45 protein-coding genes and 2 pseudogenes (1 of these 47 running past the window's edge) are annotated in these 57,671 nt (G+C 63.3%); 18 read left to right on the top strand and 29 right to left on the bottom strand.

Features of this window, described 5'->3' with window-relative positions:
* From VSR82_RS16685 to VSR82_RS16645, 9 genes are all read right to left on the bottom strand, one after another.
* Positions 1-442, bottom strand: partial view of a glycosyltransferase family 2 protein gene (locus VSR82_RS16685; protein WP_410850967.1) — the 5' portion only. The gene continues 539 nt to the left of window position 1, outside the view; the window shows 442 of its 981 coding nt (coding positions 1-442); it begins with the start codon at positions 440-442; its stop codon lies off the left edge, out of view.
* 461 nt (positions 443-903) lie between these two features.
* Positions 904-1,749 (bottom strand): hypothetical protein, encoded by an 846-nt coding sequence (locus tag VSR82_RS16680; RefSeq protein ID WP_429462707.1) that lies wholly within the window; start codon positions 1,747-1,749, stop codon positions 904-906.
* A 414-nt stretch (positions 1,750-2,163) separates the two neighbouring features.
* On the bottom strand, positions 2,164-3,060 hold the full coding sequence (locus tag VSR82_RS16675) for a hypothetical protein (RefSeq protein WP_429462709.1): 897 nt from the start codon (positions 3,058-3,060) through the stop codon (positions 2,164-2,166).
* A gap of 135 nt (positions 3,061-3,195) precedes the next feature.
* Positions 3,196-4,425, bottom strand: coding sequence for a hypothetical protein (locus tag VSR82_RS16670; RefSeq protein ID WP_429462711.1), 1,230 nt, complete (start codon positions 4,423-4,425; stop codon positions 3,196-3,198).
* Positions 4,426-4,498: 73 nt separating this feature from the next.
* Positions 4,499-5,611 carry a UDP-galactopyranose mutase gene (gene glf / locus VSR82_RS16665; protein WP_429462713.1) on the bottom strand — a complete coding sequence of 371 codons (1,113 nt, stop codon included), beginning with the start codon at positions 5,609-5,611 and terminating at the stop codon, positions 4,499-4,501.
* Entirely contained in the window at positions 5,601-6,866 is a 1,266-nt protein-coding gene (locus VSR82_RS16660) for a flippase (protein WP_368584211.1), read from the bottom strand. The genes glf and VSR82_RS16660 overlap by 11 nt, the downstream gene beginning before the upstream one ends.
* Positions 6,867-7,727: 861 nt before the next feature.
* Positions 7,728-8,894 carry a hypothetical protein gene (locus tag VSR82_RS16655; RefSeq protein ID WP_429463631.1) on the bottom strand — a complete coding sequence of 389 codons (1,167 nt, stop codon included), beginning with the start codon at positions 8,892-8,894 and terminating at the stop codon, positions 7,728-7,730.
* A gap of 662 nt (positions 8,895-9,556) precedes the next feature.
* On the bottom strand, positions 9,557-11,350 hold the full coding sequence (locus VSR82_RS16650) for an outer membrane protein assembly factor BamB family protein (protein ID WP_429462714.1): 1,794 nt from the start codon (positions 11,348-11,350) through the stop codon (positions 9,557-9,559).
* Between the two features lie 216 nt (positions 11,351-11,566).
* A complete protein-coding gene (locus VSR82_RS16645; protein ID WP_368584299.1) occupies positions 11,567-11,722 on the bottom strand; it encodes a hypothetical protein in 156 nt (51 codons plus the stop codon).
* Here VSR82_RS16645 and VSR82_RS16640 point away from each other — a divergent pair.
* Both VSR82_RS16640 and VSR82_RS16635 read left to right on the top strand, forming a co-directional pair.
* A pseudogene (locus VSR82_RS16640) lies at positions 11,692-12,534 on the top strand (GntR family transcriptional regulator); the annotation flags it as partial. The gene VSR82_RS16645 and the pseudogene VSR82_RS16640 overlap by 31 nt on opposite strands.
* A 41-nt stretch (positions 12,535-12,575) precedes the next feature.
* Positions 12,576-13,310, top strand: coding sequence for an ABC transporter substrate-binding protein (locus tag VSR82_RS16635; protein WP_429462715.1), 735 nt, complete (start codon positions 12,576-12,578; stop codon positions 13,308-13,310).
* A 74-nt stretch (positions 13,311-13,384) separates the two neighbouring features.
* On the opposite strand, the gene VSR82_RS16630 is transcribed toward VSR82_RS16635, so the two are convergent.
* The 4 genes from VSR82_RS16630 to VSR82_RS16615 all read right to left on the bottom strand — a co-directional run bounded on the left by VSR82_RS16630 (position 13,385) and on the right by VSR82_RS16615 (position 17,856).
* Positions 13,385-13,801, bottom strand: a complete 417-nt coding sequence (locus VSR82_RS16630) for an organic hydroperoxide resistance protein (protein WP_429462716.1) — start codon at positions 13,799-13,801, stop codon at positions 13,385-13,387.
* A gap of 210 nt (positions 13,802-14,011) precedes the next feature.
* Complete coding sequence (locus VSR82_RS16625) at positions 14,012-15,316, bottom strand: cation:proton antiporter domain-containing protein (RefSeq protein ID WP_410850959.1); 1,305 nt, start codon at positions 15,314-15,316, stop codon at positions 14,012-14,014.
* A 51-nt stretch (positions 15,317-15,367) separates the two neighbouring features.
* Positions 15,368-15,688, bottom strand: coding sequence for a hypothetical protein (locus VSR82_RS16620; protein WP_498857930.1), 321 nt, complete (start codon positions 15,686-15,688; stop codon positions 15,368-15,370).
* Between the two features lie 68 nt (positions 15,689-15,756).
* On the bottom strand, positions 15,757-17,856 hold the full coding sequence (locus tag VSR82_RS16615; RefSeq protein WP_498857929.1) for a protein-L-isoaspartate(D-aspartate) O-methyltransferase: 2,100 nt from the start codon (positions 17,854-17,856) through the stop codon (positions 15,757-15,759).
* A gap of 218 nt (positions 17,857-18,074) precedes the next feature.
* Between VSR82_RS16615 and VSR82_RS16610 the strand changes: the two genes are divergently transcribed.
* On the top strand, positions 18,075-18,599 hold the full coding sequence (locus VSR82_RS16610) for a CinA family protein (RefSeq protein WP_368584218.1): 525 nt from the start codon (positions 18,075-18,077) through the stop codon (positions 18,597-18,599).
* A gap of 14 nt (positions 18,600-18,613) precedes the next feature.
* Positions 18,614-19,474, top strand: coding sequence for an NAD(+) synthase (gene nadE, locus VSR82_RS16605; protein WP_429462719.1), 861 nt, complete (start codon positions 18,614-18,616; stop codon positions 19,472-19,474).
* A 14-nt stretch (positions 19,475-19,488) separates the two neighbouring features.
* On the opposite strand, the gene VSR82_RS16600 is transcribed toward nadE, so the two are convergent.
* The 3 genes from VSR82_RS16600 to VSR82_RS16590 form a co-directional block, all read right to left on the bottom strand.
* Positions 19,489-19,755, bottom strand: coding sequence for a DUF2934 domain-containing protein (locus tag VSR82_RS16600; protein ID WP_429462720.1), 267 nt, complete (start codon positions 19,753-19,755; stop codon positions 19,489-19,491).
* 241 nt (positions 19,756-19,996) lie between these two features.
* Entirely contained in the window at positions 19,997-20,269 is a 273-nt protein-coding gene (locus VSR82_RS16595; RefSeq protein ID WP_368584221.1) for a DUF6723 family protein, read from the bottom strand.
* A 135-nt stretch (positions 20,270-20,404) separates the two neighbouring features.
* A complete protein-coding gene (locus VSR82_RS16590) occupies positions 20,405-20,968 on the bottom strand; it encodes a hemerythrin domain-containing protein (protein ID WP_498857928.1) in 564 nt (187 codons plus the stop codon).
* Between the two features lie 142 nt (positions 20,969-21,110).
* Here VSR82_RS16590 and VSR82_RS16585 point away from each other — a divergent pair, with 142 nt between their 5' ends.
* Positions 21,111-22,190, top strand: coding sequence for a glycosyltransferase family 4 protein (locus tag VSR82_RS16585; RefSeq protein ID WP_429462722.1), 1,080 nt, complete (start codon positions 21,111-21,113; stop codon positions 22,188-22,190).
* 7 nt (positions 22,191-22,197) lie between these two features.
* Here VSR82_RS16585 and VSR82_RS16580 read toward each other — a convergent pair whose 3' ends face one another.
* The gene (locus VSR82_RS16580) at positions 22,198-25,320 is read right to left on the bottom strand and encodes a CheR family methyltransferase (RefSeq protein ID WP_429462723.1); all 3,123 of its coding nucleotides are present in this window, start codon (positions 25,318-25,320) and stop codon (positions 22,198-22,200) included.
* A 269-nt stretch (positions 25,321-25,589) separates the two neighbouring features.
* Here VSR82_RS16580 and VSR82_RS16575 point away from each other — a divergent pair, with 269 nt between their 5' ends.
* Positions 25,590-26,579: a chemotaxis protein CheB gene (locus VSR82_RS16575; RefSeq protein ID WP_498857927.1), complete on the top strand. Its 990-nt coding sequence runs from the start codon at positions 25,590-25,592 to the stop codon at positions 26,577-26,579.
* A 106-nt stretch (positions 26,580-26,685) separates the two neighbouring features.
* On the top strand, positions 26,686-30,768 hold the full coding sequence (locus VSR82_RS16570; RefSeq protein ID WP_498857926.1) for a CheR family methyltransferase: 4,083 nt from the start codon (positions 26,686-26,688) through the stop codon (positions 30,766-30,768).
* Positions 30,769-30,796: 28 nt separating this feature from the next.
* Here VSR82_RS16570 and VSR82_RS16565 read toward each other — a convergent pair whose 3' ends face one another.
* Entirely contained in the window at positions 30,797-32,083 is a 1,287-nt protein-coding gene (locus VSR82_RS16565) for a phosphatidylserine decarboxylase family protein (RefSeq protein WP_429462725.1), read from the bottom strand.
* A 28-nt stretch (positions 32,084-32,111) separates the two neighbouring features.
* Positions 32,112-33,143, bottom strand: a complete 1,032-nt coding sequence (locus tag VSR82_RS16560) for a flavodoxin family protein (protein WP_498857978.1) — start codon at positions 33,141-33,143, stop codon at positions 32,112-32,114.
* Between the two features lie 176 nt (positions 33,144-33,319).
* Here VSR82_RS16560 and VSR82_RS16555 point away from each other — a divergent pair, with 176 nt between their 5' ends.
* The gene (locus tag VSR82_RS16555; RefSeq protein WP_429462726.1) at positions 33,320-34,027 is read left to right on the top strand and encodes a PIG-L deacetylase family protein; all 708 of its coding nucleotides are present in this window, start codon (positions 33,320-33,322) and stop codon (positions 34,025-34,027) included.
* A gap of 58 nt (positions 34,028-34,085) precedes the next feature.
* The gene (locus VSR82_RS16550; RefSeq protein WP_429462727.1) at positions 34,086-35,024 is read left to right on the top strand and encodes a glycosyltransferase family 2 protein; all 939 of its coding nucleotides are present in this window, start codon (positions 34,086-34,088) and stop codon (positions 35,022-35,024) included.
* Positions 35,025-35,038: 14 nt separating this feature from the next.
* On the opposite strand, the gene VSR82_RS16545 is transcribed toward VSR82_RS16550, so the two are convergent.
* The gene (locus VSR82_RS16545; protein WP_498857925.1) at positions 35,039-37,738 is read right to left on the bottom strand and encodes an ATP-binding cassette domain-containing protein; all 2,700 of its coding nucleotides are present in this window, start codon (positions 37,736-37,738) and stop codon (positions 35,039-35,041) included.
* A 389-nt stretch (positions 37,739-38,127) separates the two neighbouring features.
* On the opposite strand from VSR82_RS16545, the gene VSR82_RS16540 reads away from it, so the two are divergent.
* From VSR82_RS16540 to VSR82_RS16505, 8 genes are all read left to right on the top strand, one after another.
* Positions 38,128-39,435 (top strand): glycosyltransferase family 4 protein, encoded by a 1,308-nt coding sequence (locus VSR82_RS16540; protein ID WP_368584230.1) that lies wholly within the window; start codon positions 38,128-38,130, stop codon positions 39,433-39,435.
* Between the two features lie 123 nt (positions 39,436-39,558).
* Positions 39,559-40,161, top strand: a complete 603-nt coding sequence (locus VSR82_RS16535) for a D-glycero-alpha-D-manno-heptose-1,7-bisphosphate 7-phosphatase (protein WP_429462730.1) — start codon at positions 39,559-39,561, stop codon at positions 40,159-40,161.
* Positions 40,158-41,399, top strand: a complete 1,242-nt coding sequence (gene waaF / locus VSR82_RS16530; protein WP_429462731.1) for a lipopolysaccharide heptosyltransferase II — start codon at positions 40,158-40,160, stop codon at positions 41,397-41,399. The genes VSR82_RS16535 and waaF overlap by 4 nt, the downstream gene beginning before the upstream one ends.
* Before the next feature lie 22 nt (positions 41,400-41,421).
* The gene (locus tag VSR82_RS16525) at positions 41,422-43,167 is read left to right on the top strand and encodes a carbamoyltransferase family protein (RefSeq protein ID WP_429462732.1); all 1,746 of its coding nucleotides are present in this window, start codon (positions 41,422-41,424) and stop codon (positions 43,165-43,167) included.
* Complete coding sequence (locus VSR82_RS16520) at positions 43,164-44,252, top strand: glycosyltransferase family 2 protein (protein WP_429462733.1); 1,089 nt, start codon at positions 43,164-43,166, stop codon at positions 44,250-44,252. The genes VSR82_RS16525 and VSR82_RS16520 overlap by 4 nt, the downstream gene beginning before the upstream one ends.
* On the top strand, positions 44,249-45,388 hold the full coding sequence (locus VSR82_RS16515; RefSeq protein ID WP_429462734.1) for a glycosyltransferase family 9 protein: 1,140 nt from the start codon (positions 44,249-44,251) through the stop codon (positions 45,386-45,388). Before VSR82_RS16520 ends, VSR82_RS16515 begins: the two co-directional genes overlap by 4 nt.
* Positions 45,378-46,334, top strand: a complete 957-nt coding sequence (locus VSR82_RS16510) for a glycosyltransferase family 4 protein (RefSeq protein ID WP_498857924.1) — start codon at positions 45,378-45,380, stop codon at positions 46,332-46,334. The genes VSR82_RS16515 and VSR82_RS16510 overlap by 11 nt, the downstream gene beginning before the upstream one ends.
* Positions 46,335-46,385: 51 nt before the next feature.
* The gene (locus VSR82_RS16505; RefSeq protein ID WP_429462736.1) at positions 46,386-47,381 is read left to right on the top strand and encodes a UDP-glucuronic acid decarboxylase family protein; all 996 of its coding nucleotides are present in this window, start codon (positions 46,386-46,388) and stop codon (positions 47,379-47,381) included.
* Positions 47,382-47,484: 103 nt separating this feature from the next.
* On the opposite strand, the gene VSR82_RS16500 is transcribed toward VSR82_RS16505, so the two are convergent.
* From VSR82_RS16500 to VSR82_RS16470, 7 genes are all read right to left on the bottom strand, one after another.
* Positions 47,485-47,751 carry a hypothetical protein gene (locus tag VSR82_RS16500; RefSeq protein ID WP_368584238.1) on the bottom strand — a complete coding sequence of 89 codons (267 nt, stop codon included), beginning with the start codon at positions 47,749-47,751 and terminating at the stop codon, positions 47,485-47,487.
* A 252-nt stretch (positions 47,752-48,003) separates the two neighbouring features.
* Positions 48,004-48,615, bottom strand: coding sequence for a recombinase family protein (locus tag VSR82_RS16495; RefSeq protein WP_410842502.1), 612 nt, complete (start codon positions 48,613-48,615; stop codon positions 48,004-48,006).
* Between the two features lie 72 nt (positions 48,616-48,687).
* Complete coding sequence (locus VSR82_RS16490; protein WP_013094087.1) at positions 48,688-48,810, bottom strand: hypothetical protein; 123 nt, start codon at positions 48,808-48,810, stop codon at positions 48,688-48,690.
* Between the two features lie 386 nt (positions 48,811-49,196).
* Entirely contained in the window at positions 49,197-51,491 is a 2,295-nt protein-coding gene (metE, locus tag VSR82_RS16485; protein WP_429462738.1) for a 5-methyltetrahydropteroyltriglutamate--homocysteine S-methyltransferase, read from the bottom strand.
* A 176-nt stretch (positions 51,492-51,667) separates the two neighbouring features.
* On the bottom strand, positions 51,668-52,021 hold the full coding sequence (locus tag VSR82_RS16480; protein WP_008920469.1) for a DUF1428 domain-containing protein: 354 nt from the start codon (positions 52,019-52,021) through the stop codon (positions 51,668-51,670).
* Positions 52,022-52,320: 299 nt separating this feature from the next.
* A complete protein-coding gene (locus VSR82_RS16475; protein WP_429462739.1) occupies positions 52,321-54,735 on the bottom strand; it encodes a two-partner secretion domain-containing protein in 2,415 nt (804 codons plus the stop codon).
* Positions 54,736-54,948: 213 nt separating this feature from the next.
* Positions 54,949-55,566, bottom strand: a complete 618-nt coding sequence (locus VSR82_RS16470; protein ID WP_429463636.1) for a LysE family translocator — start codon at positions 55,564-55,566, stop codon at positions 54,949-54,951.
* 442 nt (positions 55,567-56,008) lie between these two features.
* Between VSR82_RS16470 and VSR82_RS16465 the strand changes: the two genes are divergently transcribed.
* Positions 56,009-57,064: a hypothetical protein gene (locus tag VSR82_RS16465; RefSeq protein WP_368584242.1), complete on the top strand. Its 1,056-nt coding sequence runs from the start codon at positions 56,009-56,011 to the stop codon at positions 57,062-57,064.
* A 40-nt stretch (positions 57,065-57,104) separates the two neighbouring features.
* On the opposite strand, the pseudogene VSR82_RS16460 reads toward VSR82_RS16465, so the two are convergent.
* Together VSR82_RS16460 and tnpB are read right to left on the bottom strand one after the other, a co-directional pair.
* Positions 57,105-57,318, bottom strand: a pseudogene (locus tag VSR82_RS16460) (IS66 family transposase); the annotation flags it as partial.
* A gap of 29 nt (positions 57,319-57,347) precedes the next feature.
* Positions 57,348-57,671: IS66 family insertion sequence element accessory protein TnpB (gene tnpB / locus VSR82_RS16455; protein WP_498857923.1), on the bottom strand; the 324-nt coding region annotated here is incomplete at its 5' end.

Raw genomic sequence — 57,671 nt, 5'->3', positions numbered from 1 at the left:
CTTCCACGCCAGTGATAATGCCGTCGCCGGAATCGATCCGAGCGTTGACGGCGCCATCGGGACTGATGCGCTCGGCGGCGAAAATGACGACATCGGCGTCGTGCTGGTCGGCTTCGCGCAGCACGGTGGAAATGAGATCGCGATGGACGTGGTCGTCGCTGTCAACGCAAAGCACATAGTCGCCCCGCGCTTCCGATGCTGCGATTTTTCGCGTTTCAGCGAGCCCTTTGTTGTCGATGTTTCTGATTAACTTCCACGAAATGCGATCCTGTTGCGCGAGAACCCGGGCGGCGATTTCACCGGAGCGATCGGGGCTGCAGTCGTCGACGGCGATGATTTCGAAATCGGTGCTGGATTGTGACAGCAGTGAGTCGAGACAGTCCTCGATATAGTCCTCGACCTTGTAGATAGGCAGCAGAACGCTGATTCTCGGTGCGGACATAGACAATGCTCCTGGAGGTAAACGAGGCGTGAACTACCCGTTCTATATCGCAAAATCCCGGCTTCGCGACGAAATCAACTAATCACGAATCATGTTGTGGGAGCAAATCGGGCCGACCTGAAGTGCCGGCAGTCTGGGTCTACCAAGATCGCCAGCAACTGAAATAAGCAGACAATAAATTGGGTAAAACGGGACTATGGTCGCGGCGCAATCACAGGACAAGTCGACCAGCATGCGACCGGGAACGAAGTACACTACAGACTAGCTGTAAACGCATCGCTGCACCAATATCTTGTAGGAATCGGCACAAATTGGTGAGGTATTGGCGTATTCCACCACTGCGGCAGTGGATCAGGCAAGTATGTCAGATAGGAACTTTTAATGAAATCGTTTTTGCGATAATGAGACGAATATGCCAATAGTTATCAATTAAATCCGGTGTGTGAATACGTGTCATCAAATTAGCTGGATAACCCGCGCCCCAATGCTATTCGCATGAGTTTGCGAACGCCTTCATCGCGGCCGACTCTCTCTTCGGCGTTACTGATCAACCTCTGCATCACATCCGCGGGATAGATCTCGTCGAAAAGCTGATCGGATCCAGTACTGGCAAACACGTGATGCAGGAATGACCCCTTCGGTGGACAGACCCGTTTGAACACGCCAAGCTTAACCACACGATTATTCCAAAATTTAAGCGTATATGCATTGGTGCAAAGCGCAGCGCACTCTTCGAAATAGTGGGGCAAAAAGACCTTATAATAGGAATCGGCATGCACCGGATAAAACACTTTTTCAGCCAAGCCGGCCTTTGCACCATAGATCTCCGTCAAAATATGGGAGCCAGTAGCACGCCATTTTATATCGGTGTTCTCCATCGCTTCTACCCGCTGAATTACATCATGCAGCCGTGGATTCCCCGGGTCGAGGCGCAGGAGTGCGTTGCAAAGCAGATCCGGCTCTCCCCGGCCGACCAAGTCGCCCGCAATGTTCAGGTCAAATCGTCTCAGGAGAAGAATATCTGTGTCCGCCCAGATTTCATCCGTTTTGGTAAACATTATTAACCGGAAATAATCTGTGAAATGCGCCAATGAAGGAACGCCATTAACGGGAAAAGCGCTCAGCGAGTCGGCCGAAAGGATCGACTGGGCGTCCTTTTCGATCACGCCTTTTGGCAAGTTGCTGATGGGTTTATAACTATACACAGCGATTTCGCTGCCATTAGCAATGAACGTATTCAAACAAGCGATTTCATAAGGAGACAATTCCGGACCATTCCAGAACGTTGCAAATTTTGCATCGCTCATAATTTAGCCTCCTCGATTTGCTTCGTTGAGAGCATCGCCGCGTTGCTGCATACCATTGGAGACTCGGCAGTGCCGTACGCGAGAAGGTGGTTGCAACGGACTACACGATACGAGAGTTTATACAGAACTAAATGCGATCCATGGAGCATGTCTCTTTTCGCCCGACTAATGTCGCCAATGGTTGAGTGTGACTAATTAATCATTTATCGAAAATCTCCGCCGTCGACAAGTCGATCCTGACGTTCATCACAACTGCCGACGGCCTTGAACTCATTGTGAGGATGCTCTTCCTGCCGCTTTTACGACGAGTCTCGATAAGTTGACAATGCCCCCGCGACAGGTTTGCTGCTTCGAAAACGGTCTATGCCCACGGCAGCGAAACGGTATCCGCATCAATCACACGCATTATCATTCTCAACGGCTTGAGCGCCTTTCCGGAGCCCGATGTATTGGCCACGTTGTGCGCTTGATATGATGAAGCCACGGCAGATACTCTTTCAGCAGCCTCATAAAACTGACGATATCTTTCCGTCGCACCGGATTGCTGCCCTTTACCGCATGAATGAACAACATTGGATTGCCCAGTCGTCCGCTCGCATATGATTTGCCTACATCGCTTCTTTTGCCACGAATGACCTTTATCGGAGTGCCCAGCATCCCGTATTGCGCGAGCGTCTGATTCAATTCAAAATTTGGGCTCGTAGTTGAATCGTCTCCCATGCCGCTCCCAGCCGAGCCGACCGGGCGTGTATGGAACACGGAAAAACGATCAATAATGCCAACCTTTCCAAAAGAAGCGACCCACTTGGGCCACAAGAAATCGAGGCCCCAGCCTGATTTGTTCATCCCGAAGCTGTGTTTTATCGCTTGCAAGGCATTCGAAGATAAACATGGCATCATCAACTCCACGAAATTTGTTTCGCGAAATTCAAACTCGCTGTTTTGCAACGTCGTTTGGTGACCGAAATAGCTTCTCTCGTCGAGAGACGGTTGCGCGAGTGCGAAATTCTCTCGTTCTACATACTCGAAGAAGTCGTTCAGGGTTTGAACATCCGTCAGGATGTCGTCGTCCGGGAGCCAGATGTAACGATATTGCAGAATCAATTGGGCATTTTGCAACATGAAGTCGTTAAGACCTTCCCATTTTGATCCTTTGAATCGATGTATGGCTTTGGCATAGATGTCTGCATAATCTTCGTTCTTCCCGTAGTAACTCAGGATCAAATCAAAGTTTGGGGCCTGTCCGCCGCTGAACCATTGCGGATGCAAGGAACTGTCTCCACACCTCAGAACGACCAGGTACTTGTTCATCTTTCAATTTCCCTATGCATAGATGCAGATTGCGCGGCACGTAAAGACAGTCACTGGCGAAGAATTGCATTTGACTGACACCAACCGCGCGAAATCATGAAACGACACACTCCGCTCGGCGACGCGCGCCCTTGCTCATTTCCATAGCGTGCGCACTCGCCGATAGATCGCGCGACTGACACGCTTCGACGCTTTAAGCGTCCCCTTGGTGGCCTGCGGCGGGTGGTCTTCGAGCCAGCGCAACCGCGCTTCGATATCGCGTTCACGGTCCGCGTAGAGTGAAATCGGAAAGGGATGGCCGAGCCTCGCGTCGTATAGCGCGCGAGCGGCATCGACGATGTCGCGGTTCTCCTCACGCTGGGTAAAGTACGCGATGTGAACGAACGGCACGCTGCGCGTACAAACGATTCGCAGCTGCTGTCGCGCGCAGTACATATGCATCATGTGCTCGTCGTCCTGCCCACCGTCGTCGATCATGTCCCATAACCGCTTGCGAAAAAGAATGCAGCCGATCGAATAGCGCGATTCTGAGGGCACTTCGCAAGGTTCGAGCGCCCGAGTGGCGGCGATGAAAGCATCAGGCTGAAGCGTGGTCCGTTCATGTAGCCAGCGCGCGATGTGCGGATAGCCCCATATCGTGCCATTGGTGCCTTTCTCGATCTGCTCAGCAGGGATGATTCGTATCGGACAGCGACCGTCCCCGGCGGCACCGACGAAATGCGGATGCGCCTGGTTCGTAAAGTACTCGCGCTCCAGGTTCATCGCACGCATCACTTCAGGGAAGCCCCAGTTGTTGTTGTTGATGAGCGGGGTGACGTAGGCAAGCCCGTCCCCGCTTTCCTTTTCCACCTCGTCGTACGTGGCGAGCATCTTGTCGAACCACCCGCCGGCGATCGGGAACGCGTCGTCGTCCACCTTGCAGATCAGGTCGATTTCGGCGAACGCCGGCTGCGAGAGTAGTTTTTTGATCGTGCGATAAGGTGGACCAGGCGGAATATCGTCGACGACCCGAACGACGCCCGGAAAAAGCCTTGCGTAGCGCCGCGCGACGGCAAGCGTGCGTTCCGCGTCATAGCCGCCCCGACAGTTCTGAAGCAGGATGAACTCGACGCCTGTTGGCCGGTACGCCATGTGACTGGCGAGGGTCAGTTCGAGCGCTGCGTAGTCGCGACAGAGCAGGACCAGAATAGCGACTCGCCTCGACGCCGAGTTAGAACGGGATGCAGTCATGCTACTCCTTCGTAGGACGAGTACATTAGTACAAGCAAAGATCAAGTTAGAAAGAGTTAGCGGCGAAGAATTGCATTTGACCGACGCCGACCGCGCGAACCATAGAACCGTTACTACGGCGAGCCCGATGCGCACGCAAACGAAGAGACGTTCAAGTACACGCTCCAAATCTTTCAGGCAATCCAGGCAAGCTCTCGGTCGCCACCAGTCAGAGCTTTCTTACTACTGCTCCTTCGACGAGTCCCTCTACTGCTTTGAGCGCCGCACCAACGACCTGGTCCATGTTGTAATAGCGATACTGCGCCAGCCTGCCCACAAAAGTCACATCGGTAACTGTCTCCGCGAGCGCGCTGTAACGCATGAACAATGCCTCGTTTTCCTTGCGCGGAATCGGGTAGTACGGCTCGCCTTCGGCTCGCGGATACTCCTTTACAATCGAAGTCCCCTGATGCTGTTGCCCGGTGAGGTGCTTGAACTCAGTAATCCTCGTATATTCGTGATCGTTCGGATAGTTGATGGTACCCGTCGTCTGAAAACGCTCCACGTCGTTCAGATGCTGGTGTTGAAAGTGGAGGCTGCGGTACGGAAGCTTGCCAAACCGATACCCGAAATACGCGTCGATCGGTCCAGTGTACACAAGGTGTCCACATTCGATATTCGCTTTCACCACGTCATAGTCGGTCGACAGACGCACGTCGATATTTGGACTGTCAAGCATCTTTTCGAACATCGCGGTGTAGCCGTGCGCCGGCATAAATTGATAAGTATCGGTGAAGTACCGGTCGTCGTCGTTCGAACGCGTTGGTATTCGCGCAGCGACACCCGCAGACAATTCAGACAGATCGAGTCCCCATTGCTTGCGCGTATAGCCACGGAAAAACTTGTCGCACAGATCCGGGCCAACGCTGCTCAGCACCACGTCCTCGCTGGTCGTATTGACCTCTCGCGCTTCACGTACCGACTCAAGGAACGCTATCGTGTCCTGCTCGCTCAGATCGAGGCCATATAGCTTGTTGATCGTCGTGCGATTGATCGGTATCGGATACAGATCCCCGTCTACATAAGCCTTTACGCGATGCTCGTAGAAGCGCCAATCAGTAAAACCCGACAGGTACTCGAATATCCGCTTACTGTTCGTATGAAAGATGTGCGGACCATACGGATGGATCAGCACACCGTTCTCATCCTCGCGGTCATATGCATTGCCGCCAATATGATTTCTCTTGTCTACGACAAGCACACGCTTGCCGCTTGCCGCCAGACGTTCGGCACAGACCGCGCCCGCAAAGCCGGCGCCTACGATAAGGAAGTCATAATTCATCTCTGCGCATCCTCGTATAAAAAGCTGGAATCTTGCATTTGATCAGGTGGAGAGCCATTAAGGCCGTAACCAGAAATTCGGTGGCAAGCACTGACATTGCCGCGCCCTGAGCGCCATAAGCCGATGCAAGAGGCACGAGCAGGGCAAGGTTGATCAAGCCGCAGACGACCAGTATCTCGCTGACTCTCTTCTTCATGCCGAGCGGCAGCATCACCTGAACGCCCAGTACATTGTTTAGACAGATGAGCAGCGGCAGGAGGGCCATCCACTTAAGAACGATGACCGCTGGTTCGTACCCAGGGCCCACGGCGATGCGAATGATCAAATCGGCGCCGGCCCAGAGCGCGACCGAAGCGAGCAACATGGCCGAGCCCCCCAGGTAGAGCATCTTGCGCACCAGCCCAAACGCCTTTTCGGAGTCTTCGGAAAAGAGCGCCGTCACGCGCGGGTAAATTGCGTTGGCGAACGGTACGAGCGGCGCCTGGGCGACATTCCGAATCTTGTCGGCTACGCCAAAGTAGCCAACAGCGACGTCTCCCGCAATAAATCCAAGCAACACGCTATTAGTGGTGGTGTACAGACTGATCGCTGCCGTGGAAATGAACATGTGCCAGCCTTCACGAAGCGCTTCGATGACGTCCGCCATGCTCGGCATCAAGGGGATGATCAGTCGGTTTTTTGCGATCAGGATCGATGCGACGACTCCGGCAGCAATCACGCTCATCGAACTGATGAGCGACGCGATCCACGTGTCGGCCGGCGAGTGCACCAGGAAGAATGTTAGCGGAAGCAGTAGCACCCGCGCGCTCAACGTGGAGACCGTAGTAAACGTCATCTGCTCCAGGCCCTGGAAAAGCCACTGTGGAAACAGGACCGTTCCGATAACGACCGGATAGGTAGCTAGCAGAACCGGCAGCAGTTCGCGCAATCTTGCTACGAAGAAAGCCGCTACAAGCAGGATGGCGAGGCAGACCACAGCGATAAGCGCCTTTGCGCCTTGTGTCGCCCAAAAGATCTTCGATACCGCGTGCCGATCTTTTTGGACCCGTGCGACGTGAGCAGTCGCTGACCAGTTAAAACCATAGTCCGTCAGCAGCACGAGATAACCAACTAAGGCTTGCGCGAAGACGTATGCACCAAAGTGTTCCGGGCGCAGAACACGCAACAGGTAGGGAAATGTTGCAAGCGGCAGCAGCATGTTGGCTGCTTGCAGAACTGACAGCGCAACGATGTTGTGTCGGAGGGGACTCGTCATGAGTTAGCCGTTGTCAATACATCGATGAAGGATCGCTTGGAGACATACCTTTATATCCCGTGGGCGGAGTGCGAGTAAGGTCTCCGCGCAAGCGAATACCTGATCAGGCCGACGCCGGTTGGGCCTTGCTACCGGCTCCCAAACTCTTCGTCCGAGGAAGCCACCGCTACCGGCAGTAAGCCGCACGACTCGTTGACGGTGCGCCACGAATTTCATCAGAGTCGTACAACAGTGACGCATCCGCGCCGGACCCTGGTGAGTTCCGGTATCAAGCAACCAGTTCGCCAGCCTGCTCTTGCGATCGCGCGGCTCATCAGTAAACGCCACCTTTGCTGTCGATGTTTCTGACGAGCTTCCAGGGAATGCGATTCCGTTTGCGCGAGAACCTCCGGCGGCGATTCCACCGGAGCGATCGGGGCTGCTGTCATCGCCCTTGTTTCGCGAAAAACCTTGTGGGAGCAAACCGGGCCCACCTGAAATGCCGGTCGTCTGGGTCCACCAGAATCGGCAGGAACTGAAATAAGCAGACAATTGATTAAGGTAGAACGGGTTTGTGCCGTTGCGGCGCAATCACAGGAAAGGCCGACCGGTGCGGCCAGGAAACGAAGTACTCTATGAATTTGTATATGCTTCGCTGCACCAATGTCAGGAACCGGCACAAATTGGTGAGGTATTGGCGCATTCCCCACTTCGATAGTGGACAGGCCAAGTATGCCAATAGATATCTACAAACCGGTGTGAGAGCGTCGCCGCGGCGATCCTGACGTTCTCACAACAGCCGACGAGTCTGCTTTTCACGCCGCAAACGGTCTGCTCGCCGGTGTCCTGGGCGACGGCTTGGTACGGTCGCAATAGAAGACGTCATGGTGACGGAGAGCTCCGGCCGCTCGTCGCATTGCGCTTGCCAGTCACGACAGACCATGCTCGGCGACCGTTTTTCCACAGCGTGCGCACTCGCCGATAGATCGCGCGACTGACACGCTTCGACGCTTTAAGCGTCCCCTTGGTGGCCTGCGGCGGGTGGTCTTCGAGCCAGCGCAACCGCGCTTCGATATCGCGTTCACGGTCCGCGTAGAGTGAAATCGGGAAGGGATGGCCAAGCCTCCCGTCGTAAAGCGCGCGAGCGGCATCGACGATGTCGCGGTTCTCCTCACGCTGGGTAAAGTACGCGATGTGAACGAACGGCACGCTGCGCGCACAGACGATTCTCAGCCGGTGCCGCTCACAGTAGACATGCATCATGTGCTCGTCGTCCTGCCCACCGTCGTCGATCATGTCCCATAACCGCTTGCGAAAAAGAATGCAGCCGATCGAATAGCGCAATGCTGCCGGCACTTCGCAAGGTTCGAGGTCCTGAGTCGCAGCGATGAAAGCATCAGGTTGCAGCGTGGTCCGTTCATGTAGCCAGCGCGCGATGTGCGGATAGCCCCATATCGTGCCATTGGTGCCGATCTCGATCTGCTCCGCAGGGATGATTCGCAGCGGAAAGCGCTTGTCCCCGTCGGCCCCGACGAAATGCGGATGCGCCTGGTTCGTGAAGTACTCGCGCTCCAGGTTCATCACGCGCATCACCTCAGGGAAGCCCCAGTTGTTGTTGTTGATGAGGGGAGTGACGTAGGCAAGCTCGTTGCCGCTTTCCTTTTCCGCCGCGTCGTACGTGGCCAGCATCTTGTCGAGCCACCCGCCGGCGATAGGGAACGCGTCGTCGTCCACCTTGCAGATCAGGTCGATTTCGGCGAACGCCGGCTGCGAGAGTAGTTTTTTGATCGTGCGATAAGGTGGACCAGGCGGAATGTCGTCGACGACCCGAACGACGCCCGGAAAAAGCCTTGCGTAGCGCCGCGCGACGGCAAGCGTGCGTTCCGCGTCATAGCCGCCCCGACAGTTCTGAAGCAGGATGAACTCGACGCCTGTTGGCCGGTACGCCATGTGACTGGCGAGGGTTAGTTCGAGCGCCGCGTAGTCGCGACAGAGCAGGACCAGAATGGCGACTCGCCTCGACGCCGCGTTAGAACGGGATGCAGTCATGCTACTCCTTCGTAGGTGCCGACGAGCACATTGTCTAAGGAACATACAGGCGAGCATCGGGACACACTGAATTCGGCGTCGTCTACATCACGAATTTACGAACACCAAGAGTGCCGATGCTAATAACCGCGCCTCAGGGTGCAGCACCGATCGCGGCTACTAAAGAGACAAGACGGGGACACGCCGGTTCATCATAGTACAAGCAACGATGAAATGAAGTCGCATTCCATAGCGCGTCGCCCCACTTCTCGGCGGCGAACGGTTACTTTAAGTATTGAGGCAAACAACTGCCGACCGGCCACGATCTTGCGCACACAGCGCGCAAAGCGCTCTGTTCGAGCGCCAACGCCTGTAGCGCATCAGGCTCGATCGGCAATTCCGCGACAGGGATGGCGGTGGGCGGCATGGCCATCATGATGCCCAACTCGCGCTACGTTTAGAAGCCCGGGGAGCCTTGTATTTGCGTGCGAGAGCAACGTCGACTCGCGCGCGTCACCGCGACGGCGCGATGCGGCGCGCGCGCCGGGAACGCCTCGACGTCATCGAATTGCGACGGGTCAGCAGGACGCGCGCAGCGGCGCGATACTGCGAATCACTGCGCGCAATCAGAGCAGAGTGGCTATGCTTGCGAAAAAGTTACGTTTCGCTAACGGGTTTAGCAGTCAGAGGCCATAGGCATGAACCACGTGGTCGCCACCAGCGACGAAGACTTGCCCGTTCACGACCATCGGCGACGCGAAGTTGCCCTCGCCGTTTTGAGCTGGCGTGTATTGGTCGTGGAAGAGTATGGTCCCGTCCGCGGCATCCAATGCATAAAAGTGGTTGCCCAAACCGTCCGCGTAATACACCACACCATTTGCGGCGACGGGCGGGATAGCCGGGTTGAACGCGACTTGGTTCAAGCCGACTTGCGCCGTCCACACGGGTTTGGGGTTCACAGTACAGTTGCTGTCGATCGACAGTGCAATCACCCCGTGTTGGTATAAGTTGTTGCTCCCCGAACCGCCAGGGGACACGACGTAAAGCCGATTCAGCACCGGGTCGAATGCAGGAAGGCCTATGTTGCTGCCGTCGGCTGAAGTTTGGGAAATCGTCAACTTTTCAATGGGACCCTGCTGCTGAATAGTGGCTCGGTTATAAATGAACAGGTTGCCGGACTTGTTGTAGGCCGCGAGCATCGTCGGGCAGGTGGGACGCTGAAAGAGCAATGCTGTAGCGCCGAAGTCGACGTCCGTGAGGGGCGGAGAAAGCGGCGAGTTCGACGCCGCTACCGCCAGGGTCGGCGTGAGCTTCACGACGTGCTCCGCGAACGCGGCATTTTCCGGCTGGGCGAATGCGTTGCCCGTGAGTGCATAGACGACCGTCCCATCCGGCGGAATCGATACGCCGCCCATACCCCATACACCGCCCCCATCTGGCCCGGTTGCGCCGGTTGGATACCAGCGTTGCAGAATCGCAGCTGGGTTGGTGGTGGACGCGCGGACGACCTGTCCATGGTACGGCTCCGTATCGCAGGGGTCACCGGCTGTCGCCACGTATATCGACGAACCATCGGGACTGAGCGTCAAGCCGCCATAGACCATCGTTATTGGAGTAGCGTTGTTTGGGTCGAGAAGTAGCAGGTTGAAGCCCGGGAGATCCACGCCGGTCTGCAGGTTGTACGCATGCAGGTAGCCTCGCCCGCTCACAACGAAAATCCGGTTGTTGGCATGGTCGATGACGGGCGTGCCCTGCACCCCGATCTTGCCTTGGAACAGCCCCTGGCAGGCCGACGTCAAGATAGCTTGAGGGATTTGGGCGCTTTTCCAAATGATATTCCCTGTCGCGGCATTCAGTGCATATGTACTGTTCCCCTCTGTCGCAACATAGACGATATCGGTTGGCACCCCGTTGATCATCACCCCGGCAGCCAGTACCGGCTGAGTCAGGATGGCACCGTCCAGGACTTTTGAGTCCCAGTGCTTTACCATCGTCCTCACGTTGGTCTGGGTGAGCACCGTCTCGACTGAGTTATACCCAGTCCGCTGCCTGTTCATACCATACGTCGGCCAGTCGGTCGTCGTAAAGGTTGGCGCGGCGACGGCCCCTGGTGTCCGGCTCAATGTAGCGGCAGTCGCTGCTTCGGGAGCCTGGTACGGCGTATCCACCGCCGGCCCGCGATCGTCGCGGAAATTATTCGGATTGATCTTGTCTCCGCCGTTCTGTTTGTCTACGTCCGATCCGTCGAGGGCGGCGGCTGGCGGCACTTTCGGTCCGACGCCATGCGGGTGCGGGCCATGAGGGAATGGGTCCAGTGCGTTTGACGACGCCTGAGCGGCTACTGCAAGACCCGGGGCAGATGCCGCAGCCGGTGCCGCGTTCGAACTTTGCGCTTGTGCGCCCGAGCCCGCCGCGCAGGCGAGGATCAAAGCTGCAACGAGCCGAGAAGCGTCGATAACGTTGTGTGCGCTTTTCATGTAGCCACCTCTTGCAAATATTGCTGTTAGCAATGGGTAGACGGCGCACCGCGACTTCTCGCCTCGACCTACTAATTGATACGCGCTTTGCTAACGTGAGGTCAATCGTACGCCATCTAAAACCAACCGCAAGAGATGGCCGCGATGGACTACCGTCTGGCGGACGGGGAATTGTCCCTATTGAGTGATTCAAGGCTCACACACCGTTCGGCTGCTTCATCCGAATGGCCGCGCGCGCAGTTCGGCGAGCGTACTGTCCGGAAAGCGCGACTCGGCGGACATCTTGCCGAGCTGCATCGCGCGCGGATAGAACGAGCCGGGGAAGTGCGCGGTCTGGAACGGGACTCGACGCCGGCGCGCACCTGCCCGCACAGATGCTCGCCGACCGTCTGCGCGTCTCACGTTCCCCCGTGAACGAAGCGCTGCCGTAGCTACACGACAAAGGCATCTTGACGCGGGAAAAGAATCGCGGCTTCTTCGTCGCGAAGCCGCTCTCCGAATCTCTTGCGGACGTGGTCGACGAACTGCATCTTGCCGAGGCCGGCGTCGTCACGCGTGCCTATTTCCAGATCGCCGACGACCGCCTGAAAAGCGAACTGCCCGATGAATTCTCCGAGCAGCTGATCCGCACCCGCTACGGACTGACGAGCGCGCAACTGACCGCTGTGCTCGGCCGCATCGCGCGGGAAGGATGGGCTGAACGCAAACCGGGTTATGGCTGGCAGTTCTCGCCAAGGTTGACCACGCGCGACGGCCTGCTAAAGTCGTACCGGCTGCGGCTCGCGCTCGAACCGGCGGCATCGCTGGAGCCCGGCTGCCGGCTCGAGCGCAAGGTGCTGGAGCGGTGTCGTGAGGTCGAGATGCATCTGCTCGCGGGCGGCATCGAAACGGATACCGCCGACCAGTTGCACGATCGCGGCGTGCGCTTTCACGAGTCGCTCGCCGAGGCTTCGGCCAACAGCTTTTTCATCAACACGATCCGGCGGGTGAACCGCCTGCGCCGCTTGCTGTCGTATCGCTCGATGCAGCATCGCGAGCGCTACGTCGAACACGCGAAGCACCATTTGCATCTGCTCGAACTGTCGGAGCGGGAGCGCAACGAAGAAGCGTCGGAAGCGATGCGCGAGCATCTGCTGCAGACGCTCGACGCGCTGTCCCGCAGCAGCGAAATCCTTGAACCCTGAGACCGCCCTTCGCCCTGAACGCGGTCGCCACGAGAACCTCTATGACTATCGATCCCACCGTCGTCGCCGCCTTCTCGCCCACGGGCAAGCTGCGCGCGTCGATCAATCTCGGCAATCCGATCCTCGCCAATCGCGATGCCCAGTCCGGCGAGCCGTTCGGCGTTTCGATCGATCTCGCGCGCGCGTTCGCCGCGAAACTTGGCGTCGAACTGGAACTGGTGGTGTTCGATACGGCCGCCAAATCGGTGCAGGCCGTCAGCGAGGAACGCGCGGATTTCGGCTTCTTCGCGATCGATCCATCGCGCGGCGCAACGATTGAATTCACGGCGCCGTATGTACTGATCGAAGGCTTCTATCTGGTGCGCGACGACTCGCCGGTGCGGTCGAATCAGGATGTGGATCAGGCGCACAACCGGGTCGTCGTCGGCAAAGGCAGTGCGTACGATCTGTTCCTCACGCGCGAGTTGAAAGCCGCGCAGATCGTGCGCGCGCCGAGCTCGCCGAGTGTCGTGCCGACATTTATCGAGCAGCAACTGGAAGTGGCGGCAGGCGTGAAGCAGCAACTCGAAGCCGATGCGAAGCAAACGGCCGGGCTGCGGCTGCTCGACGAGCGCTTCATGGTGATCCGGCAGGCGATGGGTGTTCCGAAGAGCCGCGGCGAAGCGGCGGCTCAGGCGCTGCGGTCGTTTGTCGAGGAGGTGAAGGCGTCGGGCTTCGTGGCGGAATCGCTCGCGCGGCATGGAATCGCCGGGGCGTCCGTGGCGCCTGCCGCGTAGCGGTCGGCTCCGGGCCGACATCGCGTGGGGAGCCGGACGGGCACCGCCCCGCCACGAACCACCCCGACTAACTCTCAAACGAGCGTAGTCTGCACATCCACGTTACCGCGCAACGCCTTCGAATACGGGCAGGTCTGATGCGCGCGCTCGATCAACGCGCGCGCCACGTCACGCTCGACACCGGGAATACTGACGAACAGACGCGCCTGAAGGAAATAGGCGCCATCGGTGGTGCCGAGATCGATTTCCGTATCGACGCTCGTATCGGCAGGCAACGAAAGGTGCAGCGCGCGCGCCGCCAAACCGAGCGCGCCGATGTAACACGCCGACCAGCCGGCGGCCAGCAACTGCTCGGGGTTCGTTCCAACGCCCGCGGTGCCGGGCGATGACAGCTTGATGTCGAGACGGCCGTCCGAGCTGCGCGCGGCGCCTTCGCGGCCGCCGGTCGTGTGGGTTTTACCGGTGTACAGCACGTTTTCGATGCGGGTCATGGTGGCTTACTCCTGTTGATCCAGTGTTGTTGAGATCTGCAAATCCGGGCTCGAACTTGCGTTGGACGTATTTGAACGCTCCGACGTATCGCGCGTGTGTCTGGATCAGCGGGTTTGGTGTGCGCACGTATCCGTGGTCCGCGCAGATACATTGCGATACAAGGAGCGGCGCGCGGCAACTAGCGCACGCCATCGCGCCCGTCGCTTCGTTCAGCGACGCCGGTCGAAATACCGCCGCAGCAGATAGTTGGCGGTCGAGCCATGCAACAGCACCGACAACACGATCGCATCGAGCACCGCGGGCAGCAGCGGCGTCATCGCGCCGCGCGCATATTCGAGGCCGAACATCAGGTAGTAAAACGCGCCGACTCCGCGGATGCCCATCCATGCCATCAGATACCGCTGGCTGCTGTCGATGCGCGCACCGATCATCGCGACGACGACGGACAGCGGCCGCGCGACGAAAAACAGAAACACCGCGGGCAACACGGCGCGCACGTCGAGCATCTCGCGCCAATGCGCGGACACGACGCAGCCGATGATCAGCATCAGCGACAACTCCGCGAGCCGCTCCATTTCGCGCGTGAAGCCCATCATCGATTCGGCGAGGATCGCATGCGCCTTTTCCGGATCTTTCGCGACATCGGCCTGTTCGCCGTGCTGCACCTCGTCGAGCACTTCGGACGGATTCTTGTCGCCGGTCGAGCGCAATTCCTCGTGACGCACGGCGACGCCCGCCACGAATACCGCGACGAACGCATACGCGTGCACCAGCAGCGCCGCGCCGTATGACGTCGCCATCAGCCCTAGCGCGAGAAAGCCGTCGAGACCGATCGCTTCGCCGTAGCGGGTGCGCAGAAAGAAGATCGCGCGCGCGAACACGATCGCGAATACGCAGCCGACCACGAGCGCGCTGACGATCCCCCACAGCACCGAGCCGGCGAAATGCACGCCGCTGCCGGAGCCGAACAGGCTCGCGCCGGCAAGCGTCAGACCCAGCACCGCAAACGGATAGGCGGCGCCGTCGTTGAGGCCGCCCTCACCCGACAAAGCGAAGCGCACGGGTTCGTCGTCGCCGGCCTGCGTCACGCGCAGTTCGTTGGCGAGCACCGGGTCGGTCGGTGCGAGCGCTGCCGCGAGGAACAACGCCGCGCCGTCCGCGCGTCCGGTCAGCAAAGCGGTAAAGCCGAACATCAAGGCAACGGTGACGATCATCGCGGGCCCGCCGAGCCGCAGCGGCAACCACCACAACGGATTGCGCAGCCGCACGCGCAGATGCATGCCGATCGAGAACAGCGACACGACGAGCCCGACTTCGGCGAGCGTCGCGAGCAGCACGGTATTGCGGAGTAAATCGACACCGACGAGCCCGAACACGGCCGGCCCGACCGCCGCGCCGACCAGCAGATAGATCATTGCGCCGGTCAGCGGCAAGCGGCGGATCGGCCCGCGCGCAACCGCCATGAACGTGAGCAGTGCGCCGATCAGCAGGAACCAGACCGGTTCGTCTCTCATGGCGGAATCGCGAGCACGGGCGGCGACGGCGGCAGCCGGGCCGCGTCGCCGCTAGCGCGCGCTGCTGGCACCGTGGGGCGCGCTCGCGCCCTGCTGACTGCGCTGGCCGTGCTGAGCCGCCGCCTGGTTCGCGCGCCCCGCCTGCTCGCGGTTCGTCTGGTCGCGGCTCAATTCGCCGGGTGGCGTGCCCGACTGGGCTGCCGCGCCCGCCCCGCCTTCGGTGCCCGCGTCTTTGCCGGCCTGCGCGAATAGCAACGCTCGCGCGGCGACGGCCGGCTGAGTCCCGGCCCACTCGATCGCTTGCGCGCAGACGAAGTCACTCGCAACACTGAACATCGCGGCGACGGCAAAGCGCTGAATGACCTTCTCCATGAGCGGCTCCCCCGGTTCTGACAGTCTGGATATGCACTGTCCGAACCGTTGCAAGCCGCGTTCCTCGCTCACACACCGAATGGAAACGTCTCCGACGCGTGGCATTTTTCATCGGCGGAAACGGGCAGCGCGGTCACCGCGCTGGTGCGATCGAACCACACGAACGCATCGAACTGCCCGGCCAGCGACGCTTCCGCGTAGTGGCTATACCGCTCGGTCTCCGGACGATAAATGACGCCGATGAAGCGCTCCAGCAGCGGCGCGCGCAGCCGTTCGCACAGCGCGTCGTGCACGCCGGGCCGCAGGTCGAGCAGAAAGCGCGCGAGGCCCGTGACGTGCATGCTGAATTCGACGCTGCCATCGAGCGATGGCCGCACGTTCTTCACTTCCATCGGTCCTCCCCAGTCGCTGGCCGCGGCGACCGTGCCGCTGTGCGTGCCGAAGCCGATCAGCGCCGCCGCGTCGCCGAACTGCGCGCGGCACAGCTGGCCCAGATTGATCTCGTCCTGCACGCGGCCCATCTGCGTGGGGCTCGCGTCGCCGATATGCGAGTTGTGCGCCCACACGACCACACGCGCCTGCGGGCCGCGACTGTCGAGCGCATGCCGCAGCGTGTCGAACATATGCGTGTCGCGCAAATTCCAGCTTTGCGGTCCGCCGTAATACATCGCGCGATAGTAGTGTTCGGCGACCGCCACGAGCCGCGCGTTCTGCGCCGCGTCGAGGAAGCGTTCGCCGTCTTCCCGCGCATAGTCGAGCCGGCTTTTCAGCAGATCGCCGAGCTGGGCGATCACGTGCTCTTCGCACTGCGCGTAGCCGCCGCTCAATGCGGCGCGCCCGTACACGGTGGGATCTTTCTGCCACGGACTGAGGCACCCATAACGCTCGCGCGCGATGCGCGCCGCGGCCGGGTCGACGCTGTCCAGATAGCGCAGCACCGCGTCGATCGATTCCGACAGGCTGTAAATATCCAGCCCGTAAAAGCGCGTCTCGCTGTCGCGATGCAGGGCATTGTGCGAGCGCAGCCACGCGACGAAGCTCATGAAATCGGTGTTGCGCCACATCCAGGTCGGAAAGCGGCGAAACGGTCGAGACCGTTCGCCGGGCATCGGCCTGTCGCGCACATGCCGGTCGATGATCGCGGCATCGGGCCAGTCGGCCTCGACCGCGATCATCGAAAAGCCGTGCCGCTCGACGAGGTGTCGCGTGATCGCCGCCCGCGCGCGATAGAACTCCGACGTGCCGTGACTGGCCTCGCCGAGCAGCACGACGCGTCGCCCGGCGAAGCGGTCGAAAAACGCCGCGAATTCCGCGGAATCGATGTCGGGTAACGGTTCGGCCGCGTCGCGAAGCGCGAGTTCGAGCGCGGCCGGCTTAGGCGCGGCCGGCTTAGGCGCGGCCGGCTTAGGCGCGACCGGCTGAGGTGCGGCCGGCTTAGGCGTGGCCCGCTCAGGCGCGACCGGCTCAGGTTCGAGCGGCGTAGGCGTGGGCCGCGAATCCGCATGCGCCACGCCGCCTGGCGCCGGCCAGCCGTCGTCGCCGACGAGCGGCACGAAGCGCACGTCCGCGAACGCATGTTCGTCGTAATCGTGTTCGTCACGCCGCACGATCTTCACGAGCCGCTGACGGCTCGGACTGCTGCCGACCGGCATCACGAGCCGTCCGCCGACCGCGAGCTGCACGCGCAGCGCCTGCGGCACACGCGGCCCGCCTGCCGCCGCGATGATCGCGTTATACGGCGCATGCGCGGCAAGACCCGCGGTGCCGTCGCCGACATGCACTTCGACGTTCTCGTAGCCGAGCCGCTGCAAGCGCTCGCGCGCGCGCTCGGCGAGGCTCGCGTCGCGCTCGATGGAATCCACCCGGCCCGCGATCTCCGCGGCGATCGCGGCCGCATAGCCGGAGCCCGTACCGATGTCGAGCACACGGTCGCCGGGCTGCAATTCGGCGGCCGCAAGCATCTTCGCGACGATGTACGGCTGCGAGATCGACTGTTCGCCGCCGATCGGCAGCGGCGTATCGTCATACGCGAATTCGCGCAGATCGGACGGCACGAACGCTTCGCGTGGCACGCGCCGCATCGCCTCGATCACGAAGTCGTCGCGCACGCCGCGTTGCACGATTTGCCGCTCGACCATCCATGCGCGCGCTTCGTCGAAATCGCCCATCGCCGCCTCCTCGCGAATGCGCAGCGCTGCGCGCCCCCCCGCATCGCGGCGGGGCCACGCGCGGGTCCGCTGCTCTTCCACGCTTCAGCAATGAGCATACCGCCGGCTTGAACCGATGGCGATGCGCGAAACGTGAAGCGCGCGCGGACCGATCCTTGCTGAGCTTTTGCACCAACGAAACGCCGGTCCGAATCCGTCGCACAACAAAGGCTCAAATTATGAACATTCCCATGCAAGTCGTGTCTTTCCTCAGCTCGCGAGGTCTGAAGCTCGCCACCGCCGAATCCTGCACCGGCGGCCAGATCGCGTCTTATCTAGCCAGCGTGCCGGGTAGCGGCGCGTGTCTCGACGTCGGCTTCGTCAGCTACTCGCCATCAGGCAAAGCAGGCTTTCTCGGCGTGCGGGAAAGCACGATGAAGCAATACGGGCTCACCAGCGAAGCGGTCGCGCGCGAAATGGCCGAAGGTGCGCTAAGTCAGGAAGGCTGCTGCGCCGACATCGCGGTATCGAACACGGGGCTTGCCGATGGCGGCGCGCATGGCAGCTCCGCTGACGGCCCGCCACCAGGCACGCAATGCTTCGCATGGTCGTTCCGACGGCCCGGCGATCGGTTCGTCACGTTCGCCGAGACGCGGCGCTTTTCGGGCGACCGCAACGACGTGCGTTCGTCCGCCGCGCTGTATGCGTTGTCGCGCGTCGAGCATTACTTCGATCAACTTCCGCGCATCGAGCGGGACCACTGAAGAGAGACCGAACGATGAATCTGCACCCTTCCTTCGACACCGGCGCGTGGCAGCAGGCAGTGATCGACGAACTCGGCGTCGAGCGCGATTTCGACGTGGCCCGCGAGCGCGAGCGGCGTGTTGCGTTCCTGAGTGACTACCTGGCGTCGCAAGGCTTGCATACCTATGTGCTTGGCATCAGCGGCGGCGTCGATTCGTCGACTGCCGGACGCCTCGCGCAGCTTGCCGTCGAACGTCTGCGTGCCACCGGCTACGAAGCACACTTCGTCGCGGTGCGTCTACCGTACGGCAGCCAACGCGACGAAGAAGACGCCGCGGCCGCCCTCGCGTTCATCCGCCCCGACGAAACGCTGACGGTCAACATCAAGGAGGCCGCCGACGCGATGCTGTCTTCGCTCAAGCGAGGCAACGTGCAGTACGTCGACGACTTTCATGAAGACTTCGTGCTCGGCAACATCAAGGCGCGGCAACGTATGGTCGCGCAATACGCGATTGCGGGCGCGCGGGTCGGCGTGGTGATCGGCACCGACCACGCGGCCGAATCGCTGATGGGCTTCTTCACGAAGTTCGGCGACGGCGGCGCCGATATCCTGCCGCTGGCAGGTCTGACGAAGCGCCGCGTGCGCGCACTCGCGCATGCGCTCGGCGCATCGGAGCGGCTCGTCGACAAGGTGCCGACCGCGGACCTCGAATCGCTGACGCCGCAGAAACCGGACGAGGACAGCTACGGCATCAGCTACCAGGACATCGACGACTTCCTCGAAGGCAAGCCGGTCAGCGACGAAGTATTGACGACGATTCGCCGCTTTTACATGGCGACGCGCCACAAACGCGCGCTGCCGGTGGCGCCGGCGCGATCGTCGGTGTCGGCGTAGAGCGCGGCGCCCGCTTATCCGGCGCGCGGGCGTTTGGCGCGCTTCGGCGCTTCGATGTCGTCGCCCGGCGTTTCCTGCAGTTGCTCTTCCGGCGCGATGCGCGAGCCCCGATCGCGATCGGCGGACTGATCGGTCGGCTCCTGCGGCGCGCCAGCGCCTTCCGCCTCGATCTGCCGGCGCGCTTCCTCCCAATGGTCGTCGGCGCGCCCTTCCGGCGACGGATCGTTTTCCCAGATCTGGTACGCCCGCGTGCGGATGCGGGCTTCGAGTTCCTTGTCCATATGTGTCTCTCCGTGAACGTGAGCGATGCCGCGGCACGGCGCCACGCGCGCCGGGTCCGAATGACGGCGAGCGACAAGCGAGCAAGGGTTGTTCCGCGCGGCGCGTTGGATCGATGGCACCAGCGCAGGAGAGCGGCGGGCGCACAACTCCACCGTGTGCCGGTCGTAAACCGGGACATGCGTTTGATGGGGATGCCGTCGTCAGCGCGGCGGAGCGCCGCGCGCTACCCGGGCCGCGCGCTCACGCCTCGGGACAGGCAAGGTCGGCCGCGACGATCCGCGCGCCGTACTCCTCGGCGGCGAGCCGCGCTTCCTCGATGCTGTTGAACGGACCGACTTCGGGGGCGCCATCGAACGGGAAAAGACGGCGGCCATCCACTTTACGGCTCACCAGCAGATCGGCATAGAATCGTCCATCGGCGCTGCGTCGAGCGGTGACGTAGATCGAAAAGTCGTCGCGCGAGGCGACTCCTGCCGCCGGATACTGCGTGAGTTTCAGCTTTCTCCTTGACATGGCTCTCCCTGCCTGCATCAGGCGATCCAGTTATGCCCTCCTGAAATCGATGTTAATGGACATGCAAACGGGTGCGTTCGTCCGTAAGCGTCGACTTGTGAACACGACTGTCGCAGCGACGCTTAAAGGCTCCAATCAGGTCTTGTCGCCAACTGCACGACTGCCCGCCTGATCCAGCCTCGCTTGCAGCGCTTCCTTGCGCGCCGCGATCTTCTTACCGAGCGCCGCGAGATCGCAGCAGGTGCGACGCAAGGCCGGAAAGAGCTCGCCTTCCTCTTCCTCGACGTGATGCCGCACCAGTTCGGCCATGACCTTGAACGTCGCGTCGAAGCCTTTGTCGCCCGGCTTCAGCGTCGTGAACTTCGCGATTAGCGTCTTCACCAGAAAATGCTCGACATAGGCTTCATCGACATCGAGCTTGTCGTCGTCGGGCAGTGCTTGCTGCGCGGCCGGATACAACAGCTCTTCCTCGATGATCGTATGCATCGTCAGCTCTTCGCATGCACGCTGCGCCAGCGCGGCTTTGGCTTCGAGCGCGTCGCGCTCGTCACCGCGCGATTTGCCGAACGCATCGAACAGCTTTTCGACGGCGCGGTGATCGGCTTCGAGCAGCGCGAGCGCGTTGGGGGTGCTGGCGGTTTCGCGTGCAGCGGTGGGTTTCGTGTCCTTAGAAGCGGATTGCGTTGCGCGGTCGTTCATGGCGGCTCCTTTGATCGGTCAAGTGCCCGCATCGAGCAAACGCCATACCGCATCACCAGTCGCGCGGCGGTACGGCGATTGCTGCTGGTGGTCCGGCGCGGCGTGTTGCGAGCCAACCTCCCTATCCTCTTTTCAACGCCCGATGAGAATCGCCCAGATCGCTCCGCTTTACGAAAGCGTGCCCCCGTTCGCATACGGCGCGACCGAACGCGTCGTGTCGTATCTGACTGAAGAACTGGTCGCCCGCGGCCACGACGTGACGCTCTATGCGAGCGCCGATTCGACGAGCGCCGCGCGGCTCGTGCCGATCTGTCCGCGCGGTCTTTGGCGCGACGCGAACGTGTGGGACACGCAAACGCATCACGTCAGGCAATTCGCGCGCGTGATCCGCGACGCGGATCAATTTGACGTCGTTCATTTTCACGGCGAGCCATTGCATTTCGCGTGGGCCGAGCGCTTGCCGTGCCGGACGCTGACGACGCTGCACGGCCGTCTGCTGCTGCACGATCATGGGCCTCTGTTCCGCGAATTCGGCGGCGTGCCGGTGGTGTCGATTTCCGCGAGTCAGCGCCGGCCGGTGCCGTGGGCGAACTGGCAGGGCACGGTACATCACGGCTTGCCGCTCGACGAGTTCTCGTTTCAACCGATAGCCGGTTCATATCTGCTATTTCTCGGCCGCATGATGCCGGAGAAACGTCCCGATCTCGCGATCGAAATTGCCCGGCGCAGCGGCTTGCCGTTGAAGATCGCCGCGAAGATCCATTCCGGCGAGCGCGACTATTTCCGCGAGCGCATCGATCCGCTGTTGCGGCGCTCGACAGCGTTCACCGAATACCTCGGCGAAGTCGGCGGCCTCGCGCGCCGGCGGTTGATCGAGAACGCACGCGCGTTGCTGCTGCCGATCGAATGGGACGAGCCGTTCGGCATGGTGATGATCGAGGCGATGGCGTGCGGTACGCCGGTGATCGCGTTTCGCCGCGGCGCGGTGCCGGAGTTGATCGAAGACGGCGTGAGCGGCCTGATCGTCGATAACGTGGACGCGGCGGTGCAAGCGGTTGCGCGCATCGACAGCATCGAGCGCGACGCGTGCCGCCGCTCGTTCGAGCGCCGCTTCACGGCCGCGCGCATGACCGACGACTACCTGACGATCTACGACGCGCTGCTCGCACGCGACACCCGAGACCACCCGCGCGCGACGGGCAGTCAGCCCGCGCCGGTGTAATCGCGATTCAGGTGCGTTCGGGCGCCTCGGTGCGATCGTCATGATCGTCGGACTCCGTCGCATAGCGACGCGATTGGCCGAGTTGCCGGCGCAATTCGTTAACCTCGTTCTTCAGATCGATCATGCGCAGTTCGCGGCCGATCGCCACCTTGTTGAACCGCTCGAGTTCCTCGTTGCGCGCGCGCAGGTCTTCCTCTGCGCGCGCACGTCCGACCACCGCCCAAGTACGCTCGGCCATCAGTTCGAGAAACATCAGTTCCTCGGGCGCCCACGTGTGCGCGGTGTCGAAGTGCATCGTCAGCGCGCCGAGCACGCGGCCCGACTGCACGAACGACATGTTGGCCCACGCGCCGATGCCGAGCGCGTGGCACGCGCGCCGCTCGGCCGCGCTTGCGGCGGGATCGGCCATCACGTCGTTGCTCCAGCCGCTGCGGCCGGTGAACAGCGCCGCGGTGAGCGCAGGCCCGGCGTCGTTGATCGCGCAGCGGCGGCCCAGCATATCGGCCGTGCCTGCGAGCGCGTCGGTCGCGACGATTTCGAGTTCGTCGGGGCCACGCGCTTCCGAGTAGTTGACGCGCGCGGCGCCGAACTGCTGACGCAGCATCCGGATCGCCGTCGAGCGGGTATTGCGGTATCCGGACAGCCCGCGCAGCGCGTTGGCGAAGCGCACCATGAAATCGTGCATCGCGCTTTCGCGCAGCACTCTTTCCGCGTGCTTCAGGTCCGAGATGTCGGTTACCGTGACGGCCACGCCGCTCGTGCCGGTCTGCGACAGAAACGGGCGAATGCGCCGCAGGAACCATCCGCCGCAGGCATTGCGCACCTCGGCTTCGCGCGGTGTCCCGCTCTGCATCACCGCGAGCACGTCGCGCAGGAAATTCACGTCGTCGACCTTCGGCGAAATATCGGCGATGCCGCGACCGACGTCGCCCGTTTTCAGCGGAAATATCTCGCAGATCGAAGGCGTGAACCAGCGCACGCGCAGCGTCTCGTCGAGAAACATCGCCATCACTGCGCCGGCGCTCAGCACGCCGCTTTGCATCTCCAGTTCCGCAATCTTGCCGGTGAGCCGCGCATTGGCCTGGTTCAGATCGTCGTTGACGAGATTGAGCTGCTCGTTCGCGGCTTTCAGTTCCTCGTTGAGCACCTGCAACTCTTCGCGCGACGCCTCCAGTTCCTCGCGCGAGATGCGGATCGCTTCGCTCCACTCGCTGGAAGCCGCGACATCCGCAGCGTGGCTCGGCAGCGCAACGGGTTCGGTCGCACCGGGCCGAATCTCGCGCGCGCGGGAAATGAACGCTGCGAGCAGCCGCGGCGCGGCGCCGTTTTGTGCGCCTCGAATCGGTGTCAGCCGGATCTGGAACGCGTGCGTGATGTTCCCTTCGTCACGCAGGCCGTTGACGATCGTCGGCTGACCGTCTTCGAGCGCCATCTTCGCGGCCGCCTTCAGGCTCGACGCCAGTTCGCGCTGCGTCAGTTCGAGCAGATTGTCGGTTGGCTGGCCGGCTGGGACGCGCAGGAATTTTTCCGTATCGCCATACACACGCAGCACGCGGAATTCGTCGTCGATCAGCACCGACGGGAAATCCCGCTGCGAATGCGCGCTCGAATGACCGATGAATGGCACGGCGCTCGCGCGCAAGCTTGTCGCGACACGCAACGGGAAGCGGACCTCGACGTCGCTCGCCGGGCCTGTCTTGCGGTAAATATGCCAGCGGCTCGACACGACGTTGAAGCCGCCTTGCCGCGACAACAGCGGCTCGCCCTTGCCGAGAAACAGATAGCCGCCCACCTTCAGCGAACTGTGCAGCAGGAACACGACGCGCTTGACCGCTTCGGGGTCGAGATAAATCAGCAGGTTGCGACAAGTGACCAGATCGAGGTTCTTGAACGGCGGATCGAGCAGCAGGTCCTGCGGCGCGAATACCATCTTTTCGCGCAGGTGGCGTTTGACGCGCCAGTTGCCGTCGGTGGAATAGAAGAACTTCTGTTGACGTGCCGTGGAGACGTTCTTCAGCGCGTCGCCCGAAAACGCGCCGCGGCTCGCTCGCGCGACGATTTCCGGCGACGCATCGGTCGCGAACACCTGGAAATCGAACGGACGGCCGGTGTTTTCAGCATGCTCTTGCAGAAGCATCGCGACCGAATACGCTTCTTCGCCGGTCGCGCAGGCTGGTGTCCAGGCCCGCACGACATCGCCCGCGCGGCGCTCGCTCAGCATCGGCTCGATGACCTCATGCCGCAGCACGTCCCAGGCGGGCGCATCGCGGAAGAACTCGGTCACGTGAATCGGAATGCCGCGGATCAGCGCTTCGAGCTCGGCCGGGTCGTCGCGCAACAGCGACTCGTAGTCGCCGAACGATTCGGCGCGCCGTAGATCCATGCGCTGCTGGATGCGCCATAGCAGCGGGGTCGCCTTGTAACCACCCAGATCGAAGCCCGCCTGCTTGCGGATCATCCCGACGATCTCATCGAGCGTTCGCGTAATCTCGCCGGTCCACGCGACTTCATTGGCCGGCCGCACATAGGCGGGTGACGCGCAGCGCAGCAGCTGTTTCGCGATCTCGCCGACCGGCAGGATATAGTCGGCGGCGCCGCGCGAAATCACCGCTCTCGGCATGCTGTCGTTCATCGTGGTGACCGGGTCCTGCACGAGCACCACGCCGCCGGCACGCTTCACGCAGATCGCGCCGGCCGCGCCATCGGTGCCGGTGCCGCACAGGATCGCGGCGAGCGCATGGGAGCCGCGATCTTGCGCGAGGCTTTCAAGGAATGCGTCGATGGTGTCGATGCCGGGGCGGCGGCTGCCGCCGTCGACCGGCCGCGTGCGAAAGAGGCCGCCTTCGAGAGTCAGTACGTCGTCGGAACCCGCGACGTACACGTGGTTCGGCTCGGGACGCTCGCCGTTGTTCGCGGCACGGACCGGCAGCAACGTCCACTTGCTGACCAGATTCACGAGCTCGTTCGATCCACCCGGCAGCTGGTGTTGCACGACGACGAGCGCAAGCGCAGGTTCGGCGGGCAAAGCCTGAAGCAGGCAATGCATCGCCTCGATGCCGCCGGCGGATGCGCCAATGCCAACGACGTGGCAGCTTTCCGCTGGCGCGGAAGCTTGAATCGGAGTCGCCATGAGTGTGAGCTTGCGCAGGAACGTCGTATCGTGCCGGCCATGTCCGGCACGCCTGTCCTAGATGTTCATCATATGCCTGTGCGTGGTTCGCGGCGCTTTCGTCCCGCGTGGCTGATTTGTGGCGGAGGCTGAAGACCGGGGTCGACGCAAAGGACGTTTTCACCGGCGACGGCGCAATAAAAATGCCCGGACGGCATATCGCTTGCTCATTAAGTTGACTGACACGAAAGGCCCGCTTTCGAGTCCTGCTTCCACGTCCCGGAGTCCACTTGACCCACCGTGATTTCATCGTAATCGGCACGTCCTCGGGAGGGGTCGACGCGCTGCGTGCGCTTGCGTCGCAGCTTCCCGTCGATATGCCCGCCAGCATCGCCGTCGTGCTGCACATCGGCGCGCACGGCAGCATGCTGCCCACGCTTCTGAACCAGGCCGGCCCGCTATCGGCCAAGCACGCGCAGGATGGCGAACATTACGCGCCCGGCAGAATTTACGTGGCGCCGCCCGATCGGCACCTCGTGGTGGAGGACGGCCAGCTGCGGCTGCTGCATGGCGCGAAAGAAAACTTCGCGCGCCCCGCGATCGACCCGCTGTTTCGCAGCGCGGCCGCGCAGATGGGACCACGCGCGATCGGCGTGATCCTGACCGGCCTGCTCGACGATGGCGCCGCGGGCCTCGAAGCGATCCAGGCGTGCGGCGGCACGACGGTCGTGCAGGACCCCGACGACGCGTTCGCGAGCGAGATGCCACGTCACGCAACGCCCTTCGCCGACCACGTGCTGCCGCTTCAGCAACTGGGCCCATGTTTGGTAAAACTGACCGGCGGCATTGCCAATCCGCCGGTAAATCTCGGCCCGGCGCAACGCGAGGCCTCCGACCGCGTCGTCCTCGAACAGCGCGCGTGGCTGTCCGGCACCGCGCCGTTCGACGCGATCGAGGGACTGGCGGCGCCGTCGACTTTTACATGCCCCGAATGCAACGGCACGCTGTGGCGCATCACCGCTTCGCGCGTGCTGCGTTACCGCTGCCATACCGGCCATGCATACTCGGCCGCATCGCTCGACGACGGCCGCATGACCGATGCTGAGATGTCGCTGCGCAATGCGCTGCGGGCGCTGCGCGAGCGCGAAATGTTCAGCCGTGAGCTCGGCGCACACTTCGCGGCGATAGGAGACACCGCCGCACAACAACGCGAGGAGGACAACGCCCGGCGCGCGGGCCACGCGGCCGAACTCTTGCAGTCGATGCTGCTGGAAAAATGAGTGCAATGCGGGATAATAGCGATCCGGGCCGAGCAAGAAATGGGCTCGTTGCCCTATAAAAATCCACCGCTGAACACTATCCTTTTCCAAGAAGGGACACGCAGCCATGTCAAAGAAGCGAGGGCAAACTCTGCCTAGCCAGGCACTCTACCCGATCGTCGGTATCGGCGCATCGGCGGGGGGGCTTAACGCGCTGACGGAATTCTTCGAGGCACTGCCCGCGCATACGTCGATGGCCTTCGTCGTGGTCGTTCACCTGTCGCCGGACCACGAAAGCAATCTGGCCTCGCTGCTGCAGAAGGTCACCAGCATGCCGGTGCAGCAGGTCACGGGCCCCACGCAAATCGAATCGGACCACGTTTATCTGGTCGCCCCCTCGTTCGAAATGATCATGGTGGACGGCTACCTGCGCGTCACGCAGAAGCAGTCCGAAGAAGGACGCCGCGCGAGCATCGATCTGTTCTTCCGCACGCTCGCCGAGGCGCACCGCGAACGCGCGATCGGCATCGTGATGTCGGGTGCGGGCTCGGACGGCTCGGTCGGCCTGTCGCGCATCAAGGAAATGGGCGGCATCACGCTCGTGCAGGACCCTTCCGAAGCCGAATACGACAGCATGCCGCGCAGCGCGATCGCGACCGGCATGGCCGACTTCGTGATGACCGCGGCGGAGATGCCGCAGCGCCTGCTCGATCTGTGGTCCACCGCGCGGGAAATCCACCTGCCGGCCGTGCAGCCGGACGAGCCCGAGGAAGATACGGTCAACGAGTCGGCCGAGCGCGCGCTGCGCGAGATCATGGTGATCCTGCGCACCCGCACCGCGCACGACTTCCGGCATTACAAACGGGCTACGGTTCTGCGCCGTATCGAACGCCGGCTGCAGGTCAACGGCATTACGGATTTGCAGGCGTATCGCGATTATCTGCATCTGCACCCTGAAGAAACGCAGGCGCTGCTGCAGGACATGCTGATCAGCGTCACCAATTTCTTCCGCGACAAGGAAGCGTTCGACGTGCTCGAGCGCGAGGTGTTGCCGCCGCTCTTCGAAAACCGCGGCGAACAGGACCGCATCCGCGTCTGGTCGGTGGGCTGCGCGACCGGCGAGGAAGCGTATTCGTTGGCAATGCTGCTGCAGGAGCGCTCGCTTAAGTCGCCCGAGGGCGTGTCGTTCCAGGTATTCGCAACCGATATCGACGAGCGCGCCATTGCGTTCGCGCGCGTGGGCCTGTACCCGGATTCGGTCTCGGCCGACCTGACGCCGGCGCGCATCCGCCAGTTCTTCACCAAAGACGCCGCGCACTTCCGGATCAAGAAAGAGCTGCGCGAACACATGCTGTTCGCGCACCATAACGTGCTCAGCGACCCGCCGTTCTCGCGGCTCGATATGATCTGCTGCCGCAATCTGCTGATCTATCTGGACCGCGAAGCGCAGATCGAAATTCTGAAGATGTTCCACTTCGCGCTGCGGCCCGGCGGCGTGCTGTTTCTCGGCAGCTCGGAGTCGGCCGACAGCGTGAGCTCGATGTTCACCGTGGTCGACAAGCGCAACCGCATCTACCGCGCGAACATGGCCGTGCGCGGCGACACGCCGATGCCCATCGCGATTTCGGGCACGATGAGCTCGCGCCCCCTCGTCACCACCGTGCAGCCGCCCGGGCGCCGGCGCTTTTCATTCGGTGATCTGCATCAACGGCTCGTCGAGCAATATGCGCCGCCCAGCGTGCTGGTGAGCCGCGAATCCGAAATCGTTCATCTGTCCGACCGCGCCGGGCGTTTTCTGCAATATTCGGGCGGCGAGCCGTCGCATAACATCGTGGCCGCCGTGCGTCCGGAACTGCGGCTCGAACTGCGTACCGCGATCTATCAGGCCTTGCACACGAACCGCAGCGTCGAAGCGCGCCGCGTGCACATCGAGCGCGATGGCCGTTCTTACTTCGTCAACATGACCGCGCGGCCGGTGCACGACCCGGAAGCGAACGCGGACTTCGTGCTGGTGCTGTTCGACGAGGTCGAAGACAGCATGGCCAACGCCGAAACGGCGTCGGCCGACGTGCAGAAAGACCCGATCATCAGCCAGCTCGAACGCGAGCTGCAACGCACGAAGGAGCAGCTGCAGTCCACCATCGAGCAGTCGGAGACCTCGACCGAGGAGCTGAAGGCGTCGAACGAGGAATTGCAGGCGATCAACGAGGAACTGCGCTCGGCGACCGAGGAGCTGGAAACCAGCAAGGAAGAGCTGCAATCGATCAACGAAGAGCTGACTACGGTCAACGCGGAGCTGAAGTCGAAGGTCGAGGAAACCGGCAAGATCAACGACGACCTGCATAACCTGATCGCCGCGAACGACATCGGCACGATCTTCGTCGACCGCAACATTTGCATCAAGCGCTATACGCCGCGCGCCACCGACGTGTTCAGCATCATTCCGTCGGACATCGGGCGCTCGCTGCTCGACATCACCCACCGCCTCGAATACGACAAGCTCGCCGACGACGCGGCCGAAGCATTCGAATCGCTGCGCCTGATCGAGCGCGAGCTGAAGAGCAATGACGGGCGGTGGTATCTCGCGCGCTTCGTGCCCTACCGCACGACAGAAGACCGCATCGACGGCGCGGTGCTGTCGTTCATCGACATCACCGGCCGGCGTCAGGCGGAAGACCGGCTGCGCGAAGGCGAACGGCGCATGCGCCTCGTCGCCGAGGGCACCAAGGACTACGCGATCATCACGTTCGACGAAAACGGCGTGATCAATAGCTGGAACGCGGGCGCGGAACGGATTTTCGGCTATTCCGAAGCCGAAATGATCGGCCAGTCCGCCGACATCCTGTACACCGACGAAGACCGCGCCGCGAACGTTGCGCAACGCGAGTTCGCCGAAGCGCGTCTGAACGGCCGCGCCGAAGAGGAGAGCTGGCATCTGCGCAAGGACGGCACGCGCTTTTTCGCGAGCGGTGTGCTGTCCCGTCTCGACGAGCCGGGTCTTAGCGGCTTTGCGAAGATCACGCGCGATCTCGGCGAGTTCGCCAGCGATCCGACCTCGGGACGCGGCACCCACGTCGAAACGCTGCGCGCGGCGAGCGAGCGCGAAGCGCAGCGGCGCCGCGACGAATTCCTGGCGGTCGTCTCGCACGAGCTCAAGCATCCGCTGAACCTGATATCAGCGAGCGCCGAACTGATCGCGCGCGCGCCCGAAACGCGCCAGAACCTGAACGTGTCGCGCGCGACCGATACGATCCGCCGCACCGTGATCGGCCAGGCGCAAATCATCGACGACCTGCTCGATATTTCGCGCGTGCGCACCGGCAAGCTGTCGGTCGTGCGCACCGTGGTCGACATGCGCGAGATCGTGCAGCGCGTATGCAGCGCGGTGCAGGACGATGCCGCGCAGCGCGGCATCACATTGAGCGTCGAAGTGACCGATGCGCCCGTGATCATTCATGCGGATCTGACGCGTATCGAGCAGATCGTGTGGAATCTGATCAGTAATGCGCTGAAGTTCACGCAGCGCGGCTCGATCCAGGTGTCGTTGCAGGTCAATGACCACGCAGAGGCCGTGCTGCGCGTCAGCGATACCGGCACCGGCATCGAGGCCTCGCTGCTGCCGCATATCTTCGAGATGTTCCAGCAGAGCCGCGATCCGGCCTCGCGCCGCGGGGGCCTCGGCATCGGCCTTGCGTTGGTGCGCGATCTGGTCAACCTGCACGGCGGCGCGGTGCGCGCGGAGTCGGAAGGCATCGGCCGCGGTGCAACCTTCACGGTGACGCTGCCTACCCACCGGCTCGCCACCCGCACGAGCGCGGGGATCGAAATCACCGGCGAGCCGCTGAAAGGCACGCGCGTCCTGATGGTCGACGACGACGCCGCGACCGTCGAAACCTTCAAGCTGCTGCTGGAAAGCGAGGGCGCCGAAGTGCGCACCGCGACGAGCGGCGAGGAAGCGCTGACGATCATCAACGGTAACGCGCCCGATATCATCCTGTCCGACATCGGCATGCCGGGCATGGACGGTATGGAGTTCATCGGCAAGCTGCGCAGCATGCCGGCGATGAAGTCCGTGATCTGTATCGCGGTTAGCGGCTTCGGCCAGCAGGCGGACGTCAGCGCGGCCGAAGATGCGGGCTTCGACGCGCACCTGAAAAAGCCGGTGGTTCTCGAAGACCTGCTGAGCATTTTCGCGCGGCTGCGCAGTTGAATCCGCCGCCCGGCGGCGCGCAGCGCGTCTAGCCGTTGCTTTGCGACGGCGATGCGTTGCGCGACCCGACCCTTGCAACGGCCGCGTTGACCTTGATCGGCGGCTGCTTGTCGCCGAACGGCGGCTCGACGACGAAGCGCTCGATCACGCCCGGCTCGAACACCAGGCAGCAGGTCGATCCGCCGTACTGGAAAAACCCCAACTCATCGCCCTTTCGGACGCGTTGCCCCGGCAACGCCTCGATGATGCACGACGACACGTCCGCCATGCCGACGAGCACGCACGCCACCTGCCCCACCGCCGGATCGTCGCATTCGATCACGATCACCGCGCGCGCCGCGAGCGCCGTGATGTAGCCCTGCGAATCGTTGAGCCCGCTCGGGTCTTCGCCTTCGCTATCGGCGGTCGAATAGTAGCTGCCGTCCGCCGCGTACGCGCGCGAGATCACGCCACTGACCGGCGCATGCCAGCGGTGATAGTTGAACGCGCTCAGAAACGCCTGATACACCGAGCCGCCCTCGAAGCGCCGCGCCAGTTCGCGTTCGCGCGAGCTCAGCATGTCTTCGAGCGAATACGGCTGCGACTTGATCCAGAACGTGTCGCGCAGCTGCACACCGTGCTGCACGTTGTACGGCGTCGCCTCGCACGCGCTGACGATCAGCCTGTCGTTGTCCGGCTCCTCGACCGGCCGCATGCCGGGACGAAAGCGCCGGGTGAAGAAATCGTTCCACGACGTAAAACCCCAATACGGTTGCTCGGGATCGCAAACGAATTGGGCGAGGCCGATCCGTTGATCGGCCTCGGCACTGAACCAGCCGTCGGGCGACGACGGATTCAAATGTTCGCGTGAATGCGGACCGCTCAGAAAACCGCACCAGCAGTTCAGCACGTGTTTGAGTTGCGCGTTGAGCGCCGGGTCGCGAAACAGCGCATAGCCGGACGGCATGCACATCGGCCAGTCGAGCACCGCGTTCAGAGGACAATGAATCAGATTGGATTCGCTGAACGGCGGCGCGTACGTCATCAGGTAATCGACGACCGTCATCAGCTCGTCGATCGTTGCATAGCCGAGCACGTAGCCCGCTTGCTGTGCCTGCATGATGGCCCGCGTCATATCCATGCGCAGCACCGGATCGCCTTCGATCAGCGCCGCGAGTTCCGCGACGGCGCGCGTGCGTGGCGCGGTGCGCGCACGTTCGCGCGCTTTCGCGGCCAGCGCGGTCCGGTAGCGCGCGAGATGCGCTTCCTCGCTCGGCAGCCATCCTCCGAGCCGGCGCCGTTGCGTGCGCGGGCTCGCCACTTCGTCGTTCGTCATGCTTGGCCTTTCTGGTCTGAGTTGGGGATCATTTGGCGCGCGGCGTGCCGAGGCTGTCGTCCGGTTCCTTGCGCCCGCCACGGATCTGCTCCACGCAGGTCGCGACCGCCTCGGCCACGTTGGCCACTTCCTGCTGCATGTCCTCGTCGCGATCGAGCGCTTCATGGCTGGTCGCGTAAGGCTCGTAATAGCCGATAAAGCGATCGAGCCGCGACTTCGCGCCCGCTTCGACGAAGCCCATCCAGTCGAGCCAGTCGGCGAGCGCCCTGCGCGAGTCCTCGATGCCGGCGACGTCGCCATGCACGACGACGCCATAGGCCCGGCCCGCCAGATGTTTCGGATAGTCCCAGCCGGCCAGTTCGAGACGCTTCGCTTCGTCGGGTATCTTGCCGTGCGTCGAGGTGGGATCGGGATTGCCGCCGTCGGCGCAAACAAGGCGATCCATCATCAGCTTCAGCGGCGCGGACACCTGATACCAGTAGACCGGCGTCACGATCAGCACGCCATGGCAGGCGGCAAAGCGCTCGTAGATCTCGTTCATCCAGTCGTTGACGAGCCCGAGCGAATGGTTCGGATAACAGCTGCATGGCCAGTGACACAGCGGCATCGCGGTCGACACACAGCCTTTGCACGGGTGAATATGCAAGTCGCGATCGGAGTTCAGCTGCGACAGGTCGAGGAAATCGACGTCGAAGGTCCGGCGTTCGAGCGCCTGTTGCGCGATCTTCGCGAGCCGGAAGCTCTTCGACATCTCGCCGGGGCACGTGTAGTCGTTACGCGAGGACGCGTTGATCACGAGCACACGCGAGCGCGTCGCCGGATCGCGCTGTCGCGCCTGCGCCGCCTTCATGCGCTCGCTCGCCGCTCGCCATTCGACCGACAGGTCGTAGTCCGGGTCGGCGAATCCCGGGCCGGCCTTTTCGGTGACCGGCGCCTTGCGGCCGTGTGAGTAAGCATCCCACGCGATCGCTTCGAGCCGCGCGAGCGATGCGTCTTCCGCGCGGAACGCCGGGTCGTAGAAGCGGGCCATGAAACGCTCGCGAAACGCGTCGCGAGACATTGCTTCGGTTACCTGACCTTTGCGGACTTCGACGGTATGGATGTGATCGGGCGGTTTTGCAGGCGGGCTCATGGCTGAATTTGTAAGCAGTAGTAGAAACGCAGGTCAGCAAGGGCTATTCCAGCACCGCCCCGTCGCGCGCCGCGACGGCGGCACGGAGCTTGCTATTCGCCGGTATGGAATCGAACCAGCGCCTGCTCGTCATCTCACCGCATCTGGACGATGCGGTCCTCAGTTGCGGACTTCTGCTCGCCGCGCATCCCGGGACGGTCGTTTGCACGGTTTTCACCGCGCCGCCCGCCGAGAAAATCACGACCGACTGGGACCGCGCGGCCGGTTTCGCCGACGCATTCGAAGCGATGCGCACGCGTCAGGCGGAGGACCGGGAGGCGCTGGGATTGCTGTCGGCGATGCCCGTGCATTTGCTGTTCCGCGACGCGCAATACCATGCGTCGCCCGGTACGGACGAGCTGATTACGGCGTTGAGCCAGACCGTTGCTCATGCGAAACCCACGCGTGTCCTGATGCCGTTGGGACTGTTCCACTCGGATCACGTTATGGTGGCCGATGCCTGTCTGGCACTGATGCGGCGCCAGCCTGCGATGCGCTTCATCGCCTATGAGGAAGTGCCCTATCGGCGCATACCCGGCGTCGTGCAAGCGCGCCTATGCGACCTGGCGACCCGCGGCTATGCCGCTGACGCGCCGCACGCGCTGGACGTGCCCGGCACGACGAAACACGAGCGTATGAAGCGCGCGGCACTCGACGCCTATCGCAGCCAATTGCGCGCGTTCGGTCCCGAAGGACAGGCGAGCCTCTTTTCGGCCGAACGCTATTGGCAGCTCGGCCACGGTGAATCCAGTCGACACCCGCAAAACGCGTGACGCACGGCACGGGGTTTGCTTCGCCGTCGCTGTCCAACCGTCGAAGCGATTGCACAGCATGCGAACAAAAACCGCCCACCCGCGCATTTCGATCGTCGTTCTCACGTATAACCGTGCGGGCGAATTGCTCACCACCCTGGAACGTCTGCTCGCATTACCCGAAAGCCCGCCCATCATCGTCGCCGACAACGGCTCCACCGACAACACGGTCGCACTCGTCGAAGCGCGCTATCCGAGCGTTCGCATCGTCGAATGCAACGGCAATCTCGGCGCGGCGGGCCGCAACCATGCGGTCGCGTGCGTCGAGACCGACTATGTCGCGTTCTGCGATGACGACACCTGGTGGGAGCCCGGCTCGCTCGAACGCGCGGTGCAATTGCTCGACGCCTGGCCCCGCGTCGGCGTGCTCAATGCGCGCGTGGCCGTCGGCGCTGACCACGCGACCGATCCGACCTGTGCGTTGATGCGCGCAAGCCCGCTGGGACGTGTCGGCCTGCCCGGGCCTGCTTTGATCGGCTATATGGCGGGCGCGTGCGTGTTTCGTACCGCGCTGTTTCGGGAGGTCGGCGGCTATGAGCCGCGCCTTTTCATCGGCGGCGAGGAAACGCTCGTTTCACTCGACGTGCTCGCGTCGGGACATGCGATCGCCTACTGCGAGCAGTTGACGCTCCAGCATCGTCCGTCGCCGGTGCGCGACAGCGCGTTGCGGCGACGCATGCTCGCCCGCAATGCCGCGTGGGTGGCATGGCTGCGTCTGCCGTTGGGCGAAGCGTTGAGCGCGACGTTGCGCGCCCTCGACGTATTCGCGCGAGAAGGCACGCTGGTGCGCGACGGCATCGAATTGCTGGCTGGGCTTGCGTGGACCGTGCGAGAACGCCGGGTGGTCCCGCAGTCGATCCTCGCGATGCGCGACCGCGTGCGCGCGGCCGAGCGCAATCTCGACGCGTCCGCAACGACGTCCGTGGTAGGAAGCCCGACGCGCCGACCTGAGACCTGAATCACGCGCTTTCCTTATCCTGGCAACGTCGAGTCAGCGCTCGACGGCACAGGCGCGAGCCGACGGATCGCGGCGATCAGTTCTTCAGGCGGCACGGGCTTGTTCAAATGTGCGTCGAAGCCCACGCCGCGCGCGTGCTGTTCGTCGAGTGCGTCCGTGTAGCCGGTCAACGCAATCGCGGGCAGTGGCGGTGGCCTGCCCGGCAAGGACGGCCGCTCGCCTTCCAGTTCGCGCAAGCGGCGCAGCACGTCGTAGCCATCTTCGCCGGCCAGCACCAGGTCGCAGAGCAGCACCTGCGGCCATTGCGCCGGGTCCGTCGCGCGCAGCCAATCCAGCGCTTCGCGGCCGGATGCGAACAGCCGCACACGTGCGCCGCTCGTGCTCAGCACCGCTTCGAGCGCGTCACGTGCTTCTTCCTGATCGTCGATCGCGAGCACGAAGAGGCCGTCGAGCGAAGCTGGCTCGGCCGAATCCGCTCCGGTGGACTCTGAAGCCAATGGCGGCTGCGCATCCGCGACCGGCCGCAGCGGCAGCATCGCCACATACGCGAGCCGCCCATTCAGCGGGGTCAGCGTGAAGCTGCCGCCCGCAGCCGCCAGCGCGCTTTCCAAATGCCGCGCCGTCGCCTGCGATAGCTCGGCCGGTTTGTCGCCCATGCCAAGCACGCTAAACCATACGTGATTGCCGTGACGCTCCGCGCGCAATGCGATGCGCTGTCCCGGCTGCGCCTGCGCGATCTCGTTGCGGCACAACTCGGCGATCAGCGGCTGCAGCACGCTCGGATCGCCGGTCAAGCGCAGTTCGTTGTCGGTCGGCTCTGCGTAGACGACCACGCGCTGCGCGGCGATCTCGTCGTGCAACGCATCGATCACACCCGCCGTCAATGCGCTGACGCTGACCGACCGAGCAGTCAGCCGGCGCTGCGCGTGTTCGAGTTCGCCCTGCTGCCATTGCAGCGACCACATCTTCGCGTACACAGCCTCGCGCGCGAGCAGCTCCCGATGCGTGCCCTGCTCTACCACCTGGCCATGCTCCATCACCAGAATCCAGTCCGCGTCGACGACAGTAGAGAGCCGATGCGCGATCACGATCGACGTACGGCCTTGCGCGAGACGCGTCAGCTCGGTCTGGATCGCGCGCTCGGAGCGCGTGTCGAGCGCCGAGGTCGCTTCGTCGAACACGATGATGCGCGGGTCCTTCAGGATCGCGCGCGCAATTGCGATACGCTGCCGCTCGCCGCCCGACAGCCGCACGCCGCGCTCGCCAACGCGCGTGTCGTAGTGATCGGGCAAGCGCTCGATGAATTCGTCGAGCTGCGCGGCACGCGCGGCGCGCACCACGTCCGCACGTGTCGCCGACGGACGTCCATACGCAATGTTGTAGGCGATCGTTTCATTGAACAGCACGGTGTCCTGCGGCACGATGCCGATCGCCTCGCGCAGACTGCGCTGCGTGACCTGGCTGATGTCTTGCCCGTCGATGCGGATCATGCCGCGCTCGGGCCGATAGAGCCGGAACAACAGCTTCACGAGCGTCGATTTGCCCGAGCCGCTGCCGCCGACCACCGCGAGCGTCTTGCCCGGATACGCATGGAAGTCGACATCGCGCAGCACCTGACGCGCGGTGTCGTAGCCAAAATCGACGTGCTCGAACTCGATCAGCCCCGCGCCGACCTTCAGCGGCTGCGCGTCGCGGGCATCGATATCCTCGCCGACGCGGCCGCGCGCGGCCAGAATCACGAACATGCGCTCGACGTTGACGAGCGCGTCGTTGGTCTCACGAAACACGAAGCCGAGCGTGTTCAACGGCATGCAGACCTGAATCAGGTAGGCGTTGACCAGAATCAGATCGCCGACGCTCATGCTGCCGGCCACCACGTGCTGCGCGGCGAGCAGCATGACCCCCGCCACCCCGAGCGCGATCACCGCGCTCTGTCCCACGTGCAACGCGGTCAACGCGTTCTGGTTCGCGATGCGCGCGTGGACCCACTTTTCCAGCACGTCGCCGAGCCGTCGAGTTTCGCTGTCTTCGGTCGCGAAGTACTTGACCGTGTCGTAGTTCAGCAGACTATCGACGAGCCGGCCGTCCGATTGCGCTTCGAGCAGATTGACCGCGCGCTGGAACGCGACGCGTCGCCGCGTGAACACGAACGTATAACCCGCATACAGCACGAAGGTCGCGACGATCACGAGCATGAATTCGCGCGCGTAGGCGTGCACCATGATCGCGACGATCACCGCGATCTCGAAGAAGGTCGGCACGATCGTAAACAGCGCGGTGCCGAGCAAAAATCCGATACCGTCGGCGCCTTTCTGCACGTCGCGCACGATCGCGCCCGTCTCGCGCCGCGCATGAAAGCGCGCGCTCAACCGATGCAGATGCGCGAAGGTCCGCTCGGTCAGCGCCGCGACCGTGCGCTGCACGACGATGCTGAACACGACGTCGCGCGCCTCGTTCAGCGCGTCGCCGAGAAAGCGCAGCAGCGCATAGGCGAGCACGAGGAACACCGGAAACGCCGCATGCGCGAGCGGATGGCCGAGTTCATCGACGATGTGCTTCAGCGTGAGCGGCATCAGCACGGTCGCGAGCCGGGCCGTGATCATCAGCGCGAGCGCCCCGCTGGTCTGCCAGCGATAACGCCATACCGCATGCGCGAGATCGCCGACGATTCGGCGCGTCAGTTCGGAGCGAGGCGGCGGGACGGAATTCGGCATGGGATCCTGGTCGGGGGCGCGCCCGGATAAAAACGTCGCACAAATGGGGCGTTCAGCAAGTGACGCGCCCGGCGGCGAGCGAAAAATGACCGGTGTACGGCAACTCTCGCCGCGCAACTCTTACCTGTTCATTGCGCGCAATCCTCCGCCCATCCTAGTACCGCGGCGCCACCAGCGGTGCGAAGTTACATGATCGTATGTAGAAAAAGGGAACGCCACAGCGCTTCCCTGTCTGCACGAAAAAGGGCACGCCACAGCGCTTCGTCCGTCCGCACCAACGTCTACCGTCGTTTCCCGGCACCGCAGGATCCGAATGGCACAGCGAATGCTCGGGGCCGGTGAAACGATTCCTCAATATCGAAGAACGCGCATCTCAGGAAGGAGTGCAAATGAAGATCGCCCTGATCAGTGAACATGCGTCGCCACTTGCTGTCGCCGGTGGCGTCGATAGCGGCGGCCAGAATATCTACGTCGCGAACGTCGCGCGTCAGCTGGTGGAAATGGGCCATCAGGTCGACGTGTTCACGCGTCGCGATCGCGCACTCGTGCCCGAGCGCGTCGACATGGACGGCGTACGCGTGATTCATGTGCCTGCCGGACCGCCGCGACAATTGCCGAAGGAACAATTACTGCCGTTCATGGACGAGTTCGCCGCGTTTCTGATCGGGTTCTTTCGGCGTGAACCTCAGCCGTACGACGTGATGCACGCGAACTTCTTCATGTCCGGTCTCGCCGCGCTGAAGGTCAAGGCTGCGCTCGGCGTGCCGCTGATCACGACCTTTCATGCGCTCGGCCGCGTGCGGCGCATCCATCAAGGCGCGAATGACGGCTTCCCCGACGAGCGCTTCGCGATCGAAGACGAACTGGTCGCACGCTCGGACGTCGTCGTCGCCGAATGTCCGCAGGACCAGGCCGATCTGCTCGAACACTATCGCGCCGATCCCGCGCGCATCCAGATCGTACCGTGCGGTTTCGACGATGAGGAGTTCCGGCCCGTCGAGCGCGAAGCCGCCCGCCATGCGCTCGGCTGGAGCCCGCACGACTTCATCGTGCTGCAGCTAGGCCGGCTCGTGCAGCGCAAAGGCATCGACAACGTGGTACGCGGCGTGGGCGTGCTGAAGCACACCTTCAACGCGGCAGCGCGGCTGTACGTGGTCGGAGGCAATTCGGACGCGCCCAACGAAATCGCGACACCGGAGATCGCGCGCCTGCGCGAGATCGCACGCGAATGCGGTGTCGCGGACGAGACGTGCTTCGTCGGCCGGCGTGGTCGCGCGCGGCTGCGCTACTTCTATAGCGCCGCCGACGTGTTCGTGACGACGCCGTGGTACGAGCCGTTCGGCATTACGCCGGTCGAGGCGATGGCCTGCGCGACGCCGGTGATCGGCGCCGATGTCGGCGGCATTCGCTATTCGGTGGTCGATGGCGTGACCGGCTTTCTGGTGCCGCCGCGCGATCCGCACGCGCTCGCGGCGCGTCTCGACCACTTGCGGCGCGACCCCGCGCTCGCGCGCCGGATGGGCGAAGCGGGCCTCGAACGGGCGCGGACCGGTTTTACCTGGCGCGGCGTCAGCGAAGCGCTCGCGCAAATCTATGCACGCGCGGCAAGGCTCGCGCCGAGCAAAACATCGCTCGACGTCGGCTCCGAGCCGGCGCAGCTACCGCTGCGAGCAGCAGCCGGAGCGTCGTTCCGTTGACGACGGCGCACGCCGCGCGAACGCGCACGGCGTGCGCATTTGGAACGCGCCGCGGCCGGTCCAGCGGCTACGGCGCGCCTTTTTCCGACTTTCGGCCCACGCTCGCAAATACCACCAACCATCATGACGGTACCCGCTGTATTCATCGACAAGGACGGCACGCTGCTCGAAGACGTGCCCTACAACGCCGATCCCGCGCTGATGCGTTTCGCGCCCGGCGCGCGCGAGGCGCTCGCGCTGCTCGCCGCCTACCCTTATGCGTTGTTCATGATCAGCAATCAGTCCGGCATCGCGCTCGGCAAGTTCGAAGACAAAGCGCTGTTCGCCGTCGAACACCGGCTGCGGCAGATGTTCGCCGAGTGCGGCGCCACGCTCGCCGGCGCGTACTGGTGTCCGCATCATCCCGAGGGCAGCGTCGAGCGTTACGCGATCGTCTGCGACTGCCGCAAGCCCGCGCCCGGCATGCTGCTGCGCGCGGCCAAAGAGCATGAACTCGATCTCGCCCAAAGCTGGTTCGTCGGCGACATTCTCGACGACGTCGAAGCAGGCAATCGCGCCGGCTGTCGCACGATCCTGCTCGACAACGGCCACGAGACCGAATGGCGGGCCGGCCCGCAGCGCACACCGAATGCGCGCGCGGCCGATTTGCACGAGGCCGCGCAACGCGTCGTGTTGAACGGTCTGCCGCCGGGCAGCGCGGCACGCCGCAAGGAGGCGCCGCGGTGAACGCACCTCTGCCACTTGCGCCGCCCACGCTCGCTCATGCGCGCGTGCCCGACACGTCGCAGCCGGTGTGCTGGGGCGACGAGGTCAAACGGATTCTGTGCGTGCGCCTCGACAATCTCGGCGACGTGCTGATGACGACGCCCGCGCTGCACGCGCTGCGCGAGTCCGCCCGAGATCGCCATCTCACGCTGCTCGCGTCGCGCAGCGGCGTCGCGCTCGCGCCGTTTCTCGACGACGTCGACGACGTGATCGAATACGACGCGCCGTGGGTCGCGCCTGCGTCGACCGTGACGCGCGATCTGCTCGACGATCATCGGATGCAGCAGCGGCTGAAGCGCGGCTGCTTCGACGCAGCGGTGATTTTCACCGTGTATAGCCAAAGCCCGTTGCCGGCCGCGATGCTGTGCTATCTCGCGGGGATTCCGCGCCGCCTCGCGCATTGCCGCGAGAATCCGTACTCGCTGTTGACCGACTGGCTGCACGAACCGGAGCCGCAGCAGCGCACGCGGCACGAGGTGCAACGCCAGCTCGATCTGGTGCGTCACGTCGGCGCGCAGTCGAACGACACCGCGATGCGTTTTCGCGTGCCGCCCGCCGCGCGCCGGTCGCTCGACGCGAAACTGACGACCCTCGGCATCTCCCGCCACGACGAGTGCATCGTGCTGCATCCAGGGGCGACCGCCGCATCGCGCCGCTATCCGCCCGAGCGCTTCGGTGAAGTCGCCACACGGCTCGCGCGCGAAACCGGCGCCCCCGTGCTGTTGACCGGCGGCGCGAGCGAGCGAGCGCTCGTCGAGGCCGTGATGCGCGCCGCTGCTCCAGGCGTGTGCGCGCAGCTACACGACCTGAGCGGTGCACTGACGCTCGCCGAGCTCGCCGCGCTGCTCGAACGCGCAAGCGTGCTCGTCTCCAACAACAGCGGCCCCGTGCATGTCGCGTCCGCGCTCGGCACGCCGGTCGTCGATCTTTACGCGCTGACCAACCCGCAGCACACGCCGTGGCAAACGCCGCAACGCGTGCTGTACCGCGACGTCGAATGCCGCTGGTGCTATCGCAGCGTGTGTCCGCACGGGCATCACGCTTGCCTGCTCGGTGTGCCGATCGAAGAAGTCGTGCACGCGGCACTCGAATTGCGGCGCGCGCATGCGAACGCGCCGCGTCGAGGCGCAGCCGGGCGCACCGGCCGCGCCGATGACACGAGCACGCCGTCGCTGACGGATCAGCCAACCATTCCCTGAACTCACTCCCACTGCTAACGCCATGTACACACTCGGAATCAATGCGGTCTATCACGACAGCGCGGCCGCGCTGCTGCGTGACGGCGTGGTGCTCGCCGCCGCCGAAGACGAACGTTTCACGCACGTCAAGCACGCGAAACGTCCGGTGCCGTTCTCGACCTGGCAGCTGCCGTTCGACGCGATCGACTACTGCCTGAAAGCCGCCGGCATCACGCTCGCCGACATCGACCACGTCGCTTACTCGTACGACCCCGCGCTGTTCGGCGGCATGCCGAACAAGCCCGGCGCGACGATCGAGCTGCCGTTCGATCCGGCCGGCACGCGTCCGGACAATCCGTCCGCGTCGTCGTGGGACCCGCTCTTTCTCAGCTATATCGCGAACGCGAAGGGGCAGTTGCTCGACGGCGCGCCGCATCATCTGCGCAAGCGCTTCCAGGGTGTGGATCGCGAGCACGGCTTTGCGTGGCACTTCGTCGAGCACCATCTCGCGCACGAAGCGAGCGCGTTTCTCGCGGCGCCGTTCGACGACACCGCCGTGCTGACGATGGACGGCCGCGGCGAAGGCGTGACGACCAGCATGGGGCAATTCGTCGGCGGTGAGTACACGCGTCTGAAACAGGTCGAGTTGCCGCACTCGCTCGGCTTGCTGTACGAAGCGGTGACCGACTGGCTCGGCTTCCTCCACTCGTCGGACGAGTACAAGGTGATGGCGCTCGCGTCGTACGGCAAGCCGGCCTATGTCGACGTGTTTCGAGAGATCGTGAAGTACCGCCAGGACGGCAGCTATACCGTCGATGCGCCGCGTCTGACCGAGCGCTTCGGTCCCGCGCGCGAACGCGGCGGTCCTCTTGAGCAACGCCACTTCGATATCGCCAATTCGTTGCAGCGCGTGCTCGAGGAGACCGTGCTGGAACTCGCGCACTGGCTGCATCGGCAGACCGGTTTGAGCCGGCTCTCGATGGCGGGCGGCGTCGCATTGAACTGCGTGATGAACTCGAAGGTGCGCGATGCCGGGCCGTTCAGCGAAGTGTGGGTGCAGCCGGCGGCCGGCGACGCCGGCACCGCGCTCGGCGCGGCGCTGTGGACCGACTATCGCGAGCGTGCCGCGCGCGGCGAGCGCGAGCGTCGCTGGAAAATGGATCACGCGTATCTCGGGCCGGAATTCAGCGAAGCGGAAATCGAGCAGTTCCTGCGCTGGTCGAAAGTGCCGTACCGGCGCCTCGACGATATCGCCGGCGAGACCGCCGATCTGCTCGCGCAAGGCAAGGTGATCGGCTGGTATCAGGGCCGCACCGAATTCGGGCCGCGCGCGCTCGGGGCGCGCTCGATCCTCGCGTCGCCGATCGATCCGCACATGCAGGCGAAACTCAACGAGATCAAGGATCGCGAAGACTTCCGCCCGGTCGCGCCGGTCGTGATCGAAGAGGAAGCAAACGACTGGTTCGTGAACGGTCAAACCGCGCCGTTCATGCTGTTCATCTTCGACGTGCGCGCCGACAAGGCCGCGCGTATTCCCGCGGTGCGGCATGTAGACGGCACCGCGCGCGTGCAGACCATCAACCGCGCGCAGCACCCGCTGTACTACGACCTGCTGGCCGCGTTCAAGCAGCGCACGGGCGTGCCGATCCTCGTCAATACGTCGTTCAACACGCGCGGCGAGCCGATGGTGAATTCGCCGCGCGACGCGGTCGAGTCGTTCTGGACTTCGCCGCTCGACGCGCTCGTGATCGGCCCGTTCATCGTCGATAAGGCGGGGGGCCGCGTATGAACGCGTCGGTCATGTGTCCGGCGCCACTGCATGGCGGCGTGGCCGCGCGCTACAGCAGTGAGGATGCCGAGGAAACCGGCCGCACGCTGCGCACGCCGTCGTGCCCCGACGTGTCGGTGGTGGTGCCCACCTATCGCCGTCCCCAGATGCTCGCGAACTGCCTCGACGCGCTGTGCGCGCAGCAGTTCGCGCCCCATCGCTACGAGATCGTGGTCTGCGACGACGGTCCCGACGACGCCACGCGCGCCTGCGTCGAACGGTTCGCGCGCGAACAGGCGCCGCGTGGATTGGAGGTGCACTACCTGCCGGTCACGCGCACCCAGGGTCCCGCCGGCGCGCGCAACGCGGGCTGGCAGTATGCGCGCGCGTCGCTGATCGCCTTCACCGACGACGACACGCTGCCCGATCCGCACTGGCTGACGGCCGGCGTCGCGGCGCTCGCGTCCGGCGCCACGGCCGCCGCCGGCAGGATCGTCGTGCCGCTGCCCGAGCTACCCGAGTTGCCGACCGATTACGAAGCGGACGCGAGCGGCCTCGCGCGCGCCGAGTTCGCGACCGCGAACGTGTTCGTCACGCGCGCGGCGCTCGTCGCGACGGGCGGCTTCGACGAACGGTTCACGTCGGCATGGCGCGAGGATTCGGATCTGCAATTCACGCTGCTTACCGCCGGCGGCCAGATCGTGCGCGCCCGCGACGCGGTGGTCGTGCATCCGGTGCGGCCCGCGCGTTGGGGCGTCAGCATCGCGCAGCAAAAAAAGAGCCAATTCGATGCGCTGCTTTACCGCAAGCATCCCGAACTGTTTCGAACGCGCATCGGCTCGCGGCCGCCGCTGCTGTATTACGCGATTCTCGCCGCCGCGTTGCTCGCGATCGGCGCTGGGTTCGCGGATCTGCCGATTCTCGCGGGCGCGGGTGTGATCGCGTGGTGCTGGTTGACCGGCTATTTCTGCGCGCGTCGGCTGCGCGGGCGCAATCACGGCTGGCGCCATGTCGCCGAAATGATCTGGACGTCCATTCTGATTCCGTTCCTGTCGATCTACTGGCGACTCTATGGCGCCATCCGTTTCAAGGTGTTCTTTCCATGACCGCACCCTCGCTGCTGGCGGCGCTCGCGCCGCGCCGTATCGTCGTGTTTCGCGCGCTGCAGCTCGGCGACATGCTGTGCGCGGTGCCCGCGCTGCGCGCGCTGCGCGCCGCCGCCCCCGATGCGCAGATCGCACTGATCGGACTGCCGTGGGCGCGCGCGTTCGTCGAGCGCTATGCGGCGCTCGTCGACGAGCTGATCGTGTTTCCGGGCGCCGTCGGTTTTCCCGAGCAGCCCGAAACGGACGATGGCTTGCCCGCGTTCTTCGCGCGAATGCGCGACCGGCATTTCGATCTGGCGATCCAATTGCACGGCAGCGGCGGCGTCGCCAACGATCTGCTGCATCGACTCGGCGCGCGTGCCGATGCCGGCTTCGTGCAGCCCGATGAGGCCACGCGCGAAGGCTGCTTCATCGATTGGCCGGATGCGCTGCCGGAGCCGGAGCGCTATCTCGCGCTGATGAGCGCACTCGGCGCGCCGGTACGCGACCGGCGCCTGGCGTTCCCGCTCACCGCGCCCGACCTCGATGAGTTTGCCGCGCTGCGCGCGTATCACGGCATCGAAGACGAGCGGCTCGTGCTGATCCACCCCGGCTCGCAATTGCCGTCGCGGCGCTGGCCCGCCGAGCGCTTCGCGGCCGTCGCCGACCACCTCGCCGCCGACGGCTGGCAGATCGCGATCACCGGCACGGCCGCCGAAGCGCCGCTGACCTGCGCGGTGCTCGGCGCGATGAGCGCGCCCGCGCTGCATCTGGCCGGTGCGACGTCGCTCGGCGGGCTCGCGGCACTGACGGCGCATGCGCGGCTCGTGGTCTGTAACGACACCGGCATCTCGCACATCGCCGCGGCGGTGGCGACTGCGTCGGTCGTGATCGCGTGCGGCAGCGACACGCGCCGGTGGGCGCCGCTCGATCATGCACGGCATCGCGTGCTGGCCGACTATCCGGCGTGCCGGCCATGCATGTTCCGCGAGTGCCCGTACGGCCATCCATGCGCGCTGAACATCGGCGTCGATGAGGTGGTCGAGACCGCCCGCGAGCAGCTTGCGCGCGCGCCCGGCGCGCAGCCGGGCGCGCCCGGCAGTCTGCATGAGGGACCCGTTTCGTTGTTTTACGAGGAACTGCACCATGCTGCGTAATTGCCGCCGACTGCGCGTGCTGACCTGGCACGTGCACGGCAACTACATGTACTACTTGAGCCAGACGCCGCACGATTTCTATCTGGTGACGAAACCAGGTCATCCGCCCGGTTACGTCGGCAAGGTCGGCGTCTTGCCGTGGGGCGACAACGTGCACGAGATCGCGATCGACGACGTCGCCAATCACGAGTTCGACGTGGTGCTGTACCAGCATCGCACGCACTGGGAATACGACCGCGAGCACGTGCTGAGCGCCGCGCAGCGGGTCCTGCCGCGCGTCTACGTCGAGCACGATCCGCCGCAGGAAAACGCGTTCGCGCAATGGCATTGGGTGGACGATCCCGGCGCGCTGCTGGTCCACGTCACGCACTTCAACCGGCTGATGTGGGATAGCGGCGTCACGCCGACGCGCGTGATCGAACACGGCGTCGTGGTGCCCGACGGCGTGCGTTACAGCGGCGAGCTGCAGCGCGGCATCGTGGTCGTCAATCATCTCGCGCAGCGCGGCCGGCGGCTCGGCGCGGACGTCTTCAGCGAAACCCGCACGCGCGTGCCGCTCGATCTCGTCGGCATGGACGCGCAGCGGCTCGACGGCATCGGCGAAATCGGCAATCTCGATCTGGCCGCGTTCAGCGCGCGCTACCGCTTTTTTTTCAATCCGATCCGCTGGACCAGTCTCGGTCTCGCGATCGTCGAGGCGATGACGATCGGCATGCCGATCGTCGGTCTCGCGACCACCGAGCTCGCCACCGTGATCCGCAACGGCGAAAACGGCTTCGTGCATACCGACGTCGACGCGCTCGTCGACGCGATGCTCGGGTTGCTGCGCGATCCTGGCGAAGCGCGGCGGCTCGGCGAGGGCGCACGGCGCACCGCGCTGGAGCGTTTCCATATCGACCGTTTCGCGCAGGACTGGCACGACGCGCTGCTGCACGTCACCGCGTGACGCCACGCCGCTTTTCAACGCCAATGCGCTCCAACCACAGGATCACGCACCATGAAAGAACTCACCCGCAAGCGCATTCTGGTTACCGGCGGCGCCGGCTTTCTCGGCTCGCATCTGTGCGAACGGCTCGTCGCGCAAGGGCACGACGTGCTGTGCGTCGACAACTTCTACACCGGCACGAAGGACAACATCGCGCATCTGCTCGACTGTGCGAACTTCGAGCTGATGCGTCACGACGTAACGTTCCCGCTGTATGTGGAAGTCGACGAAATCTATAACCTCGCGTGCCCCGCCTCGCCGATTCACTACCAGTACGATCCGGTGCAGACCACGAAGACCAGCGTGCACGGCGCGATCAATATGCTCGGGCTTGCCAAGCGCGTGAAGGCGCGGATTTTCCAGGCCTCGACCAGCGAAGTGTATGGCGACGCGCTCGTGCATCCGCAGAAGGAAAACTACTGGGGCCACGTGAATCCGATCGGCCCGCGCTCGTGCTACGACGAAGGCAAGCGCTGCGCGGAAACGCTGTTCATGGACTATCGCCGCCAGCATGGTCTGTCGATCCGCATCGCGCGCATCTTCAACACCTACGGCCCGCGCATGCACCCGTCCGACGGCCGCGTGGTGTCGAACTTCATGATGCAGGCGCTGCGAGGCGAACCGCTGACCGTCTATGGCGACGGTACGCAGACGCGTTCGTTCTGCTACGTCGACGACATGATCGATGCCTTCATCCTGCTGATGAATAGCGCCAACGATCCGGGCGGCCCGGTCAACCTCGGCAACCCGCACGAAGTGTCGATGCGCGAGATCGCGCAACGCATCGTCGCGGTGACCGGCTCCGCTTCGCCGCTCGAAACGCAGCCGCTGCCGGCCGACGATCCGTGGCATCGGCAGCCGGACATCTCGCTGGCCACCAAACTGCTCGGCTGGCAGCCGGGCATGTCGCTCGATGAAGGGCTGCTGCGCACCGCGCATTATTTCCGCGCGCGCATCGAGGCGAGTCGGCCGACCCCGCCGCAGCAGGTGGGCGAACGAATCTCGTGACGCGCAACAAAAAGAAGCGACCGCGAAGGTCGCTCGGGGAGCAGTGCCACGGAGGCCGCTCAAAAGCCATGCCGCGAAGGGCGTGCGGGCTATGGCATTGGGTTCATGAGGAACGGATGGTCGACTCGGCGTCGCTCGTCAGCACCGTCATCGGTCCCGCGCTCAACGCGGCCGAGATGATCGCGAGGCGATCGGCCGGGCAATCGACCAGATCGACGCTCAGCGACTCGCGTCCGCCCGCGGTGCTCACGTGCGCGGACCAGCCGCACACTTGCGCATGATGTTCGATCAGGCTCTTCCAGACTGCGACGACTCGCAGTGATCCCGGGCTTGCATAAACAGTCAGACGTTTCACGTTCATGGCTTTCATACGGCATCGCGCCGCGCCTCGGGTCCGGATCTCAACGTTTGATAATGGTATGTAGGTTGAGGTTAGACGTGTGAACTTTCAGAGCAAAGCACATGCCCCTGTCCGTAACTGATCTGTTACGGACAGGGGCATGTGCGCGCACGTCAGGGCTATCTGGCGCTTTCCACACAATCGGCCGTGCGAAACGCGCCGTGCGGAATGCCCGAACGGCGATGCGGTAAGAACGGTACGAAACAGATCGGCAGGTATTTTCTACATCGCGGGCGTGTCCGCGCGAATGCGCATCACGGTCTGGCGCGAAGTGCCGAAGCGTCGCGCGACTTCGCTGACCGACTGTCCTCTGCCGAGGGATTGCAGCACGCGTTGGCGCTGTTGTTCGGACAGCGACGGCGGCCTGCCTGTGTGTTTGCCGCTAGCGCGAACGGCCGCGAGACTATCGCGGCTGCGCAGGCTGCGGCACGCGGCATCGAGCCGTACCAGCGCGCGCAGCGCCTTCACCGCGGACGGCTCGGGACGTCCGGCCAGATCGGTATGGCCGACTTCGACGCAACGCAGCGCCGCGCCGGCCTTCCGGCACTGCATCACGGTGGCGAGAATGTCGCGCGCATTGCAGCCGAGCGCAGCCAGCTCGAGCACAACGAGCGTGTCGCGCGGCGCGATGCGCCGGATCAGACTCTGCAGTTCGGGGCGTTCGCGTCCCTGTGTGTAGGTCGGCAGATCCTCGACCACGAGCCGCGCGAGCGTGACCATGTAGCCCGCCTTGTCGAGCCGGATCAGCGCCTGCTCATGGCGAAGCGCATCGTGCGCGCCGAACAGATAGATGTGTAGTTTTTCCACGTCGCCTTCGTAGTCACGATCCGCCATTCGCGGCGTTGTTTCACCAGGAATTCCGTTAGTTCGAGCGACGACGCTTGCACGCGTCGTCACTCATCGCGCTCAGGGCTGCCGCTGGCCGCCCTGATGCGTCGGAGGAGTCTGGTTCTGTTGCTGCTGTCCGCTGTCTCGGCCGGGTTGCGCCGGGTTCGACGGTTGTCGATTGGAATTCTTGTCCGAGGTCATGAGGTTCTCCTGTGTGAGATTGCGGGTGACCGTGGCTAACCACGGCCATCGTGACTAACTCGCAATCAGCGTTCCCGGTCGCTGCGCCGCCGCGTGAGACCGTTCGGCGCGGGCATGCAGGTGCCTCGAAATGAGGCTTCTGCTGTCGACGCAAGCGACCCGGAGAAGGAATTTTGGAAGTGTATCAATCGCGTTGAGCGTCCAATACGGTTGGCGTGGGTATTGGCGCGATTGAACTGTGATTGTGTGTGAGCAATGGACGCGCGGCATGTAGCGGCCGCGGAATCCGGCTGGCGGAAAGGAATGTAGCGCCTTGCTCAATGCCCGGCGCAAAGAGGCCGTCCGGAGACGAGCCGCCGCGAAGAAAGCGACGGCTCGCTCGCCCTTTACTGAACCTGGCTGCGCAGCGTCTTCGCGGCGGCAACCATGTTCGTCAGCGCGGGAATCACTTCAGCCCACTGGCGTGTCTTCAGGCCACAGTCCGGGTTCACCCATAGACGCTGTGCTGGAATGCGCTCGGCCGCCTTTTGCATCAATTGCACGATGTGCTGCTGCGTGGGGATGTTCGGCGAGTGAATGTCATAGACGCCAGGGCCGATCTCGTTCGGGTAGTTGAAGTCGTCGAATGCGGCGAGCAGCTCCATGTCCGAACGCGAGGTCTCGATCGTGATGACGTCCGCATCCATACCGGCGATCGACGCGATGATGTCGTTGAACTCCGAATAGCACATATGCGTGTGGATCTGCGTTTCGTCACGCACGCCGTTCGCGGTGATCCGGAACGACTCGACCGCCCAGCGCAGATACTCACCCCATTGCCCGCGACGCAGCGGCAGGCCCTCGCGCAGCGCGGCTTCGTCGATCTGCACGACGCGTACGCCGGCGTTTTCCAGGTCGAGCACTTCTTCGCGGATCGCCAGTGCGAGCTGGTAGCACGACACCGAACGCGGCTGGTCGTCGCGCACGAACGACCAGTTGAGAATCGTCACCGGGCCGGTCAGCATGCCCTTCATCGGCTTGTTCGTCAGCGACTGCGCGTAGCTGATCCATTCGACCGTCATCGCCCGCGGTCGGCTGATGTCGCCGAACAGGATAGGCGGCTTCACGCAGCGCGAACCATACGACTGCACCCAGCCGAACTGGCTGAACGCGTAGCCGTCGAGTTGCTCGCCGAAGTATTCGACCATGTCGTTGCGTTCGGCTTCGCCATGCACGAGCACGTCGAGACCCAGCGCTTCCTGTTCGCGCACGCTGCGCTCGATTTCCCGCCGCATCGCGTTCCGATAGCCTTCCCGATCGAGCGCGCCGCTCCTGAATTGGCTGCGAGCGTGGCGGATTTCCGCCGTTTGCGGAAACGAGCCGATCGTCGTGGTCGGGTATGCGGGTAGTTCGAGCAGCGCGGCCTGCTTCGCCGCGCGCTCGGCATAGGCATGCTGGCGATTGCCGAGATTCGCATCGATGCGCGCGAGCGCGGCCTTCACCGCCGGGTTGTTCACGCGCGGCGACTCGCGACGCGCGGCAATCGCGGCCGCATTGGCGGCGAGCTCATTGGCGACCATGTCGCGGCCGCCGTTCAGCGCGGTGGCGAGCACCTTCAGCTCGTCGAGTTTTTGCAGCGCGAACGCGAGCCAGGAGCGGATTTCCGCATCGAGCTTCTCTTCGCTCGCGAGATCGACCGGCACGTGCAGCAGCGAGCACGACGGCGCGAGCCACAAGCGATCGCCGAGTTGGCGCGCGAGCGGTGTGAGCCAATCGAGCGCGGCGTTCAGGTCGGTCTTCCAGATGTTGCGGCCATTGATCGCGCCGACCGACAGCACACTGTCCGGGGGCAGCTTGCGCGCGGCGAGCGCGACTTCGTCGCGTGCGTTGATTGCGTCGATGTGCAAACCGTCGACGGGCAAGCCGCACGCGAGTTCGAGGTTCTCTTTCAGCTGGCCGAAATAGGTAGCGAGCAGCAGCTTGACGCCCCGTTCCTCGAAGCCTTGATACGCGGTCACGAACGCGTCGCGCCATGCCGGATCGAGTTCGGTGACGAGCACCGGCTCGTCGATCTGCACCCACTCGACATCCATCACCTTGAAATAGTCGAGCAACGCGCGATAGACGGGCATGATGCGAGCCAACAGCGCGAGTTTGTCGGAGTCGTCCTTCGCCTTGCCCAGCCATAGATAGGTGATCGGGCCAATGATCACCGGCTTCGCCTTGACGCCCTGCTCACGCGCTTCACGCAACTGTTCGAGGAAGCCGGACGTGTCGAGGTTGAACGTCGTATCGGCGGTGAATTCGGGGACGATGTAGTGGTAGTTGGTATCGAACCACTTCGTCATTTCGCCGGCCGCGACGCCGCCGCAGCAGGCGGCGTGCTCTTCGGCACCCTGCGCCGAACGGCCGCGCGCGACGCGGAAGTAGTTGTCGAGCTTGTCGCCATGAAAGCCCTGCACGCGTGCCGGCAGATTGCCGAGCGTGAAGCTCATGTCCAGCACCTGGTCGTAGAACGCGAAATCGCCGACCGGTGCGAGATCGAGTTCTTTCTGGTCGTTCCAGTGACGCGCGCGCAGTTGGGCGCCTAGCGCCTTCAGTTCGTCGCGCGACGACTCGCCCTTCCAGTAGCGTTCGAGGCCGAACTTCAGTTCGCGTTTTGCGCCGATGCGCGGGAAGCCGAGATTATGTGTCGTGACCATGGAGGCTGCCTTCCGATGAAAAAATGCAAGGAACGATGTAAGGACTGGCAGCCATGATAGGGGCATCGTTCCATGAAGAAAAATGGCATTATTTCATTTATTCATTAGTTTCGTTCATTCGAGGTGACGAGTCGCGCGTTGCATCGCGGATGTGCAATGCCATGTTTTTTCGGCCATCACGCGTCGACAATCACTTCGAAACCGCCATAGATTAGCCGCTGGCCATCAAAAGGCATCGGGTCTTTATCTGGTTGCAGCCGCGGATCGGCCATTACCGCTTTCATTCCTTCGTCTCGCGACTGATGCGACGGCCAGACGACCCAGGAGAACACCACCGTCTCATCATCCTTGCGCTTGATCGCCATTGGAAACGACGTCACCTTGCCCTCCGGCACGTCGTCTCCCCAGCATTCGACCACCTTCAACGCGCCGTGCTCCTTGAAGACGGCCGCCGCTCTTTCGGCGAACTGTCTGTAAACTTCGCGGTTGGCTGTAGGCACGGGGACAACAAATCCATCGACGTAAGTCATTCGCAAACTCCTTTTTCCCATACGGACTATAGGTGCCGGTCGGCAACGCATCGCGACGCGACCGCCCATACGCACGACGAGCGGGGAGTCAAGAAATCGACAATAGATACTGGACTGTCGACAATACTGCCTACCGTGTCGAATGTCTCAAGGTGGCCGTTCCCGGCTTCCTTCCGGGTTTTTGCCCTCCTTTAACGAGATGCCGGGGTGCTGGGCGAAAAACAGACCAGGTGAATGGAGGCAATCGCTGGCTGTCCCGCCACTGGGCGGCCGGTGACTAGCAGCTAGCAGTCAATGGGTTAATGGCTCACCTGCCAGCGTAGGACCGGGTGACTCGTGCCGGCCGGAATGACCCACGCGCCGGTCGGTCCAAAGTCCCAGCCGACGAAGCTGGCCGGATCGCTCATCTGCGCGGTAGTGAGACCGTTGGATGCCGGCAGTTGCGGACCGGTGCCCGCGCTGACGCTGCGTGTCGTGGTCTGTTTGTCCCAGTAGACGTTGGACGCGAGCGGCACTCCAGCCGGTGAGCCCTGGACGGCGACGATGCCGCCATAAGTGCCATAATCTGGGCCCTGGAAGCTTGGTCCTAAGACTGCGCCCGACGCAAACGACTGCTCGATGAGGCCGTCATTTGAAAGAGCCAGTCCCCCAGCGCTGAATGGGCCGTACACTTGCCCCGTTGCATACGACTGCGAAATCGTTCCGTCGTTAGCGCCGACCAGACCGCCACCGGAGCCATGATTGCCGCCGCTCACCGGCCCTGTCGCATAAGATTGCACGATCGTACCGCCGTTGCCGCCGACGAGGCCGCCGAGGAGGCCGGCAGAACCGACGAACGCGCTGCTCCACGAGCGCTCGATCAGGCCGTCGTTGCGTCCCACCAGGCCGCCGAGCAACGCACCTTCGAACGCGCCGGAGCCGCGGCGGCCGGTAGTATAGGCGTAGGTAATCAAGCCCTGATTCTCGCCGGCCAAAATGCCAAGCGGGATCCCGCCCGGGAAATAGATATTGGTCGCGACCGTGGCGTTGGTCATCCCGACATTCCGCACGACACCGGTCGGCCCGATCGCGCCGAACAGTCCCATCGCCGGCTGCTCGGTGGAGCTCTGATCGAGCTGCATGAACCTGTCGATCACGTGGCCCATCCCGTCGAACTGGCCGGAAAACGGCGTGGTCGCATTGCCGAGCGAAGAGAAAGCGAAAGACGTATCGGTCGCACTGGCGTCGAGGTCTTTGCCGAGCGCATATGCGCCCCCGAGATCGAGCGCGATGTTCTGTAAATCGCCAACCGAATTGACCAGTTTGTAGCCGGTCACCTGGGTGATGAGACCGCTATACGGCGCTGCTGTCCATGCGCTGTTCGCGACGATCATGCCGGGAGTGTAGCTGCCGTTCATGTCGTAGAGCGCGCTGACGATGCCGGTACTTTTCGACCAGTCGATGGTCCCATCGCTGGTCATGCTGCCGCCGTTGTCGATGCCTGACGCGTCGGCGCGTAAGGTCAGGTTGCCCGTACCGTTGTTCGCGATGGTCGTACCCGACGTCACTGAGACGTGGCGGTACGCCGCGAGCGCGAGCGAAGCCGGACCTGACCAGCGCAGGCTCGACGCGACGCCCAGGTCGCCCGTCGCGCCGTTGGCGCCCGTCGTGGTGACGTTGACCGAGGTGCCGTCGTTCAGGCTGCGGCGCAGCGCGTGCGCGGCGGCATCATCGATCGTGAAGGCGGGGGTCAAGAGATTCCATTGGCCTGCATCGACCACTGTGTGCTTGCCGAACGTCAGTTGTGCCGCCTGGGTATCGACCGTTCCGCCGCTGCCGTCCGCGTTGCCTGCGGCGATCCTGCCGAGTTGGTCCACGCGGCCGCTGTCGGCCACCAGCCACACATGGCCATCGCGGCTGGCCGTGCCCGTCGCGCGGATGCGCGTGCCGCTGCCTGCGAGCGCATAGACGTTGCCGTCGGCGGCCTGCAGGCTGACCTGCGCGGCGGTTATCCGCCCGTTGTTGACGACCGTGCCCTGACTGCCCGTCTGAACGAACACCTGCCGGCTGCCCGCGGAGTCCTGCAACAGCAACTGGCCCCCTGTTGCCAGCTCCGCCGTGCCGTTGGGCGCTGCCACGGTGCCGGCGTTGATGACTGCGTGTCGCGCAATCAGGAACACATCGCCGCCGCTCGAACTGATCCTGCCAAGGTTGATCACGCTTGCATCGGAGTCGCCCGAAAGTGTGAGCGTGCTGCTGCCGCTCATGAATGCACTGTTGCAGACATCGAGGGTGGACGCGACGAAGCGGCCACCCGTGCTGATCACACCCGACGGACCCACGACGATGCCTTGCGGATTGATCAGATACAGGCTGCCTGTTGCACTGAGCATGCCGAGAATGGCCGAGGGCGAGCCACCTGTCACGCGGTTCAGGGTTGCGCCCGTGCCGTTGTTGAACGTCACGCTGTTGTGCCTGCCGATCGAGAAACTGTTCCAGTCGATCACGCCGCGCGTCGAACCCGGCTGCGTGATCAAAAGACCGTTGCCCTGGCTAGCTATCGTGCCCGTACCGGCGGTATATGTGCCGCCTTGCGGAAGGCGACCCGCGCCGAACGCAACAGGTGTCAGGGACAGTCCAGTCAGCGCAATGCCGACGGCAAGCCAGATGTGTCCGCGCGAGTGCTGTCGACACAGCGCGCGTCGCGGGGGCCAAGGTAGTTTCGAATGTGACATACAGCCCCCTTTCCGCTGCGTGCGGAATGGCTGCCGACAACCCGCAGAGCCGACCGGAAACGCATGAGTCGCCGTGTCTGAAGAATAGCAATCGGCGTCGCGAATGCATGCCGATATCTCAACGTTTTGCGCCGTCCAGTGCGGACTTTTGCCATCTCCTGGTGCCGCCCACACGCAAAGCGGCCGTTCAGCCAGGCTCCGCCGGGCGCTTTGTTATCGAAATGCCTGCCGGATCCCCAGCGCAATCATGAGCCCTCCACATGTGAGGTCGATCCATGCCTTCGCGCGACGATACGCCGTCGCAATCACCGTGTGCGATAGAACGAGCGCGACTGCTCCGTACCAGCATGTCGCTGATGCACCGACAGTAGCAAGCATCGCGAAGAACGTCGGCATGGAAACGTGGGTGGGCACCGCTGAGGAAAACACCGCCGCATAAAAGGCGATGGACTTCGGGTTCGCGATATTTGTCGCGATACCTTGCAGGAACGCGGCACGAAACAGAGGCGCCTTCGTTGGGTGGCGCGCTCCTGATGGGGTTGCCCGTGCCGACACAACGAGCCGCAGCCCGAACCAGATCAGATAGGCCGCGCCAGCAAGCCTAACGCCGACGGCGAGCCACGGGAAAATAGCGAACACCATTCCGATGCCAAGGATGGCGCAAGTCGCCCAGAACAGATTCACCGTCACGATTCCGGCGACAAGCGCGAGCGCATCGGAGCGTCTGCCGGCGACCGCCTTGTGAGTGACTGCGACGAAGTTCGGCCCGGGTATGACGACACCCGCCGCATACACAGAAAAGACTATCGCGATAGCAAACCAATCAACCATTGGCAGCCTCAGTGAAAAGTGGCTGTACACAACGTGGAGTTGCTTCATCGGCTAGTATTCTGAAGCAATTCACGACTGCCCGCTGCTGGCCGACTCCGGAAGCAGCAGACCAAACGCTCAATCGCTGGACGTGCGATTCGTACGCTCGCAAGCATGGCGTCACTGAACTCCAACCTTGTTCGCTCCCAACCCCACGCGATGCAAGGCTCCGCCCAGACCCAATATTTCAAGGCAAACACAGCCGCGGATGCAAAGTTGAGCGCTTTCTCGTCCTGGTGAGGGTGGAAGGAACCGAAGGCCGGTGAGGCCGCAATCTCTTGCTTGCGATATGCGCTTCCGAGTCCTGAGTGGAAAGTGCCGGAGTTCCTTAAATCAGCTCGCCCCCCGTTGCCAAGGGGCACAGGCTCTGCGATATTGAGCACCATTTCAATCCGAGGGAAGCATGGTCACTGTCAAGACAAAAGACTGGGGATTGCAGTTCAAGCACCTGGAGGCGCACATTGGTAACGTCGCCGCAGCCGTGAAGCAGCATGAGGCTGACCTCAAGGATGAATTGTCCAAAGTGGCGGCAGGAGGCGGGCAGCATGCCTATGCACGGCACGGCTGGCAGACGGGCTGGCAAGCGCAGATGGTGCGCGCGGTTGCGGGAAAAACACCAGATCAAGCCTTTGATCCCTATGGCTGCAATCCCGAGATTCGTACCTGGGGTCGAGTCATGATCGCAGACCCCGCTGGTCTGGTGATCGGACACTACGGACTCGGTGCCGATGGTCGTCGCGTAGTGGCACCGGTTCAACCCACCTTCACGCCCCTGCCTGATACGGCAGCTCCCCCGAAGGGAGCATCCGCAGGCCACTTCATTTCGCCCATGGCCCAGCACCTGGCGATGACCTCCAGCAAGACCAAACTGAAGGCCTGGGGAGTTTGGACACGTGCGCAGCGGAAAAAGGGTACTTCGACAGCATTCCACGGCGTTCGGCGTGTTGCCTTGACAGTGAAAGGCCCCGGTCCCCTGCTTGGCTTGGGCTTCAATCTCCCGAAAACGGCAACGCCCCGATCCGAAGAAGAGGCCCGCTGGCTGCTGGAGGCATTCGAACGACGCGCAACCTTCAAACAGGTGATGGATGGTTGTCCATTCAGCTCGGCGCAAGCGCGCAAATCTCTCCAGATTGCCCTGGAAACGCTGCACCACGGCTCTACGCTAGCGCTGCGATCGTTGAACCCCATCGCATTTCCCCAGCTATCCAGCTTTTTCGACGCTCTGGAACTCGAAGTCCAAGGCAGCTACGGTGTGCTCAGCGTCTGGGATCGCGTGGCATCTCCCACGGGCTGGAGCCTCGTGACAGCCTATGCCACGGGCGGCCCAACGCTTACGGAACAGATTGAACTCAGCGTGGACGGGAGCAGCAAGCCTGACGGGACCCTCACCGGCATGGTTTCCGACGGAGTGAAGACGAAAACCGGCACCGTTAAAGACGGCAAAGTTATCTTGACCTGACTGCCCCCCGATGGTTTGAAGAGTGCCTTACCTACATGTCGGCGGATTCAGGCAAGTGCGTCCGGATCTCGCGTGACAGATGTTCAGGCAGTGGCTTGCGCGGTGCCTGTTCCGCGGCTGTGCGCGGCGTTGTGAATCGACCGTTTCCTGCGGTGTGAGCACTGCGCGTCACGCTCACGCAGCGCCCTCTCCTGGCTGAGCAGCATGGCCTTCAGCGTTTCGACATCGGCGGGAAGTGGGTTCGCGCGCGTCATGCGGGCAGTTTACGCGCCGGCAACGGCGTTTACAACGCTGAGGTCGGTCGAGCCGTTCTCGTCAGTTGCCGCCAGTCGATGCCTTCCAGCAGCATTGATAGTTGCGCCGGGCTCAGGCTAATGACGCCGCCATCGGCTTGAGGCCATACGAAGCGCCCCTTCTCGAGTCGCTTCATCAGCAGGCACATCCCATCGCCGCTCCACCACAGCACTTTCAATAGATCGCCAAACCACACGACATTCAACATACCGATCGCAAATTGTGGTGATCGCATACCGCTGGCACCCCGCCTACGGCCAGGAATACAGGCTGGTCCGCCGCACTGGGCGCCGCGGGAATCAGATGGTTCACC

The organism is Burkholderia sp. JPY481 (genome assembly GCF_038900515.1).
Taxonomy (GTDB): Bacteria; Pseudomonadota; Gammaproteobacteria; order Burkholderiales; family Burkholderiaceae; genus Paraburkholderia; species Paraburkholderia youngii.
Note: the sequence above shows the minus strand (reverse complement) of the source record. Positions and strands in the feature narration are given on the sequence as shown.

Coding starts and splice junctions, on each gene's coding strand:
- VSR82_RS16680 (WP_429462707.1), bottom strand. CDS start 1,749: ATGAGCGATGCAAAATTTGCAACGTTCTGGAATGGTCCGGAATTGTCT.
- VSR82_RS16675 (WP_429462709.1), bottom strand. CDS start 3,060: ATGAACAAGTACCTGGTCGTTCTGAGGTGTGGAGACAGTTCCTTGCAT.
- glf (WP_429462713.1), bottom strand. CDS start 5,611: ATGAATTATGACTTCCTTATCGTAGGCGCCGGCTTTGCGGGCGCGGTC.
- VSR82_RS16660 (WP_368584211.1), bottom strand. CDS start 6,866: ATGACGAGTCCCCTCCGACACAACATCGTTGCGCTGTCAGTTCTGCAA.
- VSR82_RS16655 (WP_429463631.1), bottom strand. CDS start 8,894: ATGACTGCATCCCGTTCTAACGCGGCGTCGAGGCGAGTCGCCATTCTG.
- VSR82_RS16650 (WP_429462714.1), bottom strand. CDS start 11,350: ATGAAAAGCGCACACAACGTTATCGACGCTTCTCGGCTCGTTGCAGCT.
- VSR82_RS16635 (WP_429462715.1), top strand. CDS start 12,576: ATGACTATCGATCCCACCGTCGTCGCCGCCTTCTCGCCCACGGGCAAG.
- VSR82_RS16630 (WP_429462716.1), bottom strand. CDS start 13,801: ATGACCCGCATCGAAAACGTGCTGTACACCGGTAAAACCCACACGACC.
- VSR82_RS16625 (WP_410850959.1), bottom strand. CDS start 15,316: ATGAGAGACGAACCGGTCTGGTTCCTGCTGATCGGCGCACTGCTCACG.
- VSR82_RS16620 (WP_498857930.1), bottom strand. CDS start 15,688: ATGGAGAAGGTCATTCAGCGCTTTGCCGTCGCCGCGATGTTCAGTGTT.
- VSR82_RS16615 (WP_498857929.1), bottom strand. CDS start 17,856: ATGGGCGATTTCGACGAAGCGCGCGCATGGATGGTCGAGCGGCAAATC.
- VSR82_RS16610 (WP_368584218.1), top strand. CDS start 18,075: ATGAACATTCCCATGCAAGTCGTGTCTTTCCTCAGCTCGCGAGGTCTG.
- nadE (WP_429462719.1), top strand. CDS start 18,614: ATGAATCTGCACCCTTCCTTCGACACCGGCGCGTGGCAGCAGGCAGTG.
- VSR82_RS16600 (WP_429462720.1), bottom strand. CDS start 19,755: ATGGACAAGGAACTCGAAGCCCGCATCCGCACGCGGGCGTACCAGATC.
- VSR82_RS16595 (WP_368584221.1), bottom strand. CDS start 20,269: ATGTCAAGGAGAAAGCTGAAACTCACGCAGTATCCGGCGGCAGGAGTC.
- VSR82_RS16590 (WP_498857928.1), bottom strand. CDS start 20,968: ATGAACGACCGCGCAACGCAATCCGCTTCTAAGGACACGAAACCCACC.
- VSR82_RS16585 (WP_429462722.1), top strand. CDS start 21,111: ATGAGAATCGCCCAGATCGCTCCGCTTTACGAAAGCGTGCCCCCGTTC.
- VSR82_RS16580 (WP_429462723.1), bottom strand. CDS start 25,320: ATGGCGACTCCGATTCAAGCTTCCGCGCCAGCGGAAAGCTGCCACGTC.
- VSR82_RS16570 (WP_498857926.1), top strand. CDS start 26,686: ATGTCAAAGAAGCGAGGGCAAACTCTGCCTAGCCAGGCACTCTACCCG.
- VSR82_RS16565 (WP_429462725.1), bottom strand. CDS start 32,083: ATGACGAACGACGAAGTGGCGAGCCCGCGCACGCAACGGCGCCGGCTC.
- VSR82_RS16560 (WP_498857978.1), bottom strand. CDS start 33,143: ATGTCTCGCGACGCGTTTCGCGAGCGTTTCATGGCCCGCTTCTACGAC.
- VSR82_RS16555 (WP_429462726.1), top strand. CDS start 33,320: ATGGAATCGAACCAGCGCCTGCTCGTCATCTCACCGCATCTGGACGAT.
- VSR82_RS16550 (WP_429462727.1), top strand. CDS start 34,086: ATGCGAACAAAAACCGCCCACCCGCGCATTTCGATCGTCGTTCTCACG.
- VSR82_RS16545 (WP_498857925.1), bottom strand. CDS start 37,738: ATGCCGAATTCCGTCCCGCCGCCTCGCTCCGAACTGACGCGCCGAATC.
- VSR82_RS16540 (WP_368584230.1), top strand. CDS start 38,128: ATGAAGATCGCCCTGATCAGTGAACATGCGTCGCCACTTGCTGTCGCC.
- VSR82_RS16535 (WP_429462730.1), top strand. CDS start 39,559: ATGACGGTACCCGCTGTATTCATCGACAAGGACGGCACGCTGCTCGAA.
- VSR82_RS16525 (WP_429462732.1), top strand. CDS start 41,422: ATGTACACACTCGGAATCAATGCGGTCTATCACGACAGCGCGGCCGCG.
- VSR82_RS16520 (WP_429462733.1), top strand. CDS start 43,164: ATGAACGCGTCGGTCATGTGTCCGGCGCCACTGCATGGCGGCGTGGCC.
- VSR82_RS16515 (WP_429462734.1), top strand. CDS start 44,249: ATGACCGCACCCTCGCTGCTGGCGGCGCTCGCGCCGCGCCGTATCGTC.
- VSR82_RS16510 (WP_498857924.1), top strand. CDS start 45,378: ATGCTGCGTAATTGCCGCCGACTGCGCGTGCTGACCTGGCACGTGCAC.
- VSR82_RS16505 (WP_429462736.1), top strand. CDS start 46,386: ATGAAAGAACTCACCCGCAAGCGCATTCTGGTTACCGGCGGCGCCGGC.
- VSR82_RS16500 (WP_368584238.1), bottom strand. CDS start 47,751: ATGAAAGCCATGAACGTGAAACGTCTGACTGTTTATGCAAGCCCGGGA.
- VSR82_RS16495 (WP_410842502.1), bottom strand. CDS start 48,615: ATGGCGGATCGTGACTACGAAGGCGACGTGGAAAAACTACACATCTAT.
- VSR82_RS16490 (WP_013094087.1), bottom strand. CDS start 48,810: ATGACCTCGGACAAGAATTCCAATCGACAACCGTCGAACCCGGCGCAA.
- metE (WP_429462738.1), bottom strand. CDS start 51,491: ATGGTCACGACACATAATCTCGGCTTCCCGCGCATCGGCGCAAAACGC.
- VSR82_RS16480 (WP_008920469.1), bottom strand. CDS start 52,021: ATGACTTACGTCGATGGATTTGTTGTCCCCGTGCCTACAGCCAACCGC.
- VSR82_RS16475 (WP_429462739.1), bottom strand. CDS start 54,735: ATGTCACATTCGAAACTACCTTGGCCCCCGCGACGCGCGCTGTGTCGA.
- VSR82_RS16470 (WP_429463636.1), bottom strand. CDS start 55,566: ATGGTTGATTGGTTTGCTATCGCGATAGTCTTTTCTGTGTATGCGGCG.
- VSR82_RS16465 (WP_368584242.1), top strand. CDS start 56,009: ATGGTCACTGTCAAGACAAAAGACTGGGGATTGCAGTTCAAGCACCTG.